The sequence below is a fragment of the Enterobacter sp. KB-221C9 genome (assembly GCF_041320715.1).
Taxonomy (GTDB): domain Bacteria; phylum Pseudomonadota; class Gammaproteobacteria; order Enterobacterales; family Enterobacteriaceae; genus Enterobacter; species Enterobacter asburiae_D.
In genome coordinates this window covers 1-56167 of the sequence record NZ_JBGIWG010000015.1, presented here as the reverse complement: position 1 = coordinate 56167, position 56167 = coordinate 1, and the positions used below count along the sequence as shown (strand labels likewise).

59 protein-coding genes (1 of these 59 cut by a window edge) are annotated in these 56167 nt (G+C 54.8%); 19 read left to right on the top strand and 40 right to left on the bottom strand.

All coding sequences use genetic code 11. From position 1 onward, the window contains the following. From rnt to eptA, 5 genes are all read right to left on the bottom strand, one after another. A protein-coding gene (gene rnt / locus AB8846_RS19165; RefSeq protein WP_370733408.1) for a ribonuclease T crosses the window boundary here: on the bottom strand, positions 1-557 show its 5' portion. 103 nt of this gene lie to the left of the window's left edge; the window shows 557 of its 660 coding nt (coding positions 1-557); its start codon is at positions 555-557; its stop codon lies off the left edge, out of view. Between the two features lie 95 nt (positions 558-652). Next, positions 653-1060, bottom strand: a complete 408-nt coding sequence (gene gloA, locus AB8846_RS19160; RefSeq protein WP_063142959.1) for a lactoylglutathione lyase — start codon at positions 1058-1060, stop codon at positions 653-655. Between the two features lie 100 nt (positions 1061-1160). Then, complete coding sequence (locus tag AB8846_RS19155) at positions 1161-2258, bottom strand: alkene reductase (protein WP_370733407.1); 1098 nt, start codon at positions 2256-2258, stop codon at positions 1161-1163. A gap of 53 nt (positions 2259-2311) precedes the next feature. Beyond that, positions 2312-2911 (bottom strand): TetR/AcrR family transcriptional regulator, encoded by a 600-nt coding sequence (locus AB8846_RS19150; protein ID WP_370733406.1) that lies wholly within the window; start codon positions 2909-2911, stop codon positions 2312-2314. A 41-nt stretch (positions 2912-2952) separates the two neighbouring features. After that, the gene (eptA, locus tag AB8846_RS19145) at positions 2953-4578 is read right to left on the bottom strand and encodes a phosphoethanolamine transferase EptA (RefSeq protein WP_370733405.1); all 1626 of its coding nucleotides are present in this window, start codon (positions 4576-4578) and stop codon (positions 2953-2955) included. Between the two features lie 149 nt (positions 4579-4727). Between eptA and AB8846_RS19140 the strand changes: the two genes are divergently transcribed. The 3 genes from AB8846_RS19140 (at position 4728) to sodC (ending at position 6512) form a co-directional block, all read left to right on the top strand. Further along, positions 4728-4967 carry a DUF1289 domain-containing protein gene (locus tag AB8846_RS19140; protein WP_023335439.1) on the top strand — a complete coding sequence of 80 codons (240 nt, stop codon included), beginning with the start codon at positions 4728-4730 and terminating at the stop codon, positions 4965-4967. A gap of 48 nt (positions 4968-5015) precedes the next feature. Beyond that, entirely contained in the window at positions 5016-5912 is an 897-nt protein-coding gene (locus AB8846_RS19135) for an aldo/keto reductase family oxidoreductase (protein WP_032638255.1), read from the top strand. Positions 5913-5993: 81 nt separating this feature from the next. Then, complete coding sequence (gene sodC, locus AB8846_RS19130) at positions 5994-6512, top strand: superoxide dismutase [Cu-Zn] SodC (RefSeq protein ID WP_370733404.1); 519 nt, start codon at positions 5994-5996, stop codon at positions 6510-6512. Here sodC and AB8846_RS19125 read toward each other — a convergent pair. The 3 genes from AB8846_RS19125 to AB8846_RS19115 are packed head-to-tail and all read right to left on the bottom strand — an operon-like array spanning position 6491 to position 9623. Next, positions 6491-8524, bottom strand: coding sequence for an FUSC family protein (locus tag AB8846_RS19125; protein ID WP_370733403.1), 2034 nt, complete (start codon positions 8522-8524; stop codon positions 6491-6493). The two genes, sodC and AB8846_RS19125, sit on opposite strands and share 22 nt — an antisense overlap. Beyond that, positions 8524-9384, bottom strand: a complete 861-nt coding sequence (locus AB8846_RS19120; RefSeq protein ID WP_063142966.1) for an HlyD family secretion protein — start codon at positions 9382-9384, stop codon at positions 8524-8526. Before AB8846_RS19120 ends, AB8846_RS19125 begins: the two co-directional genes overlap by 1 nt. Before the next feature lie 2 nt (positions 9385-9386). After that, complete coding sequence (locus AB8846_RS19115) at positions 9387-9623, bottom strand: DUF1656 domain-containing protein (RefSeq protein ID WP_023335444.1); 237 nt, start codon at positions 9621-9623, stop codon at positions 9387-9389. 186 nt (positions 9624-9809) lie between these two features. Here AB8846_RS19115 and slyA point away from each other — a divergent pair, with 186 nt between their 5' ends. Beyond that, the gene (gene slyA, locus AB8846_RS19110) at positions 9810-10250 is read left to right on the top strand and encodes a transcriptional regulator SlyA (protein WP_063142967.1); all 441 of its coding nucleotides are present in this window, start codon (positions 9810-9812) and stop codon (positions 10248-10250) included. A 36-nt stretch (positions 10251-10286) separates the two neighbouring features. Here slyA and AB8846_RS19105 read toward each other — a convergent pair whose 3' ends face one another. Both AB8846_RS19105 and slyB read right to left on the bottom strand, forming a co-directional pair. Next, positions 10287-11648 (bottom strand): GGDEF domain-containing protein, encoded by a 1362-nt coding sequence (locus tag AB8846_RS19105; RefSeq protein ID WP_063142968.1) that lies wholly within the window; start codon positions 11646-11648, stop codon positions 10287-10289. 198 nt (positions 11649-11846) lie between these two features. Next, positions 11847-12314 (bottom strand): outer membrane lipoprotein SlyB, encoded by a 468-nt coding sequence (gene slyB, locus AB8846_RS19100; RefSeq protein ID WP_063142969.1) that lies wholly within the window; start codon positions 12312-12314, stop codon positions 11847-11849. Between the two features lie 255 nt (positions 12315-12569). Between slyB and anmK the strand changes: the two genes are divergently transcribed. From anmK to pdxY, 5 genes are all read left to right on the top strand, one after another. Continuing rightward, positions 12570-13694 carry an anhydro-N-acetylmuramic acid kinase gene (gene anmK, locus AB8846_RS19095; protein ID WP_063142970.1) on the top strand — a complete coding sequence of 375 codons (1125 nt, stop codon included), beginning with the start codon at positions 12570-12572 and terminating at the stop codon, positions 13692-13694. 93 nt (positions 13695-13787) lie between these two features. Next, positions 13788-14111: a C-type lysozyme inhibitor gene (gene mliC / locus AB8846_RS19090; RefSeq protein ID WP_063142971.1), complete on the top strand. Its 324-nt coding sequence runs from the start codon at positions 13788-13790 to the stop codon at positions 14109-14111. 57 nt (positions 14112-14168) lie between these two features. Further along, a complete protein-coding gene (gene pdxH / locus AB8846_RS19085) occupies positions 14169-14825 on the top strand; it encodes a pyridoxamine 5'-phosphate oxidase (protein WP_028017303.1) in 657 nt (218 codons plus the stop codon). A 125-nt stretch (positions 14826-14950) separates the two neighbouring features. Next, positions 14951-16225: a tyrosine--tRNA ligase gene (tyrS, locus tag AB8846_RS19080; protein ID WP_121423496.1), complete on the top strand. Its 1275-nt coding sequence runs from the start codon at positions 14951-14953 to the stop codon at positions 16223-16225. A 68-nt stretch (positions 16226-16293) separates the two neighbouring features. Further along, positions 16294-17154, top strand: coding sequence for a pyridoxal kinase PdxY (gene pdxY / locus AB8846_RS19075; protein WP_370733402.1), 861 nt, complete (start codon positions 16294-16296; stop codon positions 17152-17154). A gap of 60 nt (positions 17155-17214) precedes the next feature. On the opposite strand, the gene gstA is transcribed toward pdxY, so the two are convergent. From gstA to blr, 12 genes are all read right to left on the bottom strand, one after another. Next, on the bottom strand, positions 17215-17820 hold the full coding sequence (gene gstA, locus AB8846_RS19070) for a glutathione transferase GstA (protein WP_370733401.1): 606 nt from the start codon (positions 17818-17820) through the stop codon (positions 17215-17217). 105 nt (positions 17821-17925) lie between these two features. Continuing rightward, positions 17926-19434, bottom strand: coding sequence for a dipeptide/tripeptide permease DtpA (gene dtpA, locus AB8846_RS19065; RefSeq protein WP_370733400.1), 1509 nt, complete (start codon positions 19432-19434; stop codon positions 17926-17928). 591 nt (positions 19435-20025) lie between these two features. Next, positions 20026-20661: an endonuclease III gene (gene nth, locus AB8846_RS19060; RefSeq protein ID WP_008500570.1), complete on the bottom strand. Its 636-nt coding sequence runs from the start codon at positions 20659-20661 to the stop codon at positions 20026-20028. Next, positions 20658-21344 carry an electron transport complex subunit E gene (locus AB8846_RS19055; RefSeq protein WP_331412476.1) on the bottom strand — a complete coding sequence of 229 codons (687 nt, stop codon included), beginning with the start codon at positions 21342-21344 and terminating at the stop codon, positions 20658-20660. Before AB8846_RS19055 ends, nth begins: the two co-directional genes overlap by 4 nt. 2 nt (positions 21345-21346) lie before the next feature. After that, a complete protein-coding gene (gene rsxG / locus AB8846_RS19050) occupies positions 21347-21967 on the bottom strand; it encodes an electron transport complex subunit RsxG (RefSeq protein ID WP_370733399.1) in 621 nt (206 codons plus the stop codon). 10 nt (positions 21968-21977) lie between these two features. After that, positions 21978-23030 (bottom strand): electron transport complex subunit RsxD, encoded by a 1053-nt coding sequence (gene rsxD, locus AB8846_RS19045; RefSeq protein ID WP_339277385.1) that lies wholly within the window; start codon positions 23028-23030, stop codon positions 21978-21980. Next, positions 23031-25052 (bottom strand): electron transport complex subunit RsxC, encoded by a 2022-nt coding sequence (gene rsxC, locus AB8846_RS19040; protein ID WP_370733398.1) that lies wholly within the window; start codon positions 25050-25052, stop codon positions 23031-23033. After that, on the bottom strand, positions 25045-25623 hold the full coding sequence (gene rsxB / locus AB8846_RS19035; RefSeq protein ID WP_032657710.1) for an electron transport complex subunit RsxB: 579 nt from the start codon (positions 25621-25623) through the stop codon (positions 25045-25047). Before rsxB ends, rsxC begins: the two co-directional genes overlap by 8 nt. Next, positions 25623-26204 carry an electron transport complex subunit RsxA gene (gene rsxA / locus AB8846_RS19030; RefSeq protein WP_008500564.1) on the bottom strand — a complete coding sequence of 194 codons (582 nt, stop codon included), beginning with the start codon at positions 26202-26204 and terminating at the stop codon, positions 25623-25625. Before rsxA ends, rsxB begins: the two co-directional genes overlap by 1 nt. A gap of 76 nt (positions 26205-26280) precedes the next feature. Continuing rightward, the gene (locus AB8846_RS19025; RefSeq protein WP_023335458.1) at positions 26281-26721 is read right to left on the bottom strand and encodes a DUF2569 domain-containing protein; all 441 of its coding nucleotides are present in this window, start codon (positions 26719-26721) and stop codon (positions 26281-26283) included. Positions 26722-26807: 86 nt separating this feature from the next. Continuing rightward, positions 26808-27023, bottom strand: a complete 216-nt coding sequence (gene ydgT / locus AB8846_RS19020; protein ID WP_013096896.1) for a transcription modulator YdgT — start codon at positions 27021-27023, stop codon at positions 26808-26810. A 231-nt stretch (positions 27024-27254) separates the two neighbouring features. Then, complete coding sequence (blr, locus tag AB8846_RS19015; protein ID WP_168112406.1) at positions 27255-27380, bottom strand: division septum protein Blr; 126 nt, start codon at positions 27378-27380, stop codon at positions 27255-27257. Between the two features lie 243 nt (positions 27381-27623). Between blr and AB8846_RS19010 the strand changes: the two genes are divergently transcribed. Further along, entirely contained in the window at positions 27624-28664 is a 1041-nt protein-coding gene (locus AB8846_RS19010) for an oxidoreductase (RefSeq protein ID WP_370733397.1), read from the top strand. 51 nt (positions 28665-28715) lie between these two features. Here AB8846_RS19010 and add read toward each other — a convergent pair whose 3' ends face one another. The 3 genes from add to malX form a co-directional block, all read right to left on the bottom strand. Beyond that, positions 28716-29717, bottom strand: coding sequence for an adenosine deaminase (gene add, locus AB8846_RS19005; RefSeq protein WP_370733396.1), 1002 nt, complete (start codon positions 29715-29717; stop codon positions 28716-28718). Between the two features lie 96 nt (positions 29718-29813). Next, positions 29814-30986 carry a MalY/PatB family protein gene (locus AB8846_RS19000; RefSeq protein ID WP_370733395.1) on the bottom strand — a complete coding sequence of 391 codons (1173 nt, stop codon included), beginning with the start codon at positions 30984-30986 and terminating at the stop codon, positions 29814-29816. Between the two features lie 48 nt (positions 30987-31034). Next, complete coding sequence (gene malX, locus AB8846_RS18995; RefSeq protein ID WP_023335462.1) at positions 31035-32627, bottom strand: maltose/glucose-specific PTS transporter subunit IIBC; 1593 nt, start codon at positions 32625-32627, stop codon at positions 31035-31037. 177 nt (positions 32628-32804) lie between these two features. Between malX and AB8846_RS18990 the strand changes: the two genes are divergently transcribed. After that, on the top strand, positions 32805-33833 hold the full coding sequence (locus tag AB8846_RS18990) for a Mal regulon transcriptional regulator MalI (RefSeq protein WP_370733394.1): 1029 nt from the start codon (positions 32805-32807) through the stop codon (positions 33831-33833). A 105-nt stretch (positions 33834-33938) separates the two neighbouring features. Here AB8846_RS18990 and AB8846_RS18985 read toward each other — a convergent pair whose 3' ends face one another. Further along, on the bottom strand, positions 33939-35471 hold the full coding sequence (locus AB8846_RS18985) for a YdgA family protein (protein ID WP_370733393.1): 1533 nt from the start codon (positions 35469-35471) through the stop codon (positions 33939-33941). A 99-nt stretch (positions 35472-35570) separates the two neighbouring features. Then, positions 35571-36746 carry a mannose-6-phosphate isomerase gene (gene manA / locus AB8846_RS18980; RefSeq protein ID WP_370733392.1) on the bottom strand — a complete coding sequence of 392 codons (1176 nt, stop codon included), beginning with the start codon at positions 36744-36746 and terminating at the stop codon, positions 35571-35573. A gap of 199 nt (positions 36747-36945) precedes the next feature. Here manA and fumA point away from each other — a divergent pair, with 199 nt between their 5' ends. Both fumA and fumC read left to right on the top strand, forming a co-directional pair. Beyond that, complete coding sequence (gene fumA / locus AB8846_RS18975; protein ID WP_121423513.1) at positions 36946-38592, top strand: class I fumarate hydratase FumA; 1647 nt, start codon at positions 36946-36948, stop codon at positions 38590-38592. Positions 38593-38774: 182 nt separating this feature from the next. Continuing rightward, positions 38775-40169 carry a class II fumarate hydratase gene (fumC, locus tag AB8846_RS18970; RefSeq protein ID WP_370733391.1) on the top strand — a complete coding sequence of 465 codons (1395 nt, stop codon included), beginning with the start codon at positions 38775-38777 and terminating at the stop codon, positions 40167-40169. Here fumC and tus read toward each other — a convergent pair whose 3' ends face one another. From tus to AB8846_RS18925, 9 genes are all read right to left on the bottom strand, one after another. After that, positions 40170-41099 (bottom strand): DNA replication terminus site-binding protein, encoded by a 930-nt coding sequence (tus, locus tag AB8846_RS18965; protein WP_370733390.1) that lies wholly within the window; start codon positions 41097-41099, stop codon positions 40170-40172. Positions 41100-41172: 73 nt separating this feature from the next. Continuing rightward, complete coding sequence (gene rstB / locus AB8846_RS18960) at positions 41173-42471, bottom strand: two-component system sensor histidine kinase RstB (protein WP_331412466.1); 1299 nt, start codon at positions 42469-42471, stop codon at positions 41173-41175. Positions 42472-42500: 29 nt separating this feature from the next. Then, positions 42501-43781: a site-specific integrase gene (locus AB8846_RS18955; RefSeq protein WP_085841768.1), complete on the bottom strand. Its 1281-nt coding sequence runs from the start codon at positions 43779-43781 to the stop codon at positions 42501-42503. Further along, complete coding sequence (gene xisR / locus AB8846_RS18950) at positions 43781-43996, bottom strand: excisionase family protein (protein ID WP_047647992.1); 216 nt, start codon at positions 43994-43996, stop codon at positions 43781-43783. Before xisR ends, AB8846_RS18955 begins: the two co-directional genes overlap by 1 nt. 70 nt (positions 43997-44066) lie before the next feature. Next, positions 44067-44309 carry a DUF4060 family protein gene (locus tag AB8846_RS18945; protein ID WP_020882485.1) on the bottom strand — a complete coding sequence of 81 codons (243 nt, stop codon included), beginning with the start codon at positions 44307-44309 and terminating at the stop codon, positions 44067-44069. 38 nt (positions 44310-44347) lie between these two features. Then, the gene (locus tag AB8846_RS18940) at positions 44348-45433 is read right to left on the bottom strand and encodes a RecT family recombinase (protein WP_085841767.1); all 1086 of its coding nucleotides are present in this window, start codon (positions 45431-45433) and stop codon (positions 44348-44350) included. Between the two features lie 9 nt (positions 45434-45442). After that, entirely contained in the window at positions 45443-48580 is a 3138-nt protein-coding gene (locus AB8846_RS18935) for a RecE family exodeoxyribonuclease (protein ID WP_370733389.1), read from the bottom strand. 182 nt (positions 48581-48762) lie between these two features. Then, entirely contained in the window at positions 48763-48939 is a 177-nt protein-coding gene (locus AB8846_RS18930; protein ID WP_072034207.1) for a DUF1482 family protein, read from the bottom strand. Continuing rightward, positions 48936-49058: a hypothetical protein gene (locus AB8846_RS18925; protein WP_258321457.1), complete on the bottom strand. Its 123-nt coding sequence runs from the start codon at positions 49056-49058 to the stop codon at positions 48936-48938. The genes AB8846_RS18930 and AB8846_RS18925 overlap by 4 nt, the downstream gene beginning before the upstream one ends. A gap of 90 nt (positions 49059-49148) precedes the next feature. Here AB8846_RS18925 and AB8846_RS18920 point away from each other — a divergent pair, with 90 nt between their 5' ends. Then, positions 49149-49340: a hypothetical protein gene (locus AB8846_RS18920; protein WP_059311999.1), complete on the top strand. Its 192-nt coding sequence runs from the start codon at positions 49149-49151 to the stop codon at positions 49338-49340. 452 nt (positions 49341-49792) lie between these two features. Here AB8846_RS18920 and AB8846_RS18915 read toward each other — a convergent pair whose 3' ends face one another. Further along, on the bottom strand, positions 49793-50779 hold the full coding sequence (locus AB8846_RS18915; protein ID WP_047647988.1) for a P63C domain-containing protein: 987 nt from the start codon (positions 50777-50779) through the stop codon (positions 49793-49795). A 174-nt stretch (positions 50780-50953) separates the two neighbouring features. Then, positions 50954-51337: a helix-turn-helix domain-containing protein gene (locus AB8846_RS18910; protein ID WP_047647987.1), complete on the bottom strand. Its 384-nt coding sequence runs from the start codon at positions 51335-51337 to the stop codon at positions 50954-50956. A 98-nt stretch (positions 51338-51435) separates the two neighbouring features. Here AB8846_RS18910 and AB8846_RS18905 point away from each other — a divergent pair, with 98 nt between their 5' ends. The 5 genes from AB8846_RS18905 to AB8846_RS18885 all read left to right on the top strand — a co-directional run bounded on the left by AB8846_RS18905 (position 51436) and on the right by AB8846_RS18885 (position 54231). Next, complete coding sequence (locus tag AB8846_RS18905; RefSeq protein ID WP_047647986.1) at positions 51436-51654, top strand: YdaS family helix-turn-helix protein; 219 nt, start codon at positions 51436-51438, stop codon at positions 51652-51654. A 2-nt stretch (positions 51655-51656) separates the two neighbouring features. Then, a complete protein-coding gene (locus AB8846_RS18900) occupies positions 51657-52208 on the top strand; it encodes a toxin YdaT family protein (RefSeq protein WP_047647985.1) in 552 nt (183 codons plus the stop codon). 84 nt (positions 52209-52292) lie between these two features. Then, entirely contained in the window at positions 52293-53210 is a 918-nt protein-coding gene (locus tag AB8846_RS18895) for a replication protein (protein WP_047647984.1), read from the top strand. Continuing rightward, the gene (locus AB8846_RS18890) at positions 53207-53893 is read left to right on the top strand and encodes a replication protein P (RefSeq protein WP_047647983.1); all 687 of its coding nucleotides are present in this window, start codon (positions 53207-53209) and stop codon (positions 53891-53893) included. Before AB8846_RS18895 ends, AB8846_RS18890 begins: the two co-directional genes overlap by 4 nt. A 119-nt stretch (positions 53894-54012) precedes the next feature. Beyond that, complete coding sequence (locus AB8846_RS18885; RefSeq protein WP_047647982.1) at positions 54013-54231, top strand: hypothetical protein; 219 nt, start codon at positions 54013-54015, stop codon at positions 54229-54231. A gap of 326 nt (positions 54232-54557) precedes the next feature. Here the strand turns inward: AB8846_RS18885 and lpxP are convergent, their stop codons facing one another. Both lpxP and AB8846_RS18875 read right to left on the bottom strand, forming a co-directional pair. Further along, positions 54558-55466, bottom strand: a complete 909-nt coding sequence (gene lpxP, locus AB8846_RS18880) for a kdo(2)-lipid IV(A) palmitoleoyltransferase (protein ID WP_047647981.1) — start codon at positions 55464-55466, stop codon at positions 54558-54560. 540 nt (positions 55467-56006) lie between these two features. Further along, a partial coding sequence (locus tag AB8846_RS18875) for a YnfU family zinc-binding protein (RefSeq protein WP_370733433.1) occupies positions 56007-56167 on the bottom strand: 161 nt, incomplete at its 5' end.

Below are 56167 nucleotides of genomic sequence, written 5' to 3'. Positions count from 1 at the left end.
TCGTATAAAGCGGAATGTGCCTGCGTGCCGTCAAACTCAATTCCTGCCGTGATGCAGGCCTTTGATAATACCGTTTGTCCCAGGGCCAGGCCGCTCAGTGCGGCGGTGTCGAAGGTCACAAACGGATGGAAGGGGTTGCGCTTGAGCGCGGCGCGCTCGGCGGCGGCCATAGTAAAGCTGTGATCGAAGGTGGCGTTGTGGGCCACCATGATGGCGCGGCTGCAGTTACTCTCTTTCATGCCTTTACGCACCATTTTAAAAATGGCGTGCAGCGCATCATATTCACTCACTGCACCACGCAGCGGGTTATGCGGATCGATACCGTTAAACGCCAGCGCTTCCGGCTGTAAGTTTGCCCCTTCGAAAGGTTCAACGTGGAAATGCAGCGTGGTGTCCGGGATAAGCCAGCCCTGTTCATCCATCTTCAGCGTGATGGCGGCAATTTCGAGCAGCGCATCGGTTTTAGCGTTAAATCCGGCTGTTTCTACATCAATGACAACGGGATAAAAACCACGAAAACGGTCGCACAGACCGCTAAATTGAGCGTTATCGGACATCAGGGTCTCTTACAAGGGGAAAAAGCAGAGCGCATTATGGCAAATTTTGCAGGGTGATGCAGTAAAACTACGGGCGCAAGTTGCGCCCTGAGGGATCAGTTGCCCAGACCGCGACCCGCGTCTTTGGCTTCAATCAGCTCGATTTTGTAACCGTCCGGATCTTCCACGAACGCAATCACGGTCGTGCCGCCTTTTACCGGGCCCGCTTCGCGCGTAACGTTACCGCCGCTGCTGCGAATGCGCTCACACGCTTCGGCCGCGTTGTCCACTTCCAGCGCGATGTGGCCGTAGGCAGTGCCCAGCTCATAGCTGTCTACGCCCCAGTTGTAGGTCAGCTCGATCACCGCTTCATCCGTTTCCGGGCCGTAACCCACGAACGCCAGCGAGTATTTGTATTCCGGGTTTTCGCTGGTGCGCAGCAGCTTCATGCCCAGTACGTTAGTGTAGAAATCAATGGAACGTTGCAGATCGCCAACGCGCAGCATGGTGTGAAGTAGGCGCATAATTTCCTCATTAACCAATGAAATAGACTGTCTTTTTGAACAGAAACGATGTTTTAGTATAGCGGCGAAGTATCGCCGCTATCAATGAACAACGGTGAGATTACAGAGAAGGGTAGTCGGTGTAGCCTTCCGCGCCGCCGCCGTAGAAGCTTTCCGGGCGCTGCGGGTTCAGGGCCGCTTTTTTCTGCAGGCGAGCAACCAGATCCGGGTTGGCGATGTAGTCACGGCCAAACGCGACGGCATCAATCAGCCCTTTGCCGATCAGGTCTTCGGCTTTCTCCGGGGTATAAGCCCCCGCACCGATGATCACCCCGTGGAAACGCTCGCGCACTTTCTGACGGAATGCGTCCGTGTAAGGCTGACCGCCAGCCCAGTCCGGCTCGGACATGTGCAGATAGGCGATGCCGCGTTTAGCCAGCTCTTCAATCAGGTACAGCGCGTCCGCTTCTTCGTTCGGACCGTTGTCGACGTTCTGGAAAGAACCGATTGGGGAGACGCGGATCCCGATACGGTCCGGGCTCCACTCCTGGCATACGGCGTCAACCACTTCCAGCACCAGGCGAGCGCGGTTTTCGACGCTGCCGCCGTACTGGTCGGTGCGATGGTTAGACGACGGTGACAGGAACTGGTGCAGCAGGTAGCCATGGGCGGAGTGCAGCTCAATCAGGTCAAAACCGGCTTCACGAGCGTTGGCCACGGCCTGGCGGAAGTCGTTCACGATACCCGGGATCTCGTCCAGCTCAAGCGCGCGCGGCATAGAGGTATCCACGCGGATCGCATTGCCGTTTTCATCACGCAGTGAAGTACGGGTATTGGCGCTCAGGGCTGAAGCGGAGACCGGTGCCTGGCCGCCGGGCTGAATGCTGCTGTGAGAGATACGACCGGTATGCCACAGCTGGACCGCAATGCGACCCTCTTCAGCGTGAACGTCCGCGGTGATTTTCTTCCACGCGGCGATCTGTTCCGGGCTGTGAAGACCTGGCGCACCCGCATAACCCTTAGCCTGAGCAGAAATCTGCGTGGCTTCCGTGATGATCAGGCCAGAGCTTGCGCGCTGACGATAGTATTCACCCATCAGTGGGGTTGGGATGTCACCCGGCTCAATGCTGCGCAGACGGGTAAGCGGAGCCATGAACACGCGGTTTGGCGCAGTGACGGCACCCACTTTTAAGGGGGTAAATAATTTTTCAGCTGACATAAAGACTCCTGAGTAGACCAGTCGACTAGTGATGAGGTAAATAAAAACGCCTGCTATACGCCAGGCGCAGTAATACTGTTTTTCACATGTGCCAGTGCGCTTTCCAGCGGCACGGCACTGCGCGAAATTTTTGCCTGCAGGTTTGCACCTAGCCAGAGCGCATATAACACCTGCGCCTGGGTTAGCGGCTCGCCGGAAAAGGCCAGCGTTTTTTCATCGCGGCCTTTCTCCAGCGCCTGGGCCAGCAGGGCGATAACGCCGCGGGCACCTTTATCCATCGCCGTGCGCATATCTTCAGAAAGATCGCACACTTCTGCAGACAGCTTAACGGTCAGGCAACCGCTGATAATGCCCTGCTGACAGAACTGGTTCAGCGTTTCCTGATAGTAGTTCAGAACACGATCCCGGAAGTTACCTTCACCCGATGCAAAGTGGGTCGCCAGACGCTGGTGGTAGCCAGCATAATGACGCTCCAGCATCGCCACGCCGAAGGCCTCTTTGGACCGAAAGTAGTGGTAAAACGATCCTTTCGGTACCTCAGCGGTTTTTAACAGCTCGCTCAACCCCATACCGGTAAACCCGCGATGCATGCAAAGTTGCTCGCCGGTCGCCAGTAAATGTTCGCGGGTATCGTGTTCAGTATTTCTGCTCATGGCCGCACTCTAATAGACCGTTCGGTCTAATGCAAGCCAGTTTACTGACGACATGCGCTCAGGATATCCAGCTGCTGTTGATAAACCGTTGATTTCACGTCCATCATACCCAGCACGGTCGAGAACAAATTGTCCTGAGAAACCGCATTTTTTGCTGCATGGTCACGCAAACACTGCTCGTTGACGCCAAAGTTTTTCGCGTAATCCGGTGACAGCCAAAACATAAACGGAATATGCGTTTGCTGCTCCGGTGCCAGCATGTACGGCGTACCGTGCAGATAAATACCGCTTTCACCCAGCGATTCACCGTGATCTGAGAGATAAATCAGCGCGGTGTTCATGCTCGCCTGACGCGCTTTCAGCGCATCAATGGTTTTGCTGACCATGCTGTCGGTATAGAGGATCGTGTTGTCATAGGTATTGATCAGCGCCTGATGATCGCAATTCTGTATTTCGTTGGTGTCGCAGGTTGGGGTGAATTTACGGAAGTTGTCCGGGTAACGGCGATAGTACGCCGGACCGTGGCTCCCCATCAGGTGGATAACCAGCACCGTGTCTTGCTTCACGCCATCCAGCACGTTGTCCAGACGGTAGAAATTCACGTCGTCAATGCAGGATTTGTCTTTGCAGAACTGATCCAGATTCCACTGCGTCATGTCGGTATGAGGGATGCGATCGCAGGCACCTTTACAGCCGCCGTCGTTGTCGCGCCACAGCAGGTTGATACCCGCATGCTTGAGCACGTCAAGCAGTCCTTCGCGATGGTGAGCCAGGTCGGCATCGTATTTGCTGCGCGTCATGCCGGAGAACATGCAGGGAACGGAAACCGCGGTTTCAGTCCCACACGAGGAGGCCTGCGGGAAGTTAATCACATCCTGCTTTTTCAGCTCCGGGTTTGTTTCGCGCCCGTAACCGTTCAGGGAGTAGTTTGACGCGCGCGAGGCTTCGCCGACGACAAGCACCAGAACGGTTTTCTTTTGTTGACCGGTAATCAGTGGCCCTTTATGGGCATCTTCACCAATGCGCACCAGCGTTTGATCGCCGGCAAACCAGCGCATTTTGCTGTACTTCACCACGGCGCTGACATAATTCGCCGGGGTGACCATTTTGACGATGCTTTTGTTATTGCGGAACAGCGACGCGTAGTCTTTATAAAACAGCGCGGCAATCAGGATAATCACCAGCAGGGCGCCGAGCATCGCGGCAACCCGCGTCAGCAGGGCATACCACCATTTCCCGGTACGAATGCGGGTCAACGCCACCACCACGGAAGGCACGAGGCCGGCAATGACAATCCACAGGATCATCTGCGGGGTCACCAGGGCGGTCGCTTCCTGAGAGTTGGTTTCGAACACGTTCACAATCATGTTCTGATCGATCACCGCGCCATAGGTGTACATAAAGTAGGTTGCCGCAGCGCATCCAATCGTCAATACAATCAGCAGAGGCTTACGGAGATACGGGATATTAAGCAGGCTAAAAACAATCACCCAGCCGCAGAACAGCACCAGCGGTACGGACGCGGCAAAGAGGATGTCGTGCAGATGGGCAGGGGCGATAATGGCCCAGCTGCGCTGGATAAACAGCCCGTTAAGCAGAGTAAAGAAGAGTGCACAGCCCAGAGTAAATTTAATGTCGTTACATTGTAACTTTTTGATTAACCACATCGATCGGTGAACCTGTCATTGTCATGATGGGCCGAGTATAGAGACGGAAGATTAGTGAAACCTTAATGCCATAAATCTGTGATATAGGCCTTGCACGCGGCGCGTTTAGCGTCTTCACTGTAGATGAGAGTGGCTATCGGGAGGTGAGTGTGGCAGAGCAGCTGGAGTTTTTCCCCATCCAGAGCCCGTGCCGGGGTATTTGTCAGGTCGATGAACGCGGATATTGCCGCGGGTGCATGCGTACCCGTGACGAGCGTTTTAACTGGCAAAACTTTAGCGACACGCAGAAGCAGGAGGTGCTACGCCTCTGCCGACAGCGTTTTCTGCGCAAAATACGCGCAAACAAAGCCGGTGAGACCGAAGAACCGCAGCAACCTTCACTTTTTTAACACGGTAATTGCGTATACTCATGACATTACGTCCTTGAGGAAAATGTTATGGTTCAGCGAATTACCCTTGCCCCCCAGGGGCCAGAATTCTCCCGTTTTGTCATGGGCTACTGGCGCCTGATGGACTGGAATATGTCCCCCCTCCAGCTGGCGAGCTTTATTGAAGAGCACCTCGATTTAGGCATCACCACGGTCGATCATGCGGATATTTACGGTGGCTACCAGTGCGAGGCCGCGTTCGGCGAGGCGCTCAAGCTGGTTCCGGCGCTCCGCGATCGCATGGAGATCGTCACGAAGTGTGGGATTGCCACCACGGCAAAACCTGAACACGCTCTCGGTCATTACATCACCGACAGCGCGCATATCATCAAGAGCGCCGAGCAGTCGCTGGTCAATCTGGCAACCGATCGTATTGACCTGCTGTTAATCCACCGCCCCGACCCGCTGATGGATGCCGATGAGGTGGCGGAAGCCTTCCTGAACCTGCACCAGAGTGGGAAAGTGCGTCACTTTGGCGTGTCTAACTTTACCCCGGCACAGTTTGCGCTGCTTCAGTCTCGTCTGCCGTTTACCCTGGCCACTAACCAGGTTGAGATCTCCCCGGTACACCAGCCGCTGCTGCTGGACGGTACCCTCGATCAACTGCAGCAGCTGCGCATTCGCCCAATGGCCTGGTCGTGCCTGGGGGGAGGACGTCTGTTCAATGATGATGAATTCCAGCCGCTGCGCAACGAGCTTGAAACCATCGCCCGCGAGCTGAACGCCGAGAGCATAGAGCAGGTGGTTTACGCGTGGATCCTGCGCCTGCCGTCAAAACCGCTGCCGATTATCGGTTCCGGCAAAATTGAACGCGTGCGGTCTGCGCTGGCAGCTGAAGAGCTGCAGATGACCCGTCAGCAGTGGTTCCGCATCCGCAAGGCCGCGCTGGGTTACGACGTACCATAAACCGCCTGAAGGTGACTTTCCGGTGAAATCTTTGCCCCTGGTATACACTTAAGGGGCAAAAAATAACCCGCGGAGGTCATTATGAAGCGTTTTGCTCTGGCACTGGTCACGCTGGCTGTTTGCGCAGGGGCGCAGGCAGCCAGCGACGAAGTGGAAATGAATCTCGTCACCTCACAGGGTGTGGGTCAGTCCATCGGAACGGTGAAAATCACGGAAACCGATAAAGGACTGGAGTTTGCCCCCAACCTCAAAGCCCTCCCTCCCGGTGAACATGGTTTCCATGTTCACGCCAAAGGCAGCTGTCAGCCCGCGTTAAAAGAGGGCAAACCGTCGGCGGCGGAAGCGGCAGGGGGTCACCTCGATCCGCAGCATTCCGGCAAGCATGAAGGCCCGGATGGCATGGGGCATTTAGGCGATCTGCCTGTGCTGGTGGTGAACAACGACGGTAAAGCCACCGATCCCGTTGTTGCACCGCGGCTGAAAAAGCTGGATGAGGTGAAAGGCAAAGCGCTGATGATTCATGTCGGCGGCGACAATATGTCCGATCGGCCTAAACCGCTCGGTGGCGGCGGGGCACGCTATGCGTGCGGCGTGATCTGATCCCCAATCGTTCCCGGCGGCGGTGCCTGTTCCAGCTGTGATAGCGAGCAGTGCAGGCGCCAGATTATCGAGGCCAAATCGCGGGCTGCGGGCAGATGATGCCGTGCCAGCGTATCGCAGATCCTCTGCAGTTCATTCAGCGTGGTTTCCAGCGGCCGCTGCTGGACGCCGCGCTCGCTCATCACATCGCGCAGCAGGGAGATGCAAACATCACGAACCTGCGACAGCGGATCGGAACGCGTTTCCCACGCGCGAAGCTGCCAGACCACGTGCGAGCAGTTCAATAGCACCACGCCCCAGCGCAGCAGCCAGCGCCGCGACAGCGCGTCCTGGCTGTTATTCAGCTGGCTGACGTGGTGATATACCAGCGATTCATACTCGTTTTCACCCAGATACGGTTTACGGCTGAGCTGGTCGACAAACCCTCTGCGTAACTCCCGAATATGCCTGCGGCTCTTGCGGGCATCGGAGCCGGGACGCAGCACCGCGAAAGCCAGCCACGCCAGCCCCACGCCCAGGATCTTCGCCAGGTTGTCATTGAGAAAGTCGGCGTAATCGTAAACCGGGGGATTCGTCACGGAGATAAACGAGCCCATAAAGACAATCAGCTGTCCCCAGAGGCCCGCCAGTTTGGGCATTTGCAGCTTCAGAAGCTGCATGGTGGTCAACAGGGGAAACAGAAACAGCAGGAACTGCCACAGTTCGCTTATCTGCACCATCAGGCCAAACTTCACCACGAAGCTGAACAGCGACAGCAGCACCAGCGTGCGCAGCAGGAGCGTAAGCGAATTGAACGGCGAGGCCGCGACGGAGTAAAGCACGCAGCTGATGGCGGCAAGCGTCAGGGCCGCCGTGCCGGACTCCCACTGCGTGGTAATGCTCCATGCCCCTACCAGCATCAGCGCGCAGAAGGTGCGAAAACCGCTCCACAGCGCTTCCAGGTAGTCAGTATGGCGTGCGAGTGCCGGGCTGCCGGGGACGTTGAACTCCGTTAACGGGGTCGCATTTTCGACGGACGCGATCCAGCGGCTGCTGCGCAGGTACAGCCGACAAAAGTAATTCAGGCGCTGCCAGAAGGCGCGATGGCGATAGTCGTGCTCATCAATCGGGGCGAGCGGGGCGATAATCCGCGCCACGGTATAAATGTCCGCATCCGGGCGCGCAAGGGCCGCGAGTAGTGCTTCAATCACGGCACGGGTGTTTTCAGGCGGCGTCGGCCAGTTGAGCAGCATCCGGCGCAGGCTGGAGATGGCACTGGTCATGCGCAGCTGCTGGTGCAGCAAATAGTTAAGCAGGGTGTTCTGACGGCGAAAGCGGTAGTGGCTCCAGAACGCCTGAATGCGCAACAGATTCATGGTCAGGATCTGTCCGATAACCTTTTCATGCGCGAGGCGGATGTCATCGCTGGTATCCGGTTGCCACAGCAGGCTCGCGTGCTCCAGCAATCGGGTATGCATGGTTCTCAGGGCGGTGATGAGCGCGGTGCCGTCGGACGTGCTGGGAAGGATCATCATCATAAAGCCGCCGCTGAGGATCCCGACAATCACCTCGCAGACGCGCGCCTGCGCGATATCCCACAGCTCGGTGGTGTCGAGCACGTTAACCACCGGAAAGGCGATAATGGCGGCGGTATACCCCGCCAGCTGGAACGCGTAGGCGACGTTATTGGTAAAATGGGCGCAGGCCCAGGTACAGCATCCCAGCCATGCCGCCATGCTCAGAAGGAACAGCCACGGATCGTTCAGCGTATGGCCCGCAATAATTAACGCCGCGGTGGCGCCGAGCAGGCTGCCTGCGATACGGCCAAGGCTTTTACTGATCACCCCGCCGACCGTTGGGAAACTGACCACCGCTGCAGACGTCATCGCCCAGTAGGGTTCATCCAGGTTCAGGTAATAGGCGACGGTCAGCGCAAGGCACATGGCAATGCCGTTACGCAGCGCGTAGCGCCACTGGGGACGCGTCGCTTTCATCCACGGCGTGTTGTGCCAGGTGAGCCCCTGCAGCTTCATTAGCGGGTTCCGATGGAGACGGTGCAGGTGGTGCCGGATACCAGGGTAATGTCCTCCGGCAAACGGTCAAACTCTACGCGAACCGGAACGCGCTGGGCCAGGCGCACCCAGGGAACGTTCGGCTTAATGTCCGGCACCAGCCCTGAATCCGTTTCAACGCTTTGATCGTAAATGGCCCGGCCAATGCTGGATACGTGACCCTGTAACTTTTGCGAGCCGCTGTAAAGCGTAATCGCGGCTGGCGATCCCTCGCGAATATGCCGAAGCTTGGTCTCTTCGAAATAGCCCACCACGTAGAAGGAGTGGCTGTCGACGAGGGCAAAAACCGGCTGGCCGGTGGTGGCGTAGTTACCCACGCGGGCGGAGAGGTTGGTCACCCATCCATCGACCGGTGCCGTAATCACGGTTTGGGTCAGTTGCCACTGCGCCTGCTTAAGCGTCGCCTCTGCCACGTTGACGCTCGCCTGCATGGCCTTAACGTTAATATTCGCGGTGTCTAAATCTTCCGCTGAGATGTAGTTTTGCGACAGGTGGCGGCGGCGGTTGGCCTCGTTGTTGGCCTTTGCCAGGTCAGACTGGGCTTTCGCCAGCTGTGCCTGGGCGTTCAGAATCGCAATGTGGTATGGGGTGTCGTCGATTCGGAATAAAACATCACCCTTTTTGACGAACTGGTTATCCTTAACCAACAGCGTCGTGATACTTCCCGACACCTGAGGGGTAATGCTGACCTGTTCAGCACGAACTTTGCCGTCACGCGTCCAGGGCGACTGCATATAAAAATTCCACATCCACCAGCCCGCAACCAGCGCGAGGGCAAGGACAAACAGGGTGGAAAAGTATTTTAGCGTTTTCAGGGACATATTCACCACGCAGTCAAAACGGCAAGGCCCAGGCTTACGGAGAGGGCAAACAGGGAAAGATCCATCAGCATGGGGTGCCAGATTTCGCCGGAGTACATCCAGTCGCGAAGCAGACGATGCGCGATGAGCCAGAGTATAAAGCCCACCAGAACGGCCTTAAACAGGGGAGGAAAGTAGACTGACGCACCGAAGATCAGGTCCTGAAGGGGTAAACCCTCTGAGCGATGAAAAAACGTCACGGGCAGAAATCCTTTGCAGTGAACAGAATGCCGCGTTGGCTTGTCTTAGTATGATGAAGCATCACGATTCAGTGTAAGTCATACTTTTAAGTTCGATGAATGCAGTATTGCATTTGTTTTGGCAATACAAATGCTGCACACTATTCTAAAATCAGTATAATAACTTAGCAAGCTAATTATAAGGAGATGAAATTGGAATCGCCATTAGGTTCTGATCTGGCAAGGTTGGTACGCGTCTGGCGTGCTCTGATTGACCATCGCCTGAAACCTCTGGAACTCACACAGACGCATTGGGTCACGCTGCACAACATTCATCAGCTGCCGCCCGATCAGTCGCAAATTCAACTGGCAAAAGCGATAGGGATTGAGCAACCGTCGCTGGTGCGCACGCTTGACCAGCTGGAAGAGAAGGGGTTGATCTCGCGGCAAACCTGCGCCAGCGATCGTCGTGCGAAACGGATTAAACTCACCGAGAAAGCGGCGCCTATCATCACGGAAATGGAAGCCGTGATCGCCAAGACGCGCGGTGAAATCCTGTCAGGCGTTTCACCGGCGGAGCTGGAAATGCTCATCAGCCTCATTGGGCGCCTCGAGCAAAACATCCATGAGCTGCAGTCGCGAGACTGACAAACAACAAGGCCTTGCAGCAGCAAGGCCTTTTTTTTACTTAAAGACGACCACACGGTTACGGCCCGTCTCCTTCGCTTCATACATCGCCTTGTCGGCACTTTCCACGCACACTTCTGCGGTTATCGTCGGTGACGTCGCGGTGAACACCCCCATGCTGATGGTGATCGGCTCCGGTAACTGACCGTCGCTGCTAGTCTTATCAAAGCTGCTCAGATGTAACCGTATGCGTTCAGCCACATGGTACGCCGCGTCTGATGAGGTATTGGTCAGCATCAGAACAAACTCCTCGCCGCCGATGCGGGCCGCGATATCCTGCGGGCGCACGGAATCCATCAGCAGGTTGGCGACAAACTGCAGGACTTTGTCGCCCTGAAGATGCCCGTAGGTGTCGTTGATACGCTTGAAGCGATCGAGATCGCTGACGATGACGGAAACAGGGCGGCCGGGGTTGGCGATATCCAGTGCCTGCTTTAATGATTCATAAAAATAACTGCGGTTATACAGGCGCGTGAGCGGGTCGCGAATCGAGTTCTGGTAAGACTGCTGGTATTTAACGTGCGAGTCGCGATACAGCCTGAAGACATCGTAGAGCAAAACAAAAATGAGCAGCAGCGTGGCGACGGTTTCAAATAAGCGGGCGCGATACCAGGAGATATCTTCGGCATGTCCACCCACCAAAAGCATTGAGAGCGTGACGATATAGCAGACGCACAAAAAATTACCGCCCACCCAGAATAAATTGCGTACGCGCGTAATAAACATCAGCGCTGCTAATGTCACTACCCACAGGGCAATTAATGAAACATTAATGAACTGGCTCCAGAGAACCATAAACTGACGGGTTTCATTATCAACCAGGTCAATTGATAAGAGTGGTGAATGACTGGAATAGATCCAGGCTAATCCCACCGCACAGGCCGTAAAGAGAAATTCGCCGCTCACAATCGCGATATGTGCCAATCGGGAAAGGGGATAATTGCGCGTGGTATAAAGTATTGCCGCAACGATGATGAGCACCGCCATTAAAAGATGGCGAAACATATAGTAGATCATCGCATCGTTGTAGTTCACGACGTTGAACTGATAGAGGTCCAGCCAGGCGGGAAAGCTGGACAGCGTTCCGACCATCAGCAATGCCGACCCGGCAAAGGCAAAGGCGATTGCCACCAGATACAGCCGTTTTCTGTCACACCAGTATTTCATCGTCATGAAACAGGCAATAAACAGGTGGAACACCAGCAGAAAAATGGTGAGCGTAGGGAATAAAAGCGGTGAAAAGGAAGGTACCCATTCAACGAGTTTTAAAAACAGAGTTTGTAATATCCCGATGACAGCAATGCAACCGAGGCAGAACGCGATATAACGACTCTTTAGTGAACGACGATTCGCAAGCATATACGTTTTTAACGACTTTATAATGAATTAAGGTGGGGTATTGCGAAGAGTCTAATCAATTAGCGCGCTAAATACTTTGCGCGGAAACAATATATGACGTGGTTAATAATTGATTGGGTGAATATAATTTGTAAATATATTTGTGAGGGTGATGTATATTGTAAATGGATGTGGCCCGATGGCCACATCCATTTTTAATTAACGTGGGGAAACGGTCACCTGACGTCCGTTGCTTGCCAGAACAACGCGCTGGCCTGCAGAGAAGCGGGTGTTGCCTTGTTTCTGTACAACCATGATAGTGCTGCCGTCGTCTTTACGGATTTCCAGCTCTACGCCCTGGGTTTTGTTCATTGCACCCTGAACGCCCTGGCCGGCTACGCCACCTGCAACGGCGCCTGCGGCCGTTGCCAGCGAGCGACCTGTACCGCCACCGACGGTATTACCGAGGAAACCACCCAGAACGGCACCGCCGATTGCACCCATTACGTTGCTTTCATCACCGCCCTGGATCTGTACAGGACGTGCGTTAACAACGGTACCGTAAGTCACGTTCTGAACCTGTTTCGCTTCAGAAGCGCTGTAAACGTCGCCAGAAAGTGAACTGTCATTCACACAGCCAGCCAGAGTTAAACCAATCAGCGAAACGCCCAGTACACGTAAAATCATTTGAATCTCCTGTTCACCAAAAACGCCCGATTGGGGGCATCCGTTATGGCTAAATTATATGGCATAAGGAGCCATAGTTCATATCTTTGCACTAACAATAAGAAAATTGTACTTGAATTTGACTTAACGAGACATAAACAGGGACCGCCTGCGTTACCCGCCTGACATTGTTAAAAAATATTATTGCCGGATGGCAAAGCTGCGCCGTTTATGGTTGAGTGGATATCCTTAGCCCACGCAACGTAAGGAAAGCGCATGAAATCGGGTCGCTACATTGGTGTGATGTCAGGCACCAGTCTGGATGGGGTAGATGTCGTTCTGGCCGCCATTGACGAAAACATGGTGGCACAGCAGGCGAGCCTGACCTGGCCAATCCCCATTTCACTGAAAGAGGATATTCTGAGTATCTGTCAGGGGCAGCAGCTGACCCTTTCCCAGCTTGGACAGCTTGATGTTCGCCTGGGGGCGCTGTTTGCGGATGCGGTACAGGCTTTGATGCAAAAAGAACATCTTCGCCCGCAGGACGTGGTGGCCATCGGCTGTCACGGACAAACTGTCTGGCATGAGCCCGGCGGAGATGCCCCGCACACTCTGCAAATCGGCGATAACAACCAGATTGTGGCGAAGACGGGCGTGACGGTGGTTGGCGATTTCCGTCGTCGCGATATCGCCCTTGGCGGGCAGGGCGCGCCGCTGGTACCCGCGTTCCATCAGGCGTTACTGGCGCACCCAACAGAGCGGCGGATGGTGCTCAACATTGGTGGGATTGCCAACCTGTCGATGCTCATCCCGGGGCAGCCCGTCCGCGGCTACGATACCGGCCCAGGCAATATGTTAATGGATGCCTGGATCTGGCGTCAGTGCGGTCAACCGTATGATAAAAACGCGGAGTGGGCGAGCGAGGGGAAAGTGATTCTTCCGCTGCTGCAGTCGATGCTAAGCGATCCTTATTTTGCCCTTCCGGCCCCTAAGAGCACGGGGCGTGAATACTTCAATTTAGGCTGGCTTGAGCGTCAGCTGGTGCCATTCCCGGCGCTCGCGCCGCAGGATGTCCAGGCGACGCTTGCCGAGCTGACGGCCGTGTCGATCTCCGAACAGGTTCTGCTCAGCGGCGGATGCGAACGCCTGCTGGTGTGCGGCGGCGGAAGCCGCAACCCGCTGGTGATGGCGCGTCTTGCAGGTCTACTACCGGGTACCGAAGTGACCACGACCGATGAGGCTGGCATCAGCGGTGATGATATGGAGGCGCTGGCCTTCGCCTGGCTCGCTTGGCGCACCGTTGCCGGACTGCCGGGCAACCTGCCGTCGGTAACCGGTGCTCGTGAGGCGAGCGTCCTCGGGGCGATTTTCCCGGCAAATCCTCGTCATAATCAGAGTTAACTGAAATTCAGCGCGGCGTGTCGTCGTTAGAATGGAACGAAACAGGAGGGCAGCTATGCCCTCCAGGACCAGGAAAGTCTTCGGAATACGCCCATGAAAAAACTTCTTCTTATTGCCGCGCCTTTATTGCTGTCAGGATGCAGCGTCTATAACCAGCTCCTTGACCGCATGCAGACCGATACGCTGGAGTATCGCTGCGACGAAAAACCGCTGACCGTGAAGCTGAATAACCCACGCCAGGAAGCCAGCTTTGTTTACGACAATAAACTGCTGACGCTGAAGCAGGGCATGTCGGCCTCCGGCGCACGCTATACCGACGGTATTTACGTCTTCTGGTCGAAAGGCGACAGCGCCACGGTCTACAAACGCGACCGCATCGTGCTGAACAATTGCCAGCTTGAAAACCCGAAGCGTTGAGATTTTTACAGGGGCGGCGCACAATAGCGCCACCCACTCTCAATGTCAGCTAACGCCATGTCAGATAACGACGAACTGCAGCAAATTGCGCATCTGCGCCGTGAATACACCAAAGGCGGCCTGCGTCGCCAGGATCTTCCCGCTGAACCCCTCGTGCTTTTTGAACGCTGGCTGAAACAGGCCTGCGAAGCGAAACTTGCCGACCCAACGGCCATGGTGGTCGCGACGGTTGATGAGAACGGTCAACCGTATCAGCGCATCGTTTTGCTCAAGCATTATGACGAGAAAGGCCTGGTGTTCTATACCAACCTTGGCAGCCGCAAAGCGCACCATTTGGAAAACAATCCGCGTATCAGCCTGCTGTTCCCCTGGCACATGCTGGAACGTCAGGTGATGGTCACCGGCAAGGCGGAACGTCTTTCGACGCTGGAAGTGGTGAAGTATTTCCACAGCCGTCCGCGTGACAGCCAGATTGGCGCCTGGGTATCAAAACAGTCCAGCCGAATTTCTGCCCGCGGCGTGCTGGAAAGTAAATTCCTGGAGCTGAAACAGAAGTTCCAGCAGGGTGAAATTCCCCTGCCAAGCTTCTGGGGCGGTTTCCGTATCCCGATTGAGCAGATGGAGTTCTGGCAGGGGGGCGAACATCGCCTGCACGACCGCTTTTTATACCAGCGCGACAATGGCGGCTGGAAAATCGACAGACTGGCACCGTAATCCCCGAAATTTGTTGATTTAAGCGCTAGCGCACACCGCGCTTGCGCTTTATTCTATGGTCCTTTCGCATCAGGCGAAAAGTCGTGTACCGGCAAAGGTGCAGTCGTTTATACATGGAGAATTTGATGGCAAGCAGTAACTTGATTAAACAATTGCAAGAGCGGGGCCTCGTGGCCCAGGTGACGGACGAGGAAGCGTTAGCAGAGCGACTGGCGCAAGGCCCGATCGCGCTCTATTGCGGCTTCGACCCCACCGCTGACAGCTTGCATTTGGGGCATCTTGTTCCATTGTTATGCCTGAAACGCTTCCAGATGGCGGGCCATAAGCCTGTTGCCCTGGTGGGCGGCGCGACCGGTCTGATTGGTGACCCAAGCTTTAAAGCCGCTGAGCGTAAACTGAATACCGAAGATACCGTGCAGGAGTGGGTGGATAAGATCCGCAAACAGGTTGCACCGTTCCTCGACTTCAACTGTGGTGATAACGCCGCCATTGCCGCGAACAACTACGACTGGTTTGGTGGCATGAACGTGCTGACCTTCCTGCGTGATATCGGCAAGCACTTCTCTGTTAACCAGATGATTAACAAAGAGGCCGTGAAGCAGCGTCTGAACCGCGACGACCAGGGTATCTCCTTTACCGAGTTCTCCTACAACCTGCTGCAGGGTTATGACTTTGCCTGCCTGAACAAACTGCATGGCGTTTCCCTGCAGATTGGCGGTTCCGATCAGTGGGGTAACATCACCTCCGGTATCGACCTGACCCGTCGCCTGCACCAGAATCAGGTCTTCGGTCTGACCGTTCCGCTGATCACCAAGGCCGACGGCACCAAATTTGGTAAAACCGAAGGCGGCGCGGTGTGGCTCGATCCGAAGAAAACCAGCCCGTACAAATTCTACCAGTTCTGGATCAACACGGCGGATGCCGATGTTTACCGCTTCCTGAAGTTCTTCACCTTTATGGACATTGAAGAGATCAACGCGCTGGAAGAAGAAGACAAGAACAGCGGTAAAGCGCCGCGCGCTCAGTACGTGCTGGCGGACGAAGTGACCAAACTGGTTCACGGTGAAGAAGGTCTGGCCGCGGCAAAACGCATTACCGCAAGCCTGTTCAACGGTACCCTGAGCGATCTGAGCGAAGCGGACTTCGAACAGCTGGCGCAGGACGGCGTGCCGATGGTTGAGATGGAGAAAGGGGCTGACCTGATGCAGGCGCTGGTGGACTCTGAGCTCCAGCCTTCCCGCGGTCAGGCGCGTAAAACCATCGCGTCCAACGCTATCACCATCAACGGTGAGAAACAGGCCGACCCGGAATACACCTTCGTTGACGGTGACCGTCTGTATGGTCGCTACACGCTGCTGCGTCGCGGCAAGAAGAACTACTGCCTTGTCTGCTGGAAGTAATTAACAGTCTCCAGGGGGCGTGGGAAACCACGCCCCTTTTTGTTTTTTCAGGGTTTGGTAAGAAAAAAATGAAGAACATCCTCGCCATTCAGTCCCACGTTGTTTTTGGACACGCTGGTAATAGCGCTGCGGAATTCCCGATGCGTCGCCTCGGCGTCAACGTCTGGCCCCTTAATACCGTGCAGTTCTCTAACCACACGCAATACGGCAAATGGACCGGCTGCGTGATGCCGCCTTCGCACCTCACCGAGGTTGTGCAGGGTATTGCCGATATCGACCAGCTCAAACGCTGTGACGCCGTGCTGAGCGGTTACCTCGGCTCAGCGGAGCAGGGGGAGCATATCCTCGGCATCGTGCGCCAGGTGAAAGCCGCAAACCCGTCGGCAAAATACTTCTGCGACCCCGTCATGGGCCATCCGGAGAAAGGCTGCATCGTGGCGCCCGGCGTTGCAGAGTTTCACGTCCGCCACGCGCTGCCCGCCAGCGATATCATTGCGCCAAACCTGGTCGAACTCGAAATTCTCTGCGAGCGTCCGGTTAACAGCGTAGAAGAGGCGGTAAGCGCGTCTCGTGAACTGATCGCTCAGGGGCCTGAAGTTGTGCTGGTAAAACACCTTGCGCGCGCAGGGCTGAGCCAGGACCGTTTTGAGATGCTTCTGGTGACGAAAGATGACGCCTGGCATATCAGCCGTCCGCTGGTGGATTTTGGCCACCGCCAGCCGGTTGGGGTAGGGGATGTCACCAGCGGTCTGCTGTTGGTGAAATTACTGCAAGGGGCGACGATACGTGACGCGCTGGAGCACGTTACCGCGGCGGTGTACGAAATCATGATTGCGACGAAAGAGATGCAGGAATATGAACTGCAGGTGGTTGCGGCACAGGATCGTATCGCGAAGCCGGAGCACTATTTCAGCGCAACCCGGTTATAACCGGCCAAAACGTGTAGGCCGGGTAAGCGTCAGCGCCACCCGGCAACACAAGCCGCTCGGTTAATTCAAACCTTCCGCTTTCAGCGCCGCAGCCACCGCAGGGCGCTCTGCCACGCGTTTCATATACGATGCGATATGGTCTAACCCTTCCAGGTTCAGCTTAACCGCGCGCGCCCAGCGCAGCACGGTGAACAGGTACGCATCGGCTATCGTAAAGCGCGAACCCGCAATCCACTGATCGTCTTTCAGCGATGCGTTAACGTACTGCAGCTTTTTCTCAAGAAGCGCGCGCAGGGTCGGTTTGAACTCCTCTGGCGTATCCGGGCGGAACAGCGGCGTAAACCCTTTGTGCAGCTCGGTCGCAATGTAGTTCAGCCATTCCAGCGTTTTATAGCGAGAAATGGTACTGACCGGTGCCAGCAGATGGCGATCGGGTACGCTATCGGCCAGGAACTGCATAATCGCCACGCCTTCGGTCAGCAGAGTACCGTCATCCAGCAGGAGCGCCGGAACTTGTCCTTTCGGGTTGATGGCAAGAAAATCATCACCGTTTTCCAGACGTTTTTTCATCAGATCAACGCTATCCAGCGTAAAATCTTTGCCGCTCTCGCGCAGGGTGATATGGGAAGCAAGAGAGCACGCGCCCGGTTTGTAGAACAGTTTCATCGGTAACTCCTTTTTGCTGAGGTTCCAGCTATGTTAGTGCCCAAACGGATAAAAAAAAAGCCGCTAATGCATTAGCGGCTTCTGGTCAGTCGTTTCTCACGGAAATCACGCGGTAGCGGTGTTGGTCGCTTTAGCGGTCTTGTCGTCGTCCTGAGTCATACGGTTCAGTTTCGGTGCGGTCAGCAGCATCAGAACCGCAATAACCGCAGTCGCGATACCAATCTGCATGAACACGGTGCCGTACACGTTCAGGGAAAGCAGTGGGTCAGTCACGTTTTCCGGAACCGCCATCAGGTTAGCAATCTTACCTGCAATGATTGCCGCACCCGCAGTGGTCAGGAACCAGCTACCCATAATGAAGCCCATCAGACGCTGCGGCACCAGCTGTGCAACCATTGCCAGGCCCAGACCGGAGATCATCAGTTCGCCGATAGACTGCAGCGCGTAGCTCAGGATCAGCCAGTTAACGGACACGATACCGGCGTCGGTGGCAAATTTGGTACCCAGCGGCAGCACCAGGAAGGCGCAAGAACACAGCACCATGCCCACGGCGAACTTGTGCGGCATTGGCAGACGGTCGCCCATCTTGTTATAGATAGCGGCCAGAATCGGGGAACCAATCATGATCCAGAACGGGTTCAGAGCCTGGAACTGCTCAGGTTCGAACGCGATACCGAGGATTGAATGTTCAACGTTACGGATAGCGAAGAAGTTCAGGGAAGTTGGCATCTGGCTGTACAGCACGAAGAAGATAATCGCTTCCAGCATCAGAATGAACGCCACAATCATCTTACGACGGGCAGCCCCCTGCATGGCGAATGCTTCTTTCGCAAAGATAATCACGATACCCAGCGCAACCACGCCCAGAACGGCACGTGCGATACCCTGGTTGTGCAGCAGCCAGGTGGCGATTGCCGCGAGGACAACAACGCCCACGATGGTGGCCAGCAGTTTGCCCATGTGCACTGGCTCGAAGTCAGGTTTTGAACCGTAGTCTTTAACCCAGCTGCGGCAGAACAGGAAGTTCACCACGGTGATCAGCATACCCACGAAGCTCAGCGCAAACGCCACGCTCCAGCCGAATTTCGCCGCGAGCCATGGGGTTGCCAGCATCGAGAAGAACGAACCGATGTTGATGGACATGTAGTACATGGTAAATGCACCGTCCAGGCGCGGATCGTCTTTGTTGTAGCAGGTAGAAAGCAGGGAGGACGGGTTCGCTTTGAACAGACCGTTACCGACGGCAATCGTCGCCATACCCATATACACGACAGCGGCATCATGCCCTGACCATGCAACCAGACCATAGCCAACCGCCAGAACAATGGCGCCCAGCATGATGACACGTTTCGTTCCGAGAACTTTATCACCCAGCCAGCCGCCAATAGCGACCAGACCGTACACCAGAGCACTGAAGGAGGAGAACAGCGTGATGGAATCGGCTTCGGACATACCCAGCTGTTTTACCAGGTAAACCGCCATGATCCCTTGCAGGCCGTAATAACCAAAACGCTCCCATAACTCGATAGAGAAGATGAGATAGAACGCTTTAGGCTGTTTAAAAGCGTTAAGACTCACGCTTTCATCTGTTGGTTTATTGTTTGCAGTAGACACATATACCTCTTTTTTTACATCCCATATTAACGGGGGTGTTCATAGCGTGATGGCCGTAGCCCATACGCCTTATAGTTATATTGGGAGGAGAAACGGCGGGTAATGTTCACTATCCTGTCCCATCTGGCAATACGTTTGTAATAATCTGTTACATATATCTGGGGTGGTATAATCGTCGGTTCATATAAATGTTATTCAGCGTTAAATTTCATACCATGAGCAAAGGTAGTTTTTTCGACTGGCAATAACCCTCCCTGACGGGCTTTTGGCGATATGTTCTGCTATTTGCCGCTTCATGCAGTGATATAGCCCATATTCTGAAAAATAGCTGGTCTTATCTTCGGCAAGATAAGAGGAGTATCTTGTCAGACAAAGGGTTTAGGCGGATTTTGACAACAAAAACTCAACATGAAGTTATCAGGGTGATCGCGATCACAGATATATAGAAATTTTTGGCTATAAAAAAAGTATTAACCTGTTTGAGCGTTAAACAGCCGAACAAGTGACAGGTCAGAGGAAGCGAAAGACGGACAAATAACGGCCAAAAGAAGAACGTTCGATAGCCCTTCTTTTGACATGGGATTGCGACGATCAGGGATATACTTTTTCTTTGTATTCGCAGAGATCTTCAATAATGCAGGAGCCGCAGCGAGGCTTACGGGCAATACAGGTATAACGGCCGTGCAGAATCAGCCAGTGATGGCAATCAACCTTAAATTCGGCTGGAACCACTTTTAGCAGCTTCTCTTCGACCTGCTCGACGTTTTTCCCCGGCGCGAAGTTAGTCCGGTTAGACACGCGAAATATATGCGTATCCACGGCGATAGTGGGCCAGCCAAACGCGGTGTTGAGCACCACGTTCGCGGTTTTACGCCCCACGCCCGGTAAGGCCTCCAGCGCGGCGCGGTCCTCCGGCACTTCGCCTCCGTGCTGTTCCAGCAGGATCCGGCAGGTTTTAATGACGTTCTCAGCTTTGCTGTTAAACAGGCCGATGGTTTTGATATAGGACTTCACGCCTTCCACGCCCAGCTCCAGCATGGCTTTCGGCGTATTGGCGACCGGATAGAGCAGGGCAGTGGCTTTATTGACGCTCACATCGGTAGCCTGCGCGGAGAGCAACACGGCGATCAGCAGCTCAAACGGGGAGGTAAAATTCAGCTCCGTCGTCGGGTGCGGGTTCTCGTCCCGCAGACGGGTCAGGATCGCAATGCGCTTTTCTTTATTCATGAAGCCTTCTCGGGTGTCCCTTCCATAACGCTACGCTCAGCCGCGCGGCGCTTACGTTTCTCATCAATCAGGTATTTTATCGCCAGCATCATGCCAAGGCCAATAAATGCGCCAGGCGGCAGCATCGCCAGCAGGAATGGCGTATCGGTGTGGAACACTTCAACGCGTAGCGCTTTGGCCCAGCCGCCGAGCAGCGCATCTGCGCCGTCAAACAGCGTACCGTTTCCGAGGATCTCGCGCAGCGAGCCCAGCACGAACATGGCGCACGTGGCACCCATGCCAATGGAAAATCCATCCAGCGCCGACATGGCGGGGCTGTTTTTCACCGCGAAGGCTTCCGCCCGCCCGACGACGATACAGTTGGTGACGATAAGGGGAATAAAGATCCCGAGCGACTGGTACAGGCCGAACGCGTAGGCGTTAATCAGCATCTGGACGATACTGACCACCGACGCAATGATCATGACGTAAATCGGAATACGAATTTCCGACGGCGTCCAGCGGCGCAGGGCGGAGATGGAGAGGTTGGTCAGGGTCAGCACCAGCGTGGTTGCCAGACCCAGACCGAGCGCGTTGGTGGCGGTGGACGTTACCGCCAGCAGTGGGCACATTCCCAGAAGCTGTACCAGCGCGGAGTTGTTCTTCCACAACCCCTGGACAATAACCTCTTTAACCTGGCTCATGATTACTCCCCACAGGCCGGAAGATTGTTGATTTGCGCGGGCAGCGTTTCAGCATACAGCCCGGCTCGTTTTACGGCGTTCACCACGGCGCGCGGCGTGATGGTCGCGCCGGTGAACTGGTCGAACTCGCCGCCGTCTTTCTTCACCGCAAACGCGGTGTCACCTTCGCCATGGATAACTTTACCGGCGAAGTGCAAAATCCAGTCGCTCAGCCGGGTTTCAATTTTATCGCCAAGACCCGGCGTCTCATGGTGTTCCGTCACGCGTGTGCCCAGTATCGTGCCGGTGAAATCGCTGCCGACAAGTAGTTGAATGGCGCCGGAATAGCCGTCGGGCGCCGTCGCTTCCATCACTGTACCTACCGGTTTATCCCCTTTGCGGGCGATAAAGACACGGTGCGCGCCTTTCCCAAGCTGCGGCGCGTCTACCACAAAGCAGCTTTTTTGCAGGTCATTATCGTAGAAATCTGACGGGATCACCTGATCGAAGAGCGCCTTTTGCTGCTTTGAAGCCTGCTCTTCGATGGTCGTTTTGGTCAGCGCATTAACCAGTGCCGTCAGCCCCGTCAGGACCGCGGCGAAGACAGCCAGCGTAACGCCGTGTTTTTGCATCGTTTTTAACATGGCGAAACCCTTAGCGATGGCCGTACACGCGCGGGCGCGTGTAATAGTCGATGAGCGGAACGGTAATGTTGGCAAGCAGGACGGCAAACGCCACGCCGTCCGGGTAACCGCCAAAGCTGCGGATGAGCCATACCAGCAGGCCCGCCAGCGCGCCGAAGATCAGGCGGCCGCGGTTAGTCGTTGACGCCGTAACCGGATCCGTCAGGATAAAGAAGGCACCTAGCATGGTCGCACCGGAGAGCAAATGCATCTGCGGGCTGGCCAGGGATTCAGGAGAGAAGACCCATCCCAGCGTCGCGCAAACCGCCAGCGTCACGAGGAAGCTGACCGGAATATGCCAGCGAATGGCTTTCTGCTGCAGCAGGAACAGGCCGCCCAGCAGATACGCCAGGTTGACCCACTGCCAGCCCGCGCCCGCCAGCACGCCGCTGTAGATCGCGGATTTCATGATCTGCTCAACGCTGTGCCCGGCATGCAGGGATGTTTTAAAGGTATCGAGAGGCGTCGCCTGGCTGATACCGTCCACGCCCATGCGCAGCGCGTTCATATCAGCGCCGAGCGCCGTCTGGCCGGTAAAGATAACGTGCAGGGCATCCATAAAGCCCGGAACCGTGGCGGCAATCTCGTGCGGCGGGAGCCAGCTGGTCATCTGCACCGGGAAGGAGATCAGCAGCACCACGTAGCCAATCATCGCCGGGTTAAACGGGTTATGGCCCAGGCCACCATACAGCTGTTTGGCAATAATCACGGCGAAAACGGTCCCGAGAACCACCATCCACCACGGTGCAAACGGCGGGATACTGATGGCCAGCAGCAGGCCGGTCAGCAGCGCGGAGTTGTCGGCAAGAATGCGGGAGACAGCCGCCTTGCGCAGCTTAAGCACAAGGGCTTCCGCCGCCAGGGCGCTGGCACAGCCCAGGATTATCTGGAACAGGGTTCCCCAGCCGAAAAACCAGCACTGAACGGCAATGCCCGGCAGCGCCGCCAGGCAGACCAGCATCATGATGCGCGATGTCTGGCGCTGATTGTGGGTGTAAGGGGAGCTTGCGATTCTGAAAACCATTTAATCCTCGTTAACTGCTTGCTGTGCGGCTTTCTTCGCCTGAACGCGCGCAATGGCGGCGGCAACGGCGGCCTTGCGCGGGTCATCGTTGGCGGCCTGCGGTTGCTCTTCCTGCTGCGCCGCCTTACGGGCTTTGGCGCGGGCAATGGCCGCTTCGACGGCGGCTTTGCGCGGGTCGACCGGTGCTTCGGGTTCTGCCGCAGGGGCCTGCTGCGCTGCTTTGCGCGCTTTGGCGCGGGCAATCGCCGCTTCAACGGCCGCTTTGCGTGGATCGACCGCATCCTGCTCGACGACCACGCTTTGCTCACCGGCTTTGCGGGCTTTGGCCCGGGCTATTGCTGCCTCAACGGCGGCTTTACGCGGGTCGACCTCAGCATCAGCCTGGACCGTTTGCGCTTTTTCAGCCTGACGGGCGCGCGCTGCGGCCTTACGTGCTTCACGCGCGGCGATGGCTTCGCTGTTATCAGGTTTCTCACCCGCCGGGATCACCACAGGCTGTGCCGCGGTCGCTTTTTTCTCACGAACGCGCGCCAGCGCGGCGTTAATGGCATCCTGATCTTTTTCGGCAGGCTGAACGGCGGCCTGCTTATGGCGTTCCTGACGGGCGACTTTTTCGCGTTCCAGTCGCGCCTGGCGCGCTTCGAAGCGCGCTTTGGCTTCCGCAGCGCGTTTTTCTTCCATTGAGATGGCATAAATCTCAGCCTTCTCCTGGCGGAAATACTGCACCAGCGGGATGTTGCTCGGGCAGACCCAGGCGCAGGCGCCGCATTCGATGCAGTCGGCCAGGTTATGGGCTTTTGCCTTGTCGTGCAGCTGGCCTTTGCTGTACCAGTACAGCTGCTGCGGCAGCAGGTCCGCCGGGCAGGCATCGGCGCAGGCGCTACAGCGGATGCAGCCTTTCTCTTCCTGCTCTTCGCCCATCTCGGTCGGGGAAGGTGCGAGCAGACAGTTGGTGATTTTCACTACCGGAACGTCCAGCCACGGCAGGGTAAAGCCCATCAGCGGGCCGCCCATGATCACCATCTGGTCGCTGCCCGGGCAAAACTCAGCCTGCTCCAGCAGATGACGCACCGGCGTACCCAGACGCGCCCAGACGTTGCCCGGACGAGAAATCGATTCCCCGGTCAGCGTCACCACGCGCTCGGTTAACGGTTCGCCGTCAATCACCGCGCGCTTCACGGCATACGCGGTGCCGACGTTTTGCATCAGCACGCCGATATCCGAAGAGCGTCCGCCGTGCGGGACCTGCTTGCCGGTGAGAATTTGCGTCAGCTGTTTTGCGCCGCCAGAAGGGTACTTGGTCGGGATAACGCGCAGGCTAATATCGTGACTGCCCGCCAGCACGGCGCGCAGCATGGAAATAGCCTGCGGTTTATTGTCTTCGATACCAATCAGCACTTCCCGCGGCTGCAGAATGTGCGCAAGAATGCGGATGCCTTCCACCACCTGGGCGGCACAGTCCTGCATCAGACGATCGTCGGCGGTGATATACGGCTCGCACTCGGCGGCGTTGATAATCAACGTCTGAATGTTATCGCCACCGCCGCGCAGCTTGACGCCGGTCGGGAAGCCCGCGCCACCCAGCCCGGCGACGCCGAACTGATGAATTCGCTCGATAAGCGCTTCGCGGCTGTGGGCGCGGTAATCGCTCCAGCCGTCACGGTCAATCCAGCGGTCTTCGCCGTCGGCTTCAATAATAACGCTCAGTTCTGAGAGCGCGGACGGATGCGCCACCGTATGCGGGGCAATGGCGACCACCTTACCCGAGGTTGGCGCGTGGACCGGCAGCATGCGTCCGCGACCAAAGGTCAGCGGCTGGCCGCGAAGAACCGTATCGCCTTCTTTCACGCACAGCTCACCCTCAGCGCCAATATGCTGCTTGAGCGGCATAACGTAACGCGTCGCCAGCGGAATTTGACGCAGCGGCGTGCCGTTGGACTGGGTTTTCATTTCCGGTGGATGAATACCGCCGTCAAAGTCCCAGATCTTCTCTTTTCTGAAAGCAGAAAATAACTTAAGCATGTTGTTCCACAGGAATATTGCGAACCGGAATGGTTTGAAGATCCCACTTCCAGCTTTCGGTAGTCGTTTCAACCGGGCGCAACTCGATACATTGCGTCGGGCAGGGGGCCACGCAGAGGTTACAGCCGGTGCAGAGGTCCGCCACGACGGTGTGCATAGCGCGGGTTGCGCCCACAATGGCATCAACCGGGCAGGCCTGAATACATTTGGTGCAGCCGATGCAGTTTGCCTCGTCGATCACGGCCAGGGCTCGGACCGGCTCCTGCACGTCCGCATCGCCGTCAACGGGCTGCGGATCAACGTTAAGCAGGGTCGCGATTTTCAGCATCACCGCTTCGCCGCCGGGGGCGCAGCGGTTAATTTTTTCACCCTGAATCCCAACCGCTTCGGCATAGGGGCGGCAGCCGGGGTAGCCACACTGCCCGCACTGGCTTTGCGGCAGAAGCTCATCAATTTTCTCAACAACAGGATCGTCCTCTACCGCGAAACGGCGGGAGGCGTAACCCAGGATAAGGCCAAACACCAACCCCAGAACGCTGATAGAGGCGATGGCAATCCAGATAGCATTCATTACAACTTCACCAGACCACTAAAGCCCATAAAGGCCAGAGACATTAAACCTGCGGTCACCAGCGCAATCGCGTTACCGCGGAAGGGCGCAGGAATATCCGCTGCTGCCAGGCGCTCGCGAATGGAGGCGAACAGCACCATGACCAGGGAGAAACCGACTGCCGCAGAAAAACCATACAGCGCCGACTGCATAAAGTTATGGCCAAGGTTGATGTTCAGCAGCGCTACGCCGAGAACGGCGCAGTTGGTGGTGATCAGCGGCAGGAAGATACCCAGCAGGCGATAAAGCGCCGGGCTGGTTTTGCGCACCACCATTTCGGTAAATTGCACCACCACCGCGATAACCAGAATAAAGGCCAGCGTACGAAGATAGGTTAACCCCAGCGGGATGAGGATCCAGGTATCGATCCACCACGCGCAGATGGACGCCAGCGTCATCACGAAGGTCGTCGCCAGCCCCATACCCATTGCCGTTTCCAGCTTTTTGGAAACGCCCATAAACGGGCACAGGCCAAGGAACTTCACCAGAACGAAGTTGTTAACCAGCACGGTGCCGACAAAGAGCAGTAAGTAATCGGTCATTATTTAGCCTGAAATAAAAAAGCCGCCTATTATCGGACAAACCAACGCAGGCGACAACAGGTTATCTGTAGGGTTATTACGGGTTCACGAAGGTGTTTTTCACCCGCGTCGAACGTTTGAAATAGGGCACCAGCAGCGCCGCGGCCAGCAGTGGGAAAAGCAGCTGACGAACGGCCAGAGCGTCTGAAACGGGCGAAAAAGCAAAGGCTTTCACCGCCAGCAGGACCGAAATCAGCAGCCAGATGATGTAATGCTTCGGCACACTCTTGCGGCGCTTAAAGAAGGCAATGGTCAGCCACAGCGTGTAGTACCACATTCCAATTGCGAAAACGAACGACACAAACCACATCGCAATATTCAGCACGCTTTGCGACATCAGGGTCTGGATGGCGTGAGGGGTAACCAGTGCGGTGGTATACAGCAGCAGCGCAAGTGATGCGCTTAATAAGGCAACCAGCAGCCATGCCAGTGGGGCGATTAACCAGCCTCCAATGCGTTCTCCAGGCGTTGCGGTCATGAACTCTCCCATAATCTGCGCGAAATGTTGTACAGCCAGTTTGCAGGGCGGAGAGTATATAACATTTCGCGCGGATGGCTACTTTCTTATAAAACGTAACGCCACACGGACTTAGGCACTTCACCGACGTTGAACAAACGACCACCGGAAACCAGCTCCGCACGGCGATGATCGGCGGCGCGATACATATTAATGATGTCCTGATTATCCGACAGGGTGTAGTTCAGATGGTCAAACAGTTTTTCCAGGCTCTCAAGCGAATTGATCTTGCGAAATTTTAATAAATAGTCCTGAACTGTCATATTAATAAGTTTCCATATAAAAGTGAGTAATACCAGTTAAGGTAATTCGTTCGAATAATAAACGGATTAATAAAGACGTAAACAGCCCACTCAGGTAATGCGACGAAATTAGGAGTTTTCTTTGCTGAAATTCAGGCATCAGACGATGCCTGGAAGAGAAGGTTAACCGTGTTCACCAGGGCTGGCAATAAGTAACTGACATATTATGTCACTCTTTATTGCAGTAACCGGTTACTTAGGTTGGGCGACTGTGACAGGCTCCGGCGGCTGGTAGTTATCGATATGACTGGCAACGCCCAGCAAAATGACCGAAACCCCAAGGACAATCCATCCCGCTAATTCAATGATTCGATTAATAATTGACGTCATGATTCGTAATTGTACTTTATCCATAAATACAGGGCGCAAATGTTACAGCGACGTTTCCCCGACGGCAAGCGCTTTGGGAACGGTTCCCTTAAACAAAATCAGTAGGTTAATACTATGTAACAAAAACAACCCGTACAACCTGCTATTTTAAGTCATATGGCACATTATTAATCTGTGGTCATGTCAGGTTAGCCAGTGTGAAATAAGAACGTCATAAAAGAGGATGGCACTATGAGTGATAATATCCGCGTCGGGCTTATCGGCTACGGGTACGCGAGCAAAACGTTTCATGCGCCTCTGATAGCCGGGACGCCAGGGATGGCGCTGGCGGCGGTATCCAGCAGCGATGCCGCTAAAGTCCATGCCGACTGGCCCTCCGTGCCGGTTGTCTCTGAACCTAAACACCTTTTCAACGATCCAAATATTGATTTGATCGTCATCCCCACGCCGAACGACACCCACTTTCCGCTGGCAAAGGCCGCGCTGGAAGCCGGTAAGCACGTGGTTGTCGATAAGCCCTTTACCGTCACGCTGTCTCAGGCTCGCGAGCTGGATGCGCTGGCAAAGAGCCTGGGCAGGCTGCTGTCGGTGTTCCATAACCGCCGCTGGGACAGCGACTTTCTGACGGTAAAAAGGCTTCTCAGCGAGGGCACGCTAGGGGAGATCCTCTTTTTTGAATCGCACTTTGACCGCTTCCGACCGCAGGTAAGAAACCGCTGGCGCGAGCAGGCCGGTCCGGGCAGCGGTATCTGGTACGATTTAGCCCCGCATCTGCTCGATCAGGCCGTCAATCTTTTTGGTCTGCCGGTGAGCATGACGGTCGATCTGGCCCAGCTCCGGCCCGGAGCGCAGACGACCGATTACTTCCACGCGGTGCTCAGCTACCCGCAGCGGCGGATTGTGCTACACGGCACGATGGTCGCGGCCGCAGAATCGGCCCGCTATATCATTCACGGCACGCGCGGGAGCTACGTGAAGTTTGGTCTCGATTCGCAGGAGGACCGACTGAAAAGCGGTGAACGTTTGCCGCAGGAAGACTGGGGCTATGATATGCGCGACGGCGTGGTAACGCGGGTTGAAGGTGAAGAGCTGGTAGAGGAGACCTTGCTGACGATCCCGGGGAACTATCCGGCCTATTATGCGGCCATCCGCGATGCGCTGAACGGCACGGGAGAGAATCCGGTTCCGGCCAGCCAGGCGATTCAGATTATGGAGCTGATTGAGCTGGGTATCGAATCTGCCAAACATCGCGCCACGCTCTGTCTGGCATAAGTTTAAACGTTTTGTAGGCCGGGTAAGCGTCAGCGCCACCCGGCAACGGTGTTAACCGCGAGCCACTTTATCTTTCAGCGTCTGCTTCTCTTCAGGCGTCAGGAAGGCAATTTCCAGCCCGTTGATCTGCGCCTGACGGATCTGCTCGCGGCTCAGACCCGCCTGCGGTGCGGCGGTGTTGTACTCGTGGATGATATCCACGCCCTGTACCGCCGGATCGTCGGTGTTCAGCGAGGCCAGCACGCCGTGCTCGAGGAACGTTTTCAGCGGATGATGTGCCAGCGTTGCCACGGTGCTGGTCTGAATGTTAGACGTCAGGCACGACTCAATCCCGATACGCTGCTCCGCCAGGAAATCCATCAGGGCGCGATCTTCTACCGCCTTCACGCCGTGACCGATACGCTCGGCGCCCAGCTCGCGGATGGCCTGCCAGATGCTTTCCGGGCCTGCCGCTTCACCTGCGTGCACGGTAATGTGCCAGCCGGCATCGCGCGCGCGGTTGAAGTGGGAGAGGAACAGACTGCCCGGGAAGCCCAGCTCGTCGCCGGCGAGGTCGACGGCGGTGATGGCATCGCGATGGGCCAGCAGCGCTTCCAGCTCCTGCAGGCAGGCGGCTTCGCCGAACGTGCGGCTCATAATGCCAATCAGACGGGCCTGAACGTCGAAGGTTTTACACCCTTCACGGACGCCTTCAATGACGGCTTCCACCACGCCTGCAACGGGCAGGTTGTGGGTCATCGCCATGTAGCCCGGCGAGAAGCGCAGCTCGACGTAATGCAGGCCGTTACGTGCCGCATCTTCAATGTTCTCAAACGCCACGCGGCGGCAGGCATCCAGCGAGGCCAGCATCTTCACGCCCCAGTCGAGTTTGCTCAGGAAGCTGACCAGGTCCGGTTCATTGGAGGTCACCTGTACGTGCGGGATCAGCGACTCAAGCGTCTGCGCTGGGAGCGTTAAATTGAACTGGCGGCCAAGATCGAGGATGGTTTGGGCACGAATGTTACCGTCAAGGTGACGATGAATATCAGTTAAAGGCAGGCGTGTATCAATCATGGTCGCACTCTTTTCTGGTTAAAGTGCGCCATATTATAAAAACAAAACGGGGTAAAAAGCTATTTGCGCAAGGGAATATTCCGTTGCGCAAATTGATTACAGGAGTGCGTTAATCCCGGCGATGAGGCGTTGAACGCCTTGTTCCAGCTTGCTGCGCGGGCAGCCCGCATTCAGGCGAACAAAGCCATTTCCCTCTTTGCCGTAGGTATATCCCGGCATGATGGCGACCTTTTGCTGCTCGATCAGCACTTTTTGCAGCGCCCGATCGTCAATATTCAGCGGGCGCAGGTCAATCCAGGCCAGATAGGTCGCTTCCGGCGGCTGCCAGTTCAGATTCGGAAAAGCGCCGTTTAATTCGCGAGCGATATACAACAAATTCTCTTCCAGATAACCCCGCAGGGCATCCAGCCACGGCGCTCCCTGCTGGTAGGCGGCGATATGCGCCGTTAGCGCCAGCACGGAAGGGGAAGAGAGCCCGTCCCGGCCTTTTAGCGCGCTGAGATAACCGTTACGGCTCTCTTCATCGCCAATCAGGCCGTAAGCGCCCGTCAGCGCCGGAATATTAAAGCTTTTCGAGCCGGAGGTGAGAAGCGCCCATTTGCCGCGCGCCACCACGTTCCACGGCGTGTGACGATGCTCACCCCACACCATATCCATATGGATTTCATCGCTGATAACCGCCACGTCATAACGCGCGCACAGCTCCGCCATCTGCGTCAGTTCCTCCCGCGTCCAGACCTTGCCGGTCGGGTTTTGCGGGCTGCACAGCAGCAAAATTTTGTTTTCAGGTTTCGCCAGGGCTGCTTCCAGCGCAGCCATATTTCCCTGCCAGCCAGTTGCATGCTTTTCCATCTCGACGGGCACCACATGACGCGCATTGCCTTCAATGGCTTTGTAAAACGCATCGTATGCCGGGGTGTGTACCACCACGCCGTCGCCGGGGTTTGACCAGAGGCGAATCAGCTCTGACACCATGTAAATGACGGAAGGGCCATAAACAATCGATTCGGTCTCAATCTGGCTATGAAAGCGCTGCTGGAACCAGTGCGCGACGGCGGCGAGAAACTCATCGTTCTTCCAGCGGCTGTAGCCCAACACGCCGTGATTGATGCGCTGGTGCAGCGCGTCGGTAATGCAGGGTGCGGTGGCGAAATCCATATCCGAGATGGTGAAGGGCAGCAGGTCGGCCGCGCCAAAGCGGTCGGCGACGTAGTCCCACTGCGTACACCAGGTGCCGTGTCGATCCACGACGGTAGAGAAATCAAACATGACGTTAATCCTTAAAGTAAAACCCCCTCATGAGAGGGGGCTGAGGCATCAGGCTTCTACTGTTCGCATCAGGGTGGCCAGCTCATCCTTCACCGACTGTACCTGCGGGCCGATAACCACCTGCAAATTGTGCTGATTTAACTGTACCACGCCAATGGCCCGGTTGGCTTTCAGGGCGTTGGTATCCACTTTTGACATATCCGCCACCGACAGACGCAGGCGGGTAATGCAGTTATCCAGAGAGGTGATGTTATCTGCACCGCCCAGCGCCGCCAGAATGGCCGGGGTGTTATAGCCGGATTTGCCCACGGTCCCGGCAACCGCCTGTTCAACGCTGCTCGCCGTTTCAACATCGCGGCCGGGCGTTTTCAGGTTAAAGCGGGTGATGGCGAAGCGGAAGATACCGTAATACACCGCAAACCAGATAGCCGCCACGACCGGCACCAGATACCACTTGGTGGACAGGCCGTGCAGGATGCCGAACACCACGAAGTCAATCACGTTGCCGTCGGTATTGCCGATGGTCACGCCCAGCACCGCCATCACGGTAAAGCCCAGACCGGTCAGCACCGCGTGGATGAGGTACAGCACCGGCGCGACGAACAGGAACAGGAACTCGATTGGCTCGGTGGTACCGCCCACGACGCAGGCGATCACGCCGGAAATCAGCAGGCCTTTAATTTTATGACGGTTTTCCGGGCGCGCGCAGTGGTACATCGCCAGCGCGGCACCCGGCAGGCCGCCGAGGAAGGCAGGCATTTTACCCTGAGACAGGAAGCGGGTGGCGCTTTCGGAGAAGCCGTGGGTGGTCGGGCAGCTCAGCTGCGCCTGGAAGATGGTCAGCGCACCGCTCACGTCGTGACCGCACACCTCCATCGTCCCGCCCGCTTCGGTGAAGCGAATCAGGGCCACCAGGATATGCTGCAGGCCAAACGGCAGGAGCAGACGCTCGCCGGTGCCGAAGATCATCGGACCAAAATCTCCCGCGCCGTTGATGATACGGCCAATGCCGTTGATGCCCATTGCAAAGACCGGCCAGATCAGCGGAATGATCAAACCAAACAGGCCCATCACCACCAGGGTGATAATCGGCACGAAGCGGGTACCGCCGAAGAAGGCCAGGGCATCCGGCAGGCGGATATTGTGGAAGCGCTCGTGCAGCATCCAGATAATTACACCCGCGATCACTGCCCCGAGGATACCGGTATCAATAGACTGGATGCCAATCACGCTCTGAATGTTGTTGGCTTTCAGCACGGCAGCGTCGGTGGTCGGCAGAATGCCTTTCGCAGTCAGCCAGAAGTTAACCGCGAGGTTCATCACCGCGTAACCGACAAAACCGGCAAATGCCGCGACGCCTTTATTTTCGCGCGCCAGGCCCAGCGGGATGGCGATGCAGAACATGACGGGCAGGAAGCTAAACGCAAAGGAGCCGACTTTACTCATCCAGATAAAGATCGCCTGCAGCACGGGGGTACCGAGGAACGGGATCAGCGTGATGACGTCTTTACTGCTTAGCGAGCTGCCGATCCCGAGCATGATCCCGCAGAACGAGAGAAGTGCCACGGGCAGCATAAAGGTTTTACCCAGTTGCTGGAAAAATTCCCACAGCGATATTTTTTGTGCTGCTTTCGCCGTCATAAAACGACTCCTTTATTGTTAAAATCAGTTTGTCTGCTTCAATGCTGCGAGAAGATAAAACGTTTTATCAAAGTTTAGTGCGCGCTAAATCACATTCTCAGGCTTTGACTGGTAGTATAAAGATATCGTATTGATAAAACGTTTTACCGATCTCATTTCAGGGAGTCACGCCGACACATGGCTGTAGCGAAAAAAATCACCATCAACGATGTCGCGCTGGCGGCGGGCGTTTCCGTCAGCACCGTTTCTCTGGTGCTAAGCGGGAAAGGGCGCATCTCTCCTGCCACAGGTCAGCGGGTGAACGAGGCGGTTGAACAGCTGGGCTTTGTGCGTAACCGCCAGGCGTCGGCGCTGCGCGGCGGGCAAAGCGGGGTGATTGGCCTGATTGTTCGCGACCTGACGTCACCTTTCTATGCAGAGCTGACCGCCGGGTTAACCGAAGCGCTTGAAGCGCAGGGGCGGATGGTCTTTCTGCTGCACGGCGGTCGCGAGGCCGATCAGCTTCTCTCCCGGCTCGATATGCTGCTGAACCAGGGGGTGGACGGGGTGATCGTCGCCGGAGCGTCGGGCGTGGGCAGTGAACTGTGCGAGCGTGCCGCCGATAAAGGCGTGCCGCTGGTGTTTGCCTCACGCGCCAGCTACCTGGACGAGGCCGACACGCTGCGCCCGGATAACATGCAGGCCGCGCAAATGCTGACCGAGCATCTTATTCGCCGCGGGCATCAGCGCATTGCCTGGCTGGGCGGGAAAAGCTCGTCCCTGACCCGCGCCGAGCGGGTAGGCGGCTATTGCGCGACGCTGATTAAATACGGTCTGCCGTTCCACAGCGAATGGGTCGTGGAGTGTGAATCCAGCCAGAAGAAAGCGGCGGAAGCGATAGGCGCGCTGCTGCGAAGCAATCCGACGATCAGCGCCGTGATTTGCTACAACGACGTGATTGCCATGGGCGCCTGGTTTGGCCTGATCCGCGCCGGGCGTCAAGGCGGCGAGGGCGGGGTGGAAACCTTCTTCGGCCATCAGGTGGCGCTCGGGGCGTTTGCCGACGTCGGTGAAAATGCCCTCGACGACCTGCCGATCGTCTGGGCCACCACCCCTGCGCGGGAGATGGGCTACACCCTGGCGGACAGGATCATGCAGCGCATCGACAATACGGATGTGCAGGCCGGGCACCAGATTGTGGCGGCGCGACTGGTGCCGGTGAAATAATCTCCGCTGCACATCGCCCGGCGGCGCTGTGCTTGCACGGGCCTACAAGGTCGATCGTAGCCGCCACCCGGCAATAAAAAACCCCTCATGCGAGGGGTTTTGCGTTTATTGCTGCGGTGCCGCCGGTTCGGCTGGCGCTGCCGGTTCAGCCGGTTCCGGCATCCCCAGCGTTGGCATACCAAACATGCCGACGAAGTCTTCCAGCGGCATCTTGTCGCCGTTGAGCGTTACCTGGCCGTTGGCATACTGCAGGCTGGTGGAAATCGTGTTGTTTTCCACTTTAGTGATGCGGAACATCTGGCCCATTGCCGCCAGACCTTTCACCTGTTGGCTAGCCAGCTTGCCGGCGTCTTCATCGCCGTAGCCTTCCAGCTTCGCAATTTGGGTCATAAACTCGGTCGCCATATCCATCGGGATGGTCAGCTTGCTGTCGAGCGACTTCACGCTGCGATCCACTTCCTGCGCCAGCGTCTGCGGCTCGCCCGTTGCGGTTGCCGGATCTTTCAGGAACAGTGACAGGTTGAAGTTGGTTTCGCCTTTGCTGTTTTTCCAGCTCAGCGGCGCAACGGTAATCACCGGCTCGCCTTTCAGCAGGATAGGCAGGTTGTTGAACAGTACCGCCATCGCCTGCTGCTGGTACACCTCAGGGTTCTGCTGCAGCGCGGCATCGGTCAGCAGCGCCTGGCTCTCTTTGCTGTATTTCTGGCTAAACTCGTGCCACGCCTGGCCGTCGATATTGCCGATCTTCAGCGACAGTTTGCCGGTGCCCAGATCCTGATTCTGCACTTTCAGGCTCTTCAGCGTGTAGTCCAGCTGGGTGTTGATGCTCTTACCGTCTTTGGAAACGTCGGATTTGCCGTTGACGTCCATGCCTTCCAGCACGGCCATCTCTTTCCCTTCAACTGCAATGGCAACCTTGTCGAGAGACAGTTTTTGATCGCCGATACGCTCCTGGAAATCGGTCATTCGGCTGTTGCCGTCGGCTTTCAGGTTGCTGAAGGTGAGCTGAACCTTTTGGTTATATTCGTTCACGGCATTGACCAGGCCGCTTTCCGCTTCACCCGTCAGGGAGAACACGTTTCCGTCGCGGTCAGCATCGAGTTTAAAGTGACCGCCGCTGAAGGCGACTTTCTCATTCTCTTTCTCGTAGTTCAGCGCTTTCAGGGCAATATCGGAGCTTGTGTCACCGGCATAGCTAATTCGGGTATTAATGTCGAAAGGCGATTCATTCTTCGCCAGGTCAAACAGCGGTTTGGTGACGTCGTTATTCACCAGCACGGTATGAACGGACGCCATCGACGGGATCAGGTTAAAGGACTTCAGCTGCGCCAGCGGCAGCGGGCCGTGGCTCACCACCTCGTCCAGCACCACGCTCTGGCCCGGTTTCAGCCAGCCGTTTGCAGCACCGGCAACCGGCTTCACCACCAGCTGCATACGGCTGGTAAACACGCCGCGATGATAGTTCTGGTAGCTCAGCTCAAGTCCTGCTTCCGGCGCGCTGCGCTTAATCTCTCCGTTAGCCTGCGCCACCATCTCAGCCAGACGGCCTTCCAGCTGTTTCCCGGTAAACCAGGAGGCACCCGTCCAGACCACGCCTAACGCTACAATCACTCCAACCGCTACGACCGATTTTTTCATTGCGACTATCCCTAAAATGAAACCAGGCGGTAAAAACCGCCTGGAGATATTAAGCCTGCAACTAGCTTAGCAAGAGTTGTTAAAAAATTCAGTAAGTGCTTAAAGCTTATTGAAAACGCGCGCCAGGCGACCAGTGCCGCTCACGCTAACCGGAGACTCATTGGCTGCAACGAACGCTGACTCACCGGGCTTAAGCACCAGACGCTGTTCGCCTTTGTGCAGCGTCGCTTCGCCCTCCACGCAGAACAGGATTGCCGCGCTCTCCTGCGCGATGGCGGTTTCTGCCTGGTTCAGGTCGTGCAGGGAGAAGGCAAAATCTTCAACCGGAATCGGGAAGTCCAGCTCTGCGCCGTTTTTCACCGGCTGAGTCAGCAGCTCCGCGGCAGGTTTCGCCACGAACTTCACGTTGGCAACCAGCTCAGGAATATCGATGTATTTCGGCGTCAGGCCCGCGCGCAGCACGTTGTCGGAGTTGGCCATCACCTCCAGCGCCACGCCCTGCAGGTAGGCGTGCGGGGTTTCAGCGAACAGGAACATCGCTTCGCCCGGGTTCAGCTTCACTACGTTCAGCAGCAGAGGAGAGAACAGGCCGCTGTCGTCCGGGTAGAATTCGGAAATCAGACGGATGGTCTCCCACGGTTCACCTTGCTGGCTGTCCAGGGCCGCTTTCAGCACCGCCAGCGCGTGAGATTTCTCTTCACCCTGCATATTCAGCAGGCTGGCAAACAGCTGGCTCAGCGCGTCTGCGTTCGGGTTTTCGAGGAAGTGGGCGATAGCCTTGCTGGCACCCGCGACCGGTTGCAGCAGAGAAATAATCTCTGAAAACTCGCGGAACGCGTTCATTGCCAGGAACGGGGTCAGCGCAAAGACCAGCTCCGGCTTGTGGTTAGGATCTTTGTAGTTACGCTCGGCGGCGTCTAACGGGATACCGGCCGCGTTCTCTTTTGCAAAGCCAATTTCAGAGGCTTTCTTGTTCGGGTGAACCTGGATGGAGAGCGGCTGGTCGGCGCACAGCACCTTGAACAGGAACGGCAGTTCGCCGAAGCGGTGAGCGACCTTGTCACCCAGCAGCGCGGTTTTATCGGCATCAATTACGTCACGCAGGCTGCGTACCTGGCCGCTGGCGTCTTCAATTTTTGAGCTGCTCTTCGGGTGTGCCCCCATCCACAGTTCTGCCATCGGCAGGTTGTTCGGGTTCGCGATACCGTAGAGATCCGTTAACGCAGTTTTACTTCCCCAGGCGTAGTTTTGCACTGAGTTAATGAGTTTTTGCATTATCAAGCCCTGATTCAATTGTGGAATTAACTCCGGGTATTAAAGCAATAAACCTCATGGAAGTAACCTGTGGATGTAAAAAGTCGTACTAGTCTCAGTTTTTGTTAAAAAATTGTGTAGGATAAGCTGACTCGCTTTTAAGCCGGGCAGCGGAACATCTGCCCTGAATAAACAGACCGAAGCAGTAAGTGAGAGACCAATGTCGAATAAACCCTTCCATTATCAGGATCCTTTCCCCCTCAGTAAGGATCGGACCGAATATTACCTGTTAACCCGCGATCACGTCTCCGTCTCTGAGTTTGAAGGACAAGAGATCCTCAAGGTAGAACCGCAGGCGCTGACGCTGCTGGCGCAGCACGCTTTCCACGACGCCTCGTTTATGCTCCGTCCTGCGCACCAGCAGCAGGTTGCCGATATCCTGAGCGACCCGCAGGCTAGCGAAAACGATAAATACGTTGCCCTGCAGTTCCTGCGTAACTCAGACATCGCCGCGAAAGGTGTTCTGCCAACCTGTCAGGACACCGGTACGGCGATCATCGTCGGTAAAAAAGGCCAGCGCGTCTGGACCGGCGGCGGTGACGAAGCGGCCCTGGCGCACGGCGTCTACAACACTTACACCGAAGATAACCTGCGCTACTCGCAAAACGCGGCGCTGGATATGTACAAAGAGGTCAACACCGGCACCAACCTGCCTGCACAGATTGACCTCTACAGCGTCGACGGTGACGAGTACAAATTCCTCTGCATCGCCAAAGGCGGCGGTTCAGCCAACAAAACCTATCTCTACCAGGAAACCAAAGCGCTGCTCACTCCGGGCAAGCTGAAGAACTACCTGGTTGAGAAGATGCGCACCCTCGGCACCGCGGCGTGCCCGCCGTACCATATTGCCTTCGTGATCGGCGGTACGTCGGCTGAAAGCACGCTGAAAACCGTCAAGCTGGCCTCAACCAAATACTATGACGGCCTGCCTACCGAAGGTAACGAGCACGGCCAGGCGTTCCGCGACGTACAGCTTGAGCAGGAGCTGCTGGAAGAGGCGCGTAACCTGGGCCTCGGGGCGCAGTTTGGCGGCAAATACTTTGCCCACGACGTGCGCGTGATCCGTCTGCCGCGTCACGGAGCCTCCTGTCCGGTCGGGATGGGCGTGTCCTGCTCTGCGGATCGCAACATCAAGGCAAAGATCAACCGCGAAGGCGTGTGGATCGAAAAACTGGAAAACAACCCGGGCAAATACATTCCGGAAGAGCTGCGTAAAGCGGGTGAGGGGGAAGCGGTTCACGTCGACCTGAACCGTCCGATGAAAGAGATTCTGGCGCAGCTTTCGCAGTATCCGGTCTCGACCCGTCTCTCCCTGAACGGCACGATTATCGTGGGCCGCGACATCGCGCACGCGAAGCTGAAAGAGCGTCTGGACAACGGCGAAGGGCTGCCGCAGTACATTAAAGATCATCCGATCTACTACGCCGGCCCGGCGAAAACGCCTGAAGGCTACGCGTCCGGTTCGTTAGGCCCGACCACGGCAGGCCGCATGGACTCGTACGTTGACCAGCTGCAGGCCAACGGCGGCAGCATGATCATGCTGGCGAAAGGTAACCGCAGCCAGCAGGTGACGGACGCCTGCCACAAGCACGGTGGTTTCTACCTGGGTAGCATCGGCGGCCCGGCTGCGGTGCTGGCGCAGGGCAGCATCAAGAGCCTCGAGTGCGTGGAATACCCGGAACTGGGCATGGAAGCGATCTGGAAAATTGAAGTGGAAGACTTCCCGGCGTTTATCCTCGTGGATGACAAAGGTAACGACTTCTTCAAACAGATCCAGTCGTCTCAGTGTTCGGCGTGCGTGAAGTAATTCTGTAAATTGCCGGGTGGCGCTGGCGCTTACCCGGCCTATATTCTCGTAGGTCGGGTAAGGCGAAGCCGCCACCCGACGCCAATAAGAGCGCACAAAGCGCCATATCGTTTCCCAGAAGTCATCAATACTTATCCCTTAAGCATGTGAGCAATCCCTCTTTTGTTATCAAGGAGAAAGTAATGACCACGGTACGCCATGAGAAAGACTCGATGGGCGCCATCGACGTCCCGGCCGACAAGCTTTGGGGCGCGCAAACCCAGCGTTCGCTGGAGCATTTCCGTATCTCAACTGAAAAAATGCCCGTCTCGCTGATTCAGGCGCTGGCGCTCACCAAACGCGCAGCCGCTAAAGTGAACCAGGATTTAGGCCTGCTGACGGCAGACAAAGCGACCGCCATCATCAGCGCCGCCGACGAAGTGCTGGCGGGTAAGCATCCCGATGAATTCCCCCTCGCCATCTGGCAGACCGGTTCCGGCACCCAGAGCAACATGAACATGAACGAAGTGCTGGCGAACCGGGCGAGCGAACTGCTGGGGGGCGTGCGCGGCATGGAGCGTAAGGTCCACCCCAACGATGACGTCAACAAAAGCCAGAGTTCCAACGACGTCTTCCCGACGGCGATGCACGTGGCGGCGGTGATTGCTATCCGCGAGCAGCTTATTCCGCAGCTCAACGTTCTGAAATCCACGCTCAACGAGAAAGCGCAGGCCTTCCGCGACATCGTCAAAATTGGCCGTACGCACCTGCAGGACGCCACGCCGCTGACGCTCGGCCAGGAGATTTCCGGCTGGGTGGCGATGCTGGAACATAACCTGAAGCACATTGAATACAGCCTGCCGCACCTGGCGGAGCTGGCGCTCGGCGGGACGGCGGTCGGGACCGGGTTAAACACCCATCCAGAATACGCGGTGCGCGTGGCGGAGGAGCTGGCAAACATCACCGGACAGCCGTTCGTTACGGCGCCCAATAAGTTTGAAGCGCTGGCGACCTGCGATGCGCTGGTCCACACCCACGGCGCGCTGAAAGGGCTGGCGGCCTCGCTGATGAAAATCGCCAACGACGTGCGCTGGCTGGCCTCGGGTCCGCGCTGCGGCATCGGTGAAATCAGCATCCCGGAAAACGAGCCGGGCAGCTCCATCATGCCGGGTAAAGTCAACCCGACCCAGTGCGAAGCCATGACCATGCTCTGCTGTCAGGTGTTGGGCAACGACGTGGCCGTCAACCTGGGCGGTGCGTCCGGCAACTTCGAGCTGAACGTCTATCGCCCGATGGTGATCCACAACGTTCTGCAATCGATTCGTCTGCTGGCAGACGGGATGGAGAGCTTTAACGAGCACTGTGCGGTAGGGATTGAGCCGAATCGCGAGCGTATTAGCCAGTTGCTCAATGAATCCCTGATGCTGGTGACGGCGCTGAATACCCATATCGGCTACGACAAGGCCGCCGAGATCGCTAAAAAAGCGCATAAAGAGGGGCTGACGCTGAAAGCCTCCGCCCTGGCGCTGGGCTATCTCACGGAGGCAGAGTTCGACGCCTGGGTTCGCCCGGAGGCAATGGTCGGCAGCCTGAAATAATCAACCCGCCACATACAGGTGCAGCCGCGGAATAATCAGCTGCAGCGGCTGCGCCTGAGGTCTGTAACGGTGCTGGACGTTGTCCGCATCGTAATTCAAAAGCTCACCAATATCCGGCACGATGGCCCCCTGATCGGCATCATACAGCGCAATCAGCGGCGTCGGACAGGCATACTGAACCTGTTTTTGCTGACCGGAGTACCAGACGCGGGCGATAGGCTGCACCTTCACCGGGCGCTTTATCTTGAGGCGCGTGTCCGCCGGCAGCGAGGCGATGCTGTGATACTCCTGCTCCAGGCGCTCAATCCACTGTTCACGCGACCACGGTGCGACGGTGCGCGGCGTCTTCAGGCTTTTTTCCAGCTGCGCCAGAATCTCATCCCGGGTGAAGTTTTTAATGATGTGCTTATTCGCCCAGCCGAAGCGCAGCGTGGCGGGGTGACGCAGTACCGTTAGCGTGCGATAGGCGTTCAGGGTAATCAGCCCCGGAAGCTGGCGGTGCACCCATTCAAACCGGGCGGCAGGGGCGAGGCCGGACTCTTCGGTGATGATCTTTTCAAAAGCCGCTTTCAGGGTGTTGATATGGGTAATCTGGCTTTCCAGCGCGTCGCGCGTTGTCGCATCGGTTTGCAGGCAGATCACGCCGGGCAGACGCACGGCCGCCTTACTGCTGCGGTTTTCTGACTGCTGCTGGATAAACAGGCGGCGATAGTGCTTCAGCGCCAGCTCAAGGGCGGCGCTGCCGATGTGCTGTTCAACCTCGATGGCGTCCAGCGGGTCGTGCTCGGCCCCTTTAGCCACCTCGGGCAGGGTAAAGACGCGCGCGGCCAGCAGGCGGCAGGTCTGCAAACGTTCGGTCAGGGTCAGGAGCTCGTGTTCTATTTCCCGAAACGTGCCGTTCAGCCGTTCGAGGAGATCGTATGTGGCCATAAGCACTCTCATTAGTTACAACATACTTATCATATAGCACAGCACGCCGGGTCAGGCCAGCGTGCGGTTGAGGTCAGGCAGGGACGGGAAGGGAGATGTTATGGTACACCGGCCAGCTAAAGCAGAAGCGCGCGCCGCCGAGCTCGCTCTCTTCGCAATGCACCGTGCCGCCCATCGCCTGCGCGATAGAGTAGACAATCGCCAGCCCCAGGCCGCATCCGCCGGTGGCTCGATCGCGGCTGGGGTCGAGGCGGACAAACGGTTCAAACACGGTTTCTCGCGCTTCCGGGGCGATCCCCGGACCGTCATCCTCCACCGTCAGGCTGGCCTGATTGCCCTGCAAATCCAGCCCAATCTGTAGCGTACTTTCGCTGTAGCGCATGGCGTTGTTCATCAGATTGTCCAGCACGCGCTCCATCAGGCGCATATCGAGCGCGCCGTAATCACCCGGCGTGACGCGCGTTAACAGCGTGCGCTGCGGATTCACGCTCTGAACGTCATCGATGTGGGTTTGCAGCCAGGCGGGCAGGTCCGGCGTGCTGAGGTTCAGTTCGTTTTGCGGACGATCGAGGCGCGCGTAGGTCAGCAGCTCCTCAATCAGCCCTTCAAGCTGGCCAATATCGCGGTTCAGGGCCTGAGACTCCGCTTCCGTCAGATTCTCGCTCATCTCCAGACGATAGCGCAGGCGAACCAGCGGCGTGCGCAGCTCGTGCGCAATCCCGTCGATCAGCTGCTTCTTACTGGCGATAAGGGCATTGATGTTATCGGCCATCTGGTTAAAGGCCACGCCCAGACGTTCAAAACTGGAACCGCTGTCGAAGTGGATACGTTCGGTAAAATGCCCCTCGCCAAAACGCTGCGCGGCGGATTCCAGTTTCAGCATGTCCTGCCAGTGTGGGCGCATCCAGATAAAGACCGGAAACGCGAGCGAAATGGCGATAAAGGCCATCAGCGCCATGTCCAGCAGACGCATCTGGTGCAGATAATAGAGATAGGGCACCGGCCCGACGGCCAGCACGTAATGGCTGCGCGGAATTCGCTGGATAAAGGTGTATTTCTCATCCAGCGCGACGATGTCCCCGTCGCGCAGACGCTGCATGGCGGGCGGATCCAGCTCAAAATCTTTTAACGGCTCGATGCGTAAATCGAACGACAGGTTCAGATCCAACTCTTTGAGGGTTTTCGCCCAGTCGTGCGGCGGGATCTCTCTCAGCTCGCTGCGCATCAGATAGAGCGAGCTTTTCATCAGATCGTCCAGCGACTGCCTGCCCGCACGTTCGGCGGTGAATTTATAGACCAGCCCGACCAGCATGGTCATGACCAGGAAGCAGACAAACAGCAAAAGATAAAACTGCACAAACAGCTTTTTCATTAAATATCACCGGAAAATCAAGTAATTAACTACTTTGTTTTTACCTTCAGGGGCACTATAGGGGCATTTGCATACCCGCCAAAGCGCTGATTCAAAAATGATACCTGATCGCTATCGAGAGCATTTATCCACGCAGAGTATACATGGAAGACCATCTCTGCATTCTCATGACCCATCTGATTCGCTATAAAAGCAGGATTAGCACCTGCCGACAACATCCAGCACGCGTATGTATGACGCAGCTGATAGGGGCGTCTGCGGCGAATGCCCGATCGTCTTACCGTAATATCCCATAGTGACACAATAGAACTAACTGAATAGTAGGCTGCCTGCTTGCCTTTCTGAGGTCGAGGCATAAACACAAAGTGCAGTTTCTGCGTTTCCGTTTTACCGAACTCCCGGTGGTGAAAAGTGATTGGTACCTTAGGGGCACTCCCGGTAAGTTCCTTTTGAGCTCGCAAAGCCTCCAGAGCCGGCTCCAGTAACTTTATCGTCCGGTATCCAGCTTCGGTTTTGGGTGGTCCAAACAAACCTTCCTGAGTTAGATTGCGTGCTATCGTAGCTTCGCCGGAATTAAGATCGATATCTTCCCAGGCAAGAGCGCAAAGCTCCCCGGGCCGAACGCCAGTGTAAGCAAAAAATTGCCACATGTTTTTCTGCTGAGCCGGAGCAGTCTCTTTCAACTGCTCAAACTCATGTCTCAGAAGTGGATCTGGTTTTGTTTGCCCTTTGCGAAGCCTTTTTATCCCGACATATGGTTGATATGAAATGACTTTATTTTTAACCGCATAGTCGAGGATTTGTCGCAGGATGGCCAGATAATAATCTACTGTTCTAACGGCGCGGCCGGTTTTATTTCTTCTCTTTTCGGGAGCATAGTTAGTCTCGCCAGTCAGTAATTCCTTTCTCCAGCCCAGAATGTCGCTGTTGGTGATGGATGCAACCAGCGTTTCAGGGCCAATTAGTTTTGTTAACGTTCTTACAGCTATCCCATAGCTTCTTGTGGCATTGGGGGAGAGATCGATTTTATGGTTTTCATACCAGGTTGATGCAAGTTCGGCGAACGTCGTAATATTTTTAGATGCATAAAACTTTGCTGCAACCTTTGACTCCGGAAACACGCCCCGGTAGTCAAAAGTGCCCAGCTGAATCTCGCTTACAATTTTGGCCCTTAGATTCCCGGCTTTTTTGAGATTCGAAGCATTTACGATCCATCCTTTCAATGTTTCTCGACATCTAACACCCTGAAACTTGAAACTTATTCGTATCTTATTGTTGTGGATCTCAACACCCGTTGGCATTGCAGCCATTATGCCTCCTTCACAAACCTGTTAATGTTTGGGATGTTGTACCAGACAAGTCCTCGCTCTTCGGAGCTGCTTCCATCCAATGGGATTCTCTTAAAATGAACACCTTCTACCCAGGAGGTTTGGCGATAGCTTTTAATCTGACGATCGGTAAGGCCTGTCTTCTCTTTTAGTTTTGAAGCAACGCCCCATTCTGAATCGTAAATTACCTGCGACATGGTTCACCTCAGGTAACCGGCATGAGTATAGAGATGCCGGTCTTTAATCGTTGATATTTCAATTTCAGTTTCAGTTTGCCTGGCCGGGCAGGGAACGCAGTCGGCGCATGCCGGTCATTGCAGTGGCCACGTAGCTTGCCTTGCAGTTGACCACTTCAACCCAGACCTTCACGCCTTCCACTCTCACCGTATAGGTCTCTTTCATCTTGCTGCGCCCATAGTCACCATATCTTTGCTGGTGGGCTGCGAGTGCGATTTCACATGCCTGGCGAGCCAAAGGGGATTGCTTACTGCCTCGATTAATCAGTCGCATTTCTTCTCCTTGAGGGAGGGTTTCCCCTCCCGATCTCGTTAGTCCACGTATTCCGGTTTCATATCCGCCAGGGTGACGCTGAACTGACCATGCAATTCGTCGCCCAGATGGCGTTTCGACGATGCAAGGACGCGCTCAACTTCTGCGAACCGAGCAGCTGCATCGGGCTCATCTGCAGGTGGCAAGGAATTGATTGCTGCTTCGACTTTGTTCCGTGCATCAACCAGGTAATAACGCTTCACGGCCTTGTTTTTCAGCTCAGTGAACAGGGCAGAACCCAGCGTTGCTTTCACGGTTTCAATATCTGCGCGCAGCGCTTTAGCGCTATCCACATCCTGAGCCGCCTCGATGCGGTCACGGAAATCATCAGCAAGTGCATCGATATTTTGAGCTGATTCCTGAGCCGTTTGAGTCGTAGTGACGTTGTCACCTGAAATATCAGCAAGGCTAACGTGCTGCGCCGGTGCGGGATTTACCTCTCGCTCTTCACGGCGATCATCGAGTTCATCCGGGGTGTAGACGCCCAGAATCACATCGGGGCAGAACAGTCTCGCCCAGCGTTTGACGGCCAGGTACGCCAGTTGCTGGCGAGGGTCGTCAGCCCAGAGGGTAGAGTTTCGGGTACGGGCCTGAGCCAGCAGTAAATCTAGTTCTCTCGGCTGATCTTCGCCTTTCAGGGTTGCGCTGATAATGATGCCGATCCCTGCTTCGTCAGCCAGGGTCCAGCCCGGGACTCGGTACTCGCCTTTGTCGCCTTTACGGATATGGAATTTCCCAACAACCTTTTCCCATGGTCCGTACCATTCATATTCAAAGCGGCTGGCCAGCACACCGCTTCGTGAAATGACGGCATTAACCAGCTGCGCTTCATACCCGAGCACACCGTTAATCAGGTGCGTCTTCTGCGCCACGGCAAAGGGATTCATCTGCCACTGAGCCGCTTGCATCGCTACAGCCATGCAGTCGGCCTGATTGCCCTGCAGGTGCTTAGGAACAGTAGCGGTGCCCTGGGCCATAATCTGCGCGAACGTGCTGATGGCGTTCAGATACTGGGAATCGAACAAAGCCACGTTGGAGTTAATAACGGTGTTCTGGTCAGCAACGGTAACGTTAGTGTTATGCATAAATCCCCCTTAAGCCTGAGCGCGCAGCGCTTCGAGGCGGCGCAGGTCGAAGTCGTTCAGTTCATCGGTGTAATCGGTAGTGATCGGCGCTGGCCAGTCGCCCGTGTCGAAACCTGTGGCGATGGCGCGCATTGTTTTGCGGTACTCGAGCATGCCCAGTTCCAGCAGTTCGGTGGATGCCTCAATGATGGCGATCCAGTGGTAGTTCTCGTCTTTGTTGACGAAAATCCAGAAGAACTGATCCAGCGCCGCGGTCTCGCAATACATAGCCGCGCTGAGGTGATAGTCACGGTCTATGATTTCCCGGTGCAGCCTGGCGCGCAGGCTTTCCTGCTTCACATTCCACATGCTGATGGTTTTCAGGTCAGCACCGATGCGCACGCCGTCCAGTTCAATCTCGAGGTCAGGGCGTACACGCACTTCTAATCCGGTTTCGTCGTCGAAACCGAAATAGCTCACCTCAACGGCGCGGCTTGGATGTGTCAGCAGCATGCCCGCGGTCGGGTGCGCCAGTAGTGCGGACTGAATTGCCCGCGCTGTGGCCAGTTGCTGGCGGGTAACCAGAATCTTTTCACCAGGGTTGTCGCGCCAGGCATCCAGCAGTTCGTCGGCGAATATGGCATCGGGCTTAACTGATTTAATTGTCTGGATCATATCTGCTTTGGTACCGGACACTTTCAGCGGCGTCGGTTTCTGCGCTTCTTGCGCCACCAGATCAGGATTGATGATCGCTAATTGCTCGAGTAGCGCATCACGGCTGCCGCTGGTTTTAACTGGCGCGGGCAGGGTGGCGTTGTACTCTTTAATACATGCCTTCATTGCTGTTGCTGTTTGCTTCTGGCCTTCTTCAATACGCTGGTACTCAGCAGGGAGAGCCATATAGCTTTGAGCCGTTTCTTCCAGGCTCGCGCCAAGCGGCACTGGAGCGGGAAGGGATGCGTTATGTTCTTCAAGCAACGCTTTAATCTCGTCAGCGCTTAGCAGCGCCGGTAGGCTGGCGTTGTACGCATCGATGAACTCGCGCAGAGTTGCGGTGGTGGTGAAAGCACCCTCCGGGATCTCCGGTTCTACGCTGAACTCTGCTACGAGGTTTTCCGGCTGCAATGCAAGGGCGTGCACTAGGTTTCCCATATCCAGTACTTTGGATGCTGTTCGCGGGATGGTTTTAGCCACATGGCGCGCGTTAAAGTACATCAGGCTGACGCGGGCATCTTTCACTTGGGTTGAGCTAATACCGTTTGCTGCGTGATAAACGTCATTCGGTAGGCATTCGTAGCGGCCAGGCTCGAAGTAAGCCGGGTATACAATTACCGGTTCTGCTTGCTGTTCTTCCAACGCTACGGAATCTGTCTGCGAATTAGCTGCATCAGTGCTTTCGCCCGGTGGTACCGAACCAACATCTTCGTCTTTCTCTGGCTTAACCGTTTCCATCTGCACATCGCTGATGGTCTCCGCTATTTTTTCCGTTTTTTCGACTTCATTTGAGGAGGTATTGATGACCGGTTCGGTATTTCCATCCATCAGGCCATCGATGGAGAACACGCCGCTACCGAGATTTTCAACCTGCGGTTGTTCATCTGGGGCTTTTGTCTCAACTGCATGGGTAGGCAACGGCAGTAACTCCACAGCAGAGTTAAACTCAGCCGTCATGGTTTTATTAACGAACTCAAGATGAGCCGCTGGCGTGTGATGAATGTTCTCGGGAGCGATGCGGATCAGATTGAAGATTGCCGCACGGTTCACCGCCAGTACACCCGGCTGATTACGCAAGATGGCGCCCCATGATTTCCATGGTTCTTCTTTCTTAGCCACGATTTCTTTGGCACGTCGTAATACGCTCGAAGGAATTTCGAAGTGGTGGAAGTCCATAGGCAGTAGGGCGCATGCGATCTCAAGATCGAGGGTGTCCAGAGTGTGATGCGCGCCTTCGCCGCGATCCGTTACATAGCCACCGTCGGCATTGGTACCAGAATTGCTGCGCTGAACATTACTGATGCGGTTTCCGGCAGCCCATTCGCGCGCCAGGATGCCGCGGTCAATGTAATCAGTCGCCGCCCAGATTCGGGTGAAACGGAGAACCAAAGCGAGTTCGTGGCGCTTCTCCTGGCTGAACACCTTGCGAATGGCGTCGGTATAGCGCCACAGGTCTTTGGTGTCGTAACCCTTAACCTCTTCGCAGTTTTCTGCCGCCAGCAGCAGGTTCTGGACATAGCTGTTGTCAGTGTCCATCTCCAGAGCGCTGATACCTTCGTATTCTTGGCGGGTTAAGTGGTGGCGCAGTTCGTTGGCGGTGAACTGGGCGAGTAGCTGCTTCCGGAACGGCATACGCACGACTGGATAACGAGTGGTTTCGTCATCATTCTCGTCAATCTGGATACCGTTATCAGGTTCCAGAACCTGAACGGTTGTAACGTCGGAGTTGCTGGTGCTTTCTGATTTGAGAAGAGAAAGCTTTCCGCTTCTCCACTCTTCAACTAACTGATTGCGGTCGCTGGCATCTGCTCTCGCCCAGTCAGCCATGAATGCAGCGATAATTTCGGTTTCGTGTGCTTCATCTGGCGTGAATACCTGCTTAATCGCCTGAACCAGTTTCCACTCAGCGTTCAGGCTGAGATCGGCAACTTCAGGGATGTCGTTCTTCGCCAGCAGCAGGTTCTGGAGATAGGTGTTGCCTTCATCCAGTGACATTTCGCTGGCAGACAGCTGCTGCTCTTTAGTGATGTGTGACTGGTATTTGTCGCTGGTCAGGTGGACGGCAAAACGGACCGCTGGAGTGCGGTTTTCAAGCGGGACACTCTCGACGGTAGTTTCGACATTAACGGACGTTTCCGGTGCGGCAGTGGTGTCCACAGGTCCAGTCAACTCAGCACCAGCCTTTGGCAGCCAGGTGCGTCCATCTTCCTGCAGTTCGTAGCGTTTGCACCAGGTGTAATCCACCGCACTTTCTTCCGGCAGGTCGTTATACACGGGGAAATCGGTCCGAACTGGTTTGGCATAATCCGTGCCCCGGCCGGTTTCAATGCCAGCATCTTCTAGCTCTACATCCAGCTGCAAATTGGCTCGTGCTTCTGATTTAGCCGTGAACCAGATAACGGCATCTTCTTTGCCGGATTTCTGGGTTGCCTTGATAAAATGAAAGAATTCCATATCGGGTCCTTAATTTTGGTTGTAAGATACCCGCAGCTAATGATTGCCGCCTTGGGTAGTGGTCATTGGTCAAAACTCGATTCCGGAAAGCTTTGGTCGGCTGACCGGGTACTTAACCCGCCTTGCGCGGGTTTTGTGCTTTTAGGGGCTGGTAACAGCCATTGGTCATAACTCGATTAAAATTAGAAAGCAGGCTGTTGGTCTTCAGCCGGTTTATATGGGTGACACTCTCCTTTAATGTGCTGCTCTTTGGCAGCTGCATCACAGCCAGCTTCGGTCTGGTATACACCGAGCATGATGTCTGAGCATTCCCCGGTGAGGGCGCAGACGGTAACGATCAGCGCAAAGAGAGAGCTCATGCTTTTAGCTCTGGATTGCCTTTTTGCGCCAGTAAGTAGCAAAGCTTGCGAATCCATACTTCCGCCGCACTGAGGCGGATAGCTTGTTGTCTTGAAGGTGTTCGTGCAAAGTCGATCATTTATCTTTCCTTTTAATTCTGACTGTCGTATCGCGGTCCTAACTTCAGTGCTATTGTGGTTATTCCCGCACTCTAATGAGGGAGTTAACTGTGGAAAAAGAAGAGAAAGTCTTGTATTTAACTCGCTTAGCGGTTGATACATATAACTCTTACCGTTCTGCTCAAATCTCTTCTGGCCGGAATCTTTCTGACCCCCACGATCCGGTGGAAGAGATAGAAAAAATCTATGCAAAATTCGAAGTCTTTCTTGACCAGAAACTCTCAGAAGACGAATGGAAATAGGGTTATATGCTTCCCCAGCTAGACCTATTTCTCCAGAGTGAGCTGTTGCAATGTGCATAAAGCTCACTCTTTCTTATGACCGTGTCATCCACAATTTTTCCCCCTATATGCGCCTGTAACGCCGGCCAGCGGAACGTTTAAACCTGATGCGCGTTAATCTCTCCACCTCATCCGACTATTCGTATGCCGTCGGCGGCTACTTCGTGGGCGTCCTGCCTTGGTGGTTCGTAGTGCGTCTTGGTGATGTTAGTAAATCACTACTTTACCTATAGGTCAAGTGTGGAATTACTCAAAAGTACAGCAATTCTTTACCTTGACCATCTGGTGTACGAAAATGAGTTATCGTGCGCAAAAAAATCCCGACGCTAAGGTCGGGATCTTTAAATAAAGGGCAGGGCTTTGAGGCAGACTTGTTTGAGGACTAAAAACCGTCGTGGTGTTGAGGTTAAAATTTACTTTCGTATGGAAGGTTTCGGCAATTCAGGGTGAACAACCTCGAACTTAGTTTCGAAATCCTCGTAATTGTTGCTTAGTTTCATTACCGTAACTACTGACGAAAGATGTTCTCTAAGCTTTGGATGCCCGATTTCTTGAGTTAAATGCTGGTGTAGTCTTCCACTTTTTTTGCTTTTAGAAGCAGCTAGTTTAAGCTCTTCCCTCAATCCTGGTGCAAGTCGGTCATAAACAATTTTGTTTGTTAAGGTACCAAAGTATGCTGGAAAATTCCTTTTTTGAGGAGGGTATGGGATCCCTCTGAGGCGACATAATTGCTCGTAATAATCAGGACTAAAAGTATGCACCCACGGTTGTAACTCTTTAGCAACAAAAGCTTCAAGAATCTTAGCTAATGAGTCCCTTTCTCTAATTCTTTGATAACCAGTAGCTTCGTCAACAAGGGCTACAATACCTACTCTTGCAAAACCTCGAACCAGGAGTAGTGCCCTGCGAGCTAGCTCTTCTTGCCCTTTCTTTAATACTCCTTTTGCATCAGCGGCCAAAATCGCATCGCATAAATCAGCAAGAATTGTGGCAGGATAGCCGATCATGTAGCCTGGAGTATGAGGGTTTTTGAATTTAAGCGCGCCACGAAGTAAATCTGGTATCTCATTGTTTACAAATGGGTTTAAGAAACCGCCCTCAGTAAAGTTTGCAAGTCGCGCGGCAGCTTGGCTAGGGTCCCAGCCAAGGGCTGATGCTAAGCCACGCTGAGAGAAAACCCTTGTCTTATTTTCATCATCTAAGACGTAACACTCTAATTCTATTTCACCGATCTTTAATGGCTCATCGTTAGAACCAGCAATCACTTTTGGCATGCTTGCTAATTCAGCTTTTGCTTGCACCATTTTTAGTGATTGAGCTTTCTTTTCATCGGCTGTCATTTTGGCTGCGCGAGCTTTACCACCTTTGGCCTTTCCCTTTGGTTCATTATTTTCTTGCATGAGCGTTTCTCGTGTTGTGATTTACTAGCGATTTAATCACATGCAAGTAGCAACGTGCAAATTATTTTCTTGCAAGAAAAAAGGCCGCGTGCCTGCGACCTTAATCACCAAGAATTGATTGTAATTTACTAATATCCGATGCGAATTTTAGAGAATGGAATGAAGCAATTTACCCTAATCTTCTCGACCCTTTATCCGGCCCTTCATGTACTTCTCATAAAGCTCATCCAACTCCTTCAGGCGAAGCGAGAAGATGCGGAGCATGTTCCGTTGTTCTTCTTCGGGCAGTTGGCGATATAGCTCCAGCAGACGTTGTTCGTCTGCCTTGAGACCGTCTTTCTCACCAACGTCCTCACCAAGGAGCCAGGGGACCGACACTCCAGCTGCATCAGCTAAGGCAAGTGCCGATTCTTTGCTCATCTTACCGGTTCGAAACCATCCGGTCACCGCTTGCTTGCTGACATTAGCTACTTTGGCCATCTCTGTTTTTGAGAAGCCTTTTTTATTCAATTCAGTCAGCCTAGAAATCAGGCTCTGGTTAGGTTCTTTTCTATTCATATATGGATTGTAAACAATAGCTTTACCACTTGATAGGCAGGTGGTTCTTGACTGATTGGTAAATTGATGCTTTACTCGCTTGCACTTAAGGAGGTCCTATGACTGGAATTGAACTTGCAATTCTTCGATCCGGCTCGGCAAGCGGGCTAGGTGCTCTGATCGGTGTTTCAAAAATGGCTGTTTCGCTTTGGCGCCGCAAGGGGATTCCTGCTGAACGAGTGTTGTCAATTTACGGGGTTACCGGTGTAACGCCCCATGAACTGCGCCCAGATCTGTATCCAAATCCCACAGACGGTTTACCCAAACAGGAACCTTAACTATGCAGACTGTTTCACATCAACAGAGTAGCAGAGCTTCCTCTAATCCTCTGATATTCCAGTGTCATCAAAGCGAGTCGGCAGTGAAGGATATTGATCACCGTGATATTTGTTCTGCAGTCCGGGCGTGGGCAGCGGCAGAAGGGCGCGTAGCTGTTGCGCTTCAAATCCAGGAAGCGGCGGAAGAACTCCAACTTGATGGCGTGGAATTCTCAGGCCAGGCCGATGTCTGGAACGTCAAGCTGTTCCGCTGGCTCGACAACAAAGAAGACTCCGCATCGTACCGAAAGAACGTCGAACAGTTGGTGCCCGCGATCATGTCTGTATTACCGCTTCGATACCGCGACCGCGTCGTAAAGAATGACACGTTCGCATTTCGCATGGCTAGGTTGGAAAAAGAGGTGAGTGAGGCGAAGCAAGCTCTGATGCTCGATGCACCGAAGAAGGAAAAGCTGAAGGAGTTAGGCGAGGGGATTTTTGAGATGTTCCGTGTCGATCCGGACCTTACAGCGCCGCTGCTGGCGATGGTCACAACCATGCTGGGGGCAATATGAATACTCTAGAAAAGGCGAAAGCCGGTCTGCGCGAACAGAACCGACTTTCAGGTGCAAAAACGGAGTGTAATTGCGGAGCTAAGTATGTCAAACACAGCTGAAATTATCAATTTCCCCCACAGAACCGAACAACTGGGAGGTCGTATGGCCGACCTGTCGAATGGGTATACCAAGGTCGCTAACGAGATCCAACAGCTCAAGCCTCGTCTGAGAATGTCAGGCCGGGAGTGGCAGTGTTTTGAGGCGGTGATCTGGCTTACCTACGGCTGGAACAAGAAACAAGACCGCGTTACGAACACGGTGATCGCCGAGCTTACAGGGCTGAGTGATTCGCATGTTTCTGATGCGCTCAAATCGCTCGCAGATCGCAAAATTATCTTCAGTCAGAAGCAGGGCGTGATGAAAACGGTCGGTATAAATACTGACCTTTCTGCCTGGATTTTAGACAAACCGAAAACGGGAAAAGTCTTCCCGAAATCGGGAAAAGTGTTACCGAAAACGGGAAAAACCTTCCCGGAAACGGTAGACACCCAAGACTATAACAAGAACAATAATAAAATATCCTCGTCTCGGAATTCTGACGAATCCCGAAACCAGAAAACTCAAAAGTTTCTCTCACGCCATCCAGAAGCTGCCGCCGGGATATACACCCCGGCAGGTAAATCATGGGGCTCCGCTGACGACCTCAAGGCCGCACGCTGGATTTACGACAGGCTTCTCACCGTCAACGCATCGCTATCCGAACCCAACTGGGTTGAATGGGCAAATACCATCAGGCTGATGCGTGTCCAGGACAAGCGCACGCACTACGAAATTTGTGACCTGTTCCAGTGGGCCAACCGGGACGAGTTCTGGAAAGACAACATCCTGAGCCCTTCGAGTCTGCGCAAGCAGTGGGATCAGCTCACCACCAAACGGCTGCGCGCAACCGGAGCGGCAAAGCCATCCCGGGGCGGCATCGACCTGCATAACACCGACTGGATTGACGGGGTGCTGGAATGAAAAACATAGCCGAGAGCATTCGCAATTTTGACCGGGAACAGGCCCGGCGTGTGGCACATGGAATGCCCGAACAGTACAGCGAACGTGAGCAAACACAGCAGGTGGCGCAGATTATCAACGGCCTGTTTGTGCAGCTGGCGGCCGCGTTCCCTGCAAGCCTGGTTAATCGCAGTCAGGAAGACGTGAACGAGATCCGTCGACAGTGGGTGCTGGCCTTCAAAGAAAACGGGATCACCACTCTGGAGCAGGTTGAAGCCGGCATGCGCATGGTGCGTCGCCAGGATCGCCCGTTCCTGCCTTCTCCAGGCCAGTTCATCAAGTGGTGCAGGGAAGGGCGCAGCGTACTGGGGATCACCACCGCTGACGTTATGGCTGAGTACTGGAAGTGGCGCAAGCTGGTGTTTCGGTACCCGAGCAGTGAGCATTATCCGTGGCCGAAGCCAGTTTATTACCATATATGCCTCGAACTGCGGCGCCGGGGAACTGATGGTCAACTGTGCCACAAAGAACTTGAGCATGAAGCCGGCGACATTCTGGATATGTGGGAAAAGCGGGTGCTGGCCGGGAAACCAATCCCGCCTGTTCGTCGTGCGTTGGCAGCACCAGTGGCTCCGAGGGGGCCAACGCCAGCTGAACTTCTGAAGGCTAAATACGCGCGCCTAAAAGATGAAGGGAGAGTTTAACTGTGCGAGCAAAGATTCTTCAGATTCGTACCATACAGCGAATGAGTAGAAGGCTTTGTTTCCACAACGTGTTATAAACAAGTTACAAGTCGCCTCCTCTGGCGACAAAGAGGCATGGCATGAAATTACGAATCACAAGAGCAATCGGCCTCAGCAAGTTCTCGCCACGTTGGGTTAAGGTTATCTGTTTACGGTTGACTAAAAACGATATTGAGCGCTCCCTCAACGCGCTTCTGGCCACAATTGATGAAACTGAACTCTCTTCGGAGCAAGTCAAAGCATTGAGGGAATGCGTTGACAGAATCAACCTGGCAAGGGGAAAGGGGATGCAAGCGTGAGCGCTACTGCTATTGAGCCGAAAGAGATTTTTTATACCACACGCTCATTGCTGAACACATAAAGCGTAGCTGAAGTGACTGATGCTGACTGAGTGATGCGCGGAGAAATAGTTGTCTAATAACTCAATCATATTAATCACTTTTCCCATGGTACCTTTTTTATCTTGAGGATTAGGCAGTACGAAATCCTAGCTTTGGCCGCTCTATTGGATCCTACACCTCTGAACTGCTAAGGACGGAATATGAACGGATGAAAGCTAGCATGAGGTGCGAGTGGTGTTGAGAAAGGTCCACTGGACAATCATTTGAATAATTCTGTGAAAAATTCATTTGTATAAAGAGTCTTCTCCTTCTGGGCGCGTTTTGAACCTTCGATGCATCCACAGGTATTGCTCAGGGGCGCGGAGGATTTCACGCTCGATGATTTTATTCATATAAGCAGCTGCAGCGATATTATCGTCCTCCGGATATCCTAACAATGGATTACTGATATACATATGATAACCTTTTTTATCGCTCCGTCGAATCATGCTAAGTGTGATCAAATTTGCTCCAGCGAGTTTTGAAAGTGCGTACGTTCCGTTCGTTGTGGCTGCTTTTTTTACCGAGAAAAAGGGTGCGAAAACGCTCCCCTTAGGCCCGTAATCCTGATCTGGTGCAAACCACACAGCTTCACCGGCCTTGAGTGCATGAACTAAGCGAGATAGATTACGTCGATCAATCATAGCTTTATTTGAACGCATACGTCCTTTTGTCTGAACCCATTCCATCAATGGATTGTTGTGCGGCCGATATGTTGCCATCATTGGATGGCATAACCCCATTACTCTTCCGCATAGTTCAAGCGACATGAAATGAATCCCGACAACCATTACCCCTCCGGTTGCGTTAGCCAAGTTTTCAATCCCTTCTACGTCAAACCACTTTTTGACTCTCGCATCGCTCCAGAACCAGGCCATGCCAGTTTCCATCAGTCCCAGCCCGAGAGAAACAAAGTTATTATTTATCATCTGGCTTCGGGCAATCGGAGTCATATCGGGAAAACAGAGTTCAATATTCCTAACCGCTATACTTTCTCTACGTTTTAAAAAGGGCCTGGAGATTTTTCCAAGACCGGAACCAAGAGTATATAAAACCGGATAAGGAAGTTGGACTATAACCCACAGAAGTGCCAAGCCTGCCCAGGAAAACCAGTGGCGGGGATGAAGTAATTTGTATGTAAAGAGTTGTGACATAAATTTCCCTAAGCTAATGAAGGTTGTAATGCACATGGATAATTTGAAGAATTTGTTTTTCAGCGGAACGTTTCATTTAGATAATTGAGTTTTTTTCTGAATTCAGGGGGACAGATTGCGTGTGGGAGTGGATGCTCACTAAATGGTTTAGTGAGGCGAAAAAAATTCTTTTTCTATAAGACTCAATGGGTTATTAACGATATTCGAGGAATTGCCTTCTGGATTCATCCTCCCCAACATACTCAAAAGATAGAAGACGAATTGGGATTAAGTTATAAAACCAATAGCAATCATTTCGTTGAATAACTTCGCCTGGCTTGAAACATATCCCTGATGCTTCCCGAACAATTGCATATTTACCATTGCTAAATTTCACTCTGTGGATATAGAAATGTTGACCGATCTGTCCATGACAGCTGTTCGAAAGTATATCTCCTTCAATAAAAACAGATTTTTTATCTTTCATCATAATGCCCTCTACCACTATACTATAAAAGGAATGTTGGCATTTACAGATATCAGTTAAGTTGCAGGAACTGTTCAGCCGCCGATGCACCAGCATTCTGATGGCCTGAACAACAGTCCGCAGGCAGGACATTCCAGAACAGCATTTTTTCTTAGTTTACCTGCTTTCTGATTGGCTCTGTATGCGCATACCGGGCAAGCAACATGGACCGGTCTTTCTTTAAAATGTCTAAGTC

Bases quoted from the DNA above. Each gene is read 5' to 3' on its own strand.
- gloA (WP_063142959.1), bottom strand. From the start codon at position 1,060: ATGCGCCTACTTCACACCATGCTGCGCGTTGGCGATCTGCAACGTTCC.
- AB8846_RS19155 (WP_370733407.1), bottom strand. From the start codon at position 2,258: ATGTCAGCTGAAAAATTATTTACCCCCTTAAAAGTGGGTGCCGTCACT.
- AB8846_RS19150 (WP_370733406.1), bottom strand. From the start codon at position 2,911: ATGAGCAGAAATACTGAACACGATACCCGCGAACATTTACTGGCGACC.
- eptA (WP_370733405.1), bottom strand. From the start codon at position 4,578: ATGTGGTTAATCAAAAAGTTACAATGTAACGACATTAAATTTACTCTG.
- AB8846_RS19135 (WP_032638255.1), top strand. From the start codon at position 5,016: ATGGTTCAGCGAATTACCCTTGCCCCCCAGGGGCCAGAATTCTCCCGT.
- sodC (WP_370733404.1), top strand. From the start codon at position 5,994: ATGAAGCGTTTTGCTCTGGCACTGGTCACGCTGGCTGTTTGCGCAGGG.
- AB8846_RS19125 (WP_370733403.1), bottom strand. From the start codon at position 8,524: ATGAAGCTGCAGGGGCTCACCTGGCACAACACGCCGTGGATGAAAGCG.
- AB8846_RS19120 (WP_063142966.1), bottom strand. From the start codon at position 9,384: ATGTCCCTGAAAACGCTAAAATACTTTTCCACCCTGTTTGTCCTTGCC.
- slyA (WP_063142967.1), top strand. From the start codon at position 9,810: ATGAAATTGGAATCGCCATTAGGTTCTGATCTGGCAAGGTTGGTACGC.
- AB8846_RS19105 (WP_063142968.1), bottom strand. From the start codon at position 11,648: ATGCTTGCGAATCGTCGTTCACTAAAGAGTCGTTATATCGCGTTCTGC.
- slyB (WP_063142969.1), bottom strand. From the start codon at position 12,314: ATGATTTTACGTGTACTGGGCGTTTCGCTGATTGGTTTAACTCTGGCT.
- anmK (WP_063142970.1), top strand. From the start codon at position 12,570: ATGAAATCGGGTCGCTACATTGGTGTGATGTCAGGCACCAGTCTGGAT.
- mliC (WP_063142971.1), top strand. From the start codon at position 13,788: ATGAAAAAACTTCTTCTTATTGCCGCGCCTTTATTGCTGTCAGGATGC.
- pdxH (WP_028017303.1), top strand. From the start codon at position 14,169: ATGTCAGATAACGACGAACTGCAGCAAATTGCGCATCTGCGCCGTGAA.
- tyrS (WP_121423496.1), top strand. From the start codon at position 14,951: ATGGCAAGCAGTAACTTGATTAAACAATTGCAAGAGCGGGGCCTCGTG.
- pdxY (WP_370733402.1), top strand. From the start codon at position 16,294: ATGAAGAACATCCTCGCCATTCAGTCCCACGTTGTTTTTGGACACGCT.
- gstA (WP_370733401.1), bottom strand. From the start codon at position 17,820: ATGAAACTGTTCTACAAACCGGGCGCGTGCTCTCTTGCTTCCCATATC.
- nth (WP_008500570.1), bottom strand. From the start codon at position 20,661: ATGAATAAAGAAAAGCGCATTGCGATCCTGACCCGTCTGCGGGACGAG.
- AB8846_RS19055 (WP_331412476.1), bottom strand. From the start codon at position 21,344: ATGAGCCAGGTTAAAGAGGTTATTGTCCAGGGGTTGTGGAAGAACAAC.
- rsxG (WP_370733399.1), bottom strand. From the start codon at position 21,967: ATGTTAAAAACGATGCAAAAACACGGCGTTACGCTGGCTGTCTTCGCC.
- rsxD (WP_339277385.1), bottom strand. From the start codon at position 23,030: ATGGTTTTCAGAATCGCAAGCTCCCCTTACACCCACAATCAGCGCCAG.
- rsxC (WP_370733398.1), bottom strand. From the start codon at position 25,052: ATGCTTAAGTTATTTTCTGCTTTCAGAAAAGAGAAGATCTGGGACTTT.
- rsxB (WP_032657710.1), bottom strand. From the start codon at position 25,623: ATGAATGCTATCTGGATTGCCATCGCCTCTATCAGCGTTCTGGGGTTG.
- rsxA (WP_008500564.1), bottom strand. From the start codon at position 26,204: ATGACCGATTACTTACTGCTCTTTGTCGGCACCGTGCTGGTTAACAAC.
- AB8846_RS19025 (WP_023335458.1), bottom strand. From the start codon at position 26,721: ATGACCGCAACGCCTGGAGAACGCATTGGAGGCTGGTTAATCGCCCCA.
- ydgT (WP_013096896.1), bottom strand. From the start codon at position 27,023: ATGACAGTTCAGGACTATTTATTAAAATTTCGCAAGATCAATTCGCTT.
- AB8846_RS19010 (WP_370733397.1), top strand. From the start codon at position 27,624: ATGAGTGATAATATCCGCGTCGGGCTTATCGGCTACGGGTACGCGAGC.
- add (WP_370733396.1), bottom strand. From the start codon at position 29,717: ATGATTGATACACGCCTGCCTTTAACTGATATTCATCGTCACCTTGAC.
- AB8846_RS19000 (WP_370733395.1), bottom strand. From the start codon at position 30,986: ATGTTTGATTTCTCTACCGTCGTGGATCGACACGGCACCTGGTGTACG.
- malX (WP_023335462.1), bottom strand. From the start codon at position 32,627: ATGACGGCGAAAGCAGCACAAAAAATATCGCTGTGGGAATTTTTCCAG.
- AB8846_RS18990 (WP_370733394.1), top strand. From the start codon at position 32,805: ATGGCTGTAGCGAAAAAAATCACCATCAACGATGTCGCGCTGGCGGCG.
- AB8846_RS18985 (WP_370733393.1), bottom strand. From the start codon at position 35,471: ATGAAAAAATCGGTCGTAGCGGTTGGAGTGATTGTAGCGTTAGGCGTG.
- manA (WP_370733392.1), bottom strand. From the start codon at position 36,746: ATGCAAAAACTCATTAACTCAGTGCAAAACTACGCCTGGGGAAGTAAA.
- fumA (WP_121423513.1), top strand. From the start codon at position 36,946: ATGTCGAATAAACCCTTCCATTATCAGGATCCTTTCCCCCTCAGTAAG.
- fumC (WP_370733391.1), top strand. From the start codon at position 38,775: ATGACCACGGTACGCCATGAGAAAGACTCGATGGGCGCCATCGACGTC.
- tus (WP_370733390.1), bottom strand. From the start codon at position 41,099: ATGGCCACATACGATCTCCTCGAACGGCTGAACGGCACGTTTCGGGAA.
- rstB (WP_331412466.1), bottom strand. From the start codon at position 42,471: ATGAAAAAGCTGTTTGTGCAGTTTTATCTTTTGCTGTTTGTCTGCTTC.
- AB8846_RS18955 (WP_085841768.1), bottom strand. From the start codon at position 43,781: ATGGCTGCAATGCCAACGGGTGTTGAGATCCACAACAATAAGATACGA.
- xisR (WP_047647992.1), bottom strand. From the start codon at position 43,996: ATGTCGCAGGTAATTTACGATTCAGAATGGGGCGTTGCTTCAAAACTA.
- AB8846_RS18945 (WP_020882485.1), bottom strand. From the start codon at position 44,309: ATGCGACTGATTAATCGAGGCAGTAAGCAATCCCCTTTGGCTCGCCAG.
- AB8846_RS18940 (WP_085841767.1), bottom strand. From the start codon at position 45,433: ATGCATAACACTAACGTTACCGTTGCTGACCAGAACACCGTTATTAAC.
- AB8846_RS18935 (WP_370733389.1), bottom strand. From the start codon at position 48,580: ATGGAATTCTTTCATTTTATCAAGGCAACCCAGAAATCCGGCAAAGAA.
- AB8846_RS18930 (WP_072034207.1), bottom strand. From the start codon at position 48,939: ATGAGCTCTCTCTTTGCGCTGATCGTTACCGTCTGCGCCCTCACCGGG.
- AB8846_RS18925 (WP_258321457.1), bottom strand. From the start codon at position 49,058: ATGATCGACTTTGCACGAACACCTTCAAGACAACAAGCTATCCGCCTC.
- AB8846_RS18915 (WP_047647988.1), bottom strand. From the start codon at position 50,779: ATGCAAGAAAATAATGAACCAAAGGGAAAGGCCAAAGGTGGTAAAGCT.
- AB8846_RS18910 (WP_047647987.1), bottom strand. From the start codon at position 51,337: ATGAATAGAAAAGAACCTAACCAGAGCCTGATTTCTAGGCTGACTGAA.
- AB8846_RS18905 (WP_047647986.1), top strand. From the start codon at position 51,436: ATGACTGGAATTGAACTTGCAATTCTTCGATCCGGCTCGGCAAGCGGG.
- AB8846_RS18900 (WP_047647985.1), top strand. From the start codon at position 51,657: ATGCAGACTGTTTCACATCAACAGAGTAGCAGAGCTTCCTCTAATCCT.
- AB8846_RS18895 (WP_047647984.1), top strand. From the start codon at position 52,293: ATGTCAAACACAGCTGAAATTATCAATTTCCCCCACAGAACCGAACAA.
- AB8846_RS18890 (WP_047647983.1), top strand. From the start codon at position 53,207: ATGAAAAACATAGCCGAGAGCATTCGCAATTTTGACCGGGAACAGGCC.
- AB8846_RS18885 (WP_047647982.1), top strand. From the start codon at position 54,013: ATGAAATTACGAATCACAAGAGCAATCGGCCTCAGCAAGTTCTCGCCA.
- lpxP (WP_047647981.1), bottom strand. From the start codon at position 55,466: ATGTCACAACTCTTTACATACAAATTACTTCATCCCCGCCACTGGTTT.